Annotated in this window: 33 protein-coding genes and 1 riboswitch (2 of these 34 only partly in view); of the genes, 19 read left to right on the forward strand and 14 right to left on the reverse strand. The window is 67.0% G+C overall.

What is annotated here, in order from left to right; all coding sequences use genetic code 11:
* The 6 genes from AC2T4A_RS18660 to aldA form a co-directional block, all read left to right on the forward strand.
* Positions 1 to 7,835, forward strand: partial view of a non-ribosomal peptide synthase/polyketide synthase gene (locus AC2T4A_RS18660; RefSeq protein ID WP_486741489.1) — the 3' portion only. The gene continues 4,951 nt to the left of window position 1, outside the view; the window shows 7,835 of its 12,786 coding nt (coding positions 4,952–12,786); its start codon lies off the left edge, out of view; its stop codon occupies positions 7,833 to 7,835.
* Between the two features lie 11 nt (positions 7,836 to 7,846).
* Entirely contained in the window at positions 7,847 to 15,715 is a 7,869-nt protein-coding gene (locus tag AC2T4A_RS18665) for an amino acid adenylation domain-containing protein (RefSeq protein WP_486741490.1), read from the forward strand.
* The gene (locus AC2T4A_RS18670; RefSeq protein WP_486741491.1) at positions 15,712 to 16,674 is read left to right on the forward strand and encodes an alpha/beta hydrolase; all 963 of its coding nucleotides are present in this window, start codon (positions 15,712 to 15,714) and stop codon (positions 16,672 to 16,674) included. The genes AC2T4A_RS18665 and AC2T4A_RS18670 overlap by 4 nt, the downstream gene beginning before the upstream one ends.
* A gap of 316 nt (positions 16,675 to 16,990) precedes the next feature.
* Positions 16,991 to 18,511 (forward strand): acetaldehyde dehydrogenase ExaC, encoded by a 1,521-nt coding sequence (gene exaC, locus AC2T4A_RS18675; RefSeq protein ID WP_486741492.1) that lies wholly within the window; start codon positions 16,991 to 16,993, stop codon positions 18,509 to 18,511.
* Between the two features lie 511 nt (positions 18,512 to 19,022).
* A complete protein-coding gene (locus AC2T4A_RS18680) occupies positions 19,023 to 21,206 on the forward strand; it encodes a PQQ-dependent dehydrogenase, methanol/ethanol family (RefSeq protein WP_486741493.1) in 2,184 nt (727 codons plus the stop codon).
* A gap of 22 nt (positions 21,207 to 21,228) precedes the next feature.
* Positions 21,229 to 22,665: an aldehyde dehydrogenase gene (gene aldA / locus AC2T4A_RS18685; RefSeq protein WP_486741494.1), complete on the forward strand. Its 1,437-nt coding sequence runs from the start codon at positions 21,229 to 21,231 to the stop codon at positions 22,663 to 22,665.
* 540 nt (positions 22,666 to 23,205) lie between these two features.
* Here aldA and AC2T4A_RS18690 read toward each other — a convergent pair.
* Positions 23,206 to 25,140, reverse strand: coding sequence for a sigma-54-dependent Fis family transcriptional regulator (locus AC2T4A_RS18690; protein ID WP_486741495.1), 1,935 nt, complete (start codon positions 25,138 to 25,140; stop codon positions 23,206 to 23,208).
* A 386-nt stretch (positions 25,141 to 25,526) separates the two neighbouring features.
* Here AC2T4A_RS18690 and pqqA point away from each other — a divergent pair, with 386 nt between their 5' ends.
* The 8 genes from pqqA (at position 25,527) to AC2T4A_RS18730 (ending at position 33,509) form a co-directional block, all read left to right on the forward strand.
* Positions 25,527 to 25,598: a pyrroloquinoline quinone precursor peptide PqqA gene (gene pqqA, locus AC2T4A_RS18695; protein WP_003106462.1), complete on the forward strand. Its 72-nt coding sequence runs from the start codon at positions 25,527 to 25,529 to the stop codon at positions 25,596 to 25,598.
* 47 nt (positions 25,599 to 25,645) lie between these two features.
* A complete protein-coding gene (gene pqqB, locus AC2T4A_RS18700) occupies positions 25,646 to 26,560 on the forward strand; it encodes a pyrroloquinoline quinone biosynthesis protein PqqB (RefSeq protein WP_416751816.1) in 915 nt (304 codons plus the stop codon).
* 28 nt (positions 26,561 to 26,588) lie between these two features.
* Positions 26,589 to 27,338: a pyrroloquinoline-quinone synthase PqqC gene (gene pqqC, locus AC2T4A_RS18705; RefSeq protein WP_486741496.1), complete on the forward strand. Its 750-nt coding sequence runs from the start codon at positions 26,589 to 26,591 to the stop codon at positions 27,336 to 27,338.
* The gene (gene pqqD, locus AC2T4A_RS18710; RefSeq protein ID WP_416751820.1) at positions 27,338 to 27,616 is read left to right on the forward strand and encodes a pyrroloquinoline quinone biosynthesis peptide chaperone PqqD; all 279 of its coding nucleotides are present in this window, start codon (positions 27,338 to 27,340) and stop codon (positions 27,614 to 27,616) included. The genes pqqC and pqqD overlap by 1 nt, the downstream gene beginning before the upstream one ends.
* Complete coding sequence (pqqE, locus tag AC2T4A_RS18715) at positions 27,588 to 28,736, forward strand: pyrroloquinoline quinone biosynthesis protein PqqE (protein ID WP_486741497.1); 1,149 nt, start codon at positions 27,588 to 27,590, stop codon at positions 28,734 to 28,736. The genes pqqD and pqqE overlap by 29 nt, the downstream gene beginning before the upstream one ends.
* Before the next feature lie 2 nt (positions 28,737 to 28,738).
* Complete coding sequence (locus AC2T4A_RS18720; RefSeq protein WP_486741498.1) at positions 28,739 to 30,532, forward strand: S9 family peptidase; 1,794 nt, start codon at positions 28,739 to 28,741, stop codon at positions 30,530 to 30,532.
* A 120-nt stretch (positions 30,533 to 30,652) separates the two neighbouring features.
* Positions 30,653 to 31,816: an alcohol dehydrogenase-like regulatory protein ErcA gene (ercA, locus tag AC2T4A_RS18725; RefSeq protein WP_416751826.1), complete on the forward strand. Its 1,164-nt coding sequence runs from the start codon at positions 30,653 to 30,655 to the stop codon at positions 31,814 to 31,816.
* A complete protein-coding gene (locus tag AC2T4A_RS18730; RefSeq protein ID WP_486741499.1) occupies positions 31,800 to 33,509 on the forward strand; it encodes a PAS domain-containing hybrid sensor histidine kinase/response regulator in 1,710 nt (569 codons plus the stop codon). The genes ercA and AC2T4A_RS18730 overlap by 17 nt, the downstream gene beginning before the upstream one ends.
* A 9-nt stretch (positions 33,510 to 33,518) precedes the next feature.
* Here AC2T4A_RS18730 and AC2T4A_RS18735 read toward each other — a convergent pair whose 3' ends face one another.
* Positions 33,519 to 36,044, reverse strand: coding sequence for an ATP-binding protein (locus tag AC2T4A_RS18735; RefSeq protein WP_486741500.1), 2,526 nt, complete (start codon positions 36,042 to 36,044; stop codon positions 33,519 to 33,521).
* Positions 36,045 to 36,361: 317 nt separating this feature from the next.
* Between AC2T4A_RS18735 and AC2T4A_RS18740 the strand changes: the two genes are divergently transcribed.
* The 5 genes from AC2T4A_RS18740 (at position 36,362) to putA (ending at position 46,775) form a co-directional block, all read left to right on the forward strand.
* On the forward strand, positions 36,362 to 39,838 hold the full coding sequence (locus AC2T4A_RS18740) for a response regulator (protein ID WP_486741501.1): 3,477 nt from the start codon (positions 36,362 to 36,364) through the stop codon (positions 39,836 to 39,838).
* 1 nt (position 39,839) lies between these two features.
* Positions 39,840 to 40,658 carry a CheR family methyltransferase gene (locus tag AC2T4A_RS18745; protein ID WP_486741502.1) on the forward strand — a complete coding sequence of 273 codons (819 nt, stop codon included), beginning with the start codon at positions 39,840 to 39,842 and terminating at the stop codon, positions 40,656 to 40,658.
* Positions 40,655 to 41,254, forward strand: coding sequence for a chemotaxis protein CheB (locus AC2T4A_RS18750; protein WP_416751836.1), 600 nt, complete (start codon positions 40,655 to 40,657; stop codon positions 41,252 to 41,254). Before AC2T4A_RS18745 ends, AC2T4A_RS18750 begins: the two co-directional genes overlap by 4 nt.
* Positions 41,244 to 42,407 (forward strand): hybrid sensor histidine kinase/response regulator, encoded by a 1,164-nt coding sequence (locus tag AC2T4A_RS18755; RefSeq protein WP_486741503.1) that lies wholly within the window; start codon positions 41,244 to 41,246, stop codon positions 42,405 to 42,407. The genes AC2T4A_RS18750 and AC2T4A_RS18755 overlap by 11 nt, the downstream gene beginning before the upstream one ends.
* Positions 42,408 to 42,836: 429 nt before the next feature.
* Positions 42,837 to 46,775 (forward strand): trifunctional transcriptional regulator/proline dehydrogenase/L-glutamate gamma-semialdehyde dehydrogenase, encoded by a 3,939-nt coding sequence (gene putA / locus AC2T4A_RS18760; RefSeq protein WP_478379158.1) that lies wholly within the window; start codon positions 42,837 to 42,839, stop codon positions 46,773 to 46,775.
* Between the two features lie 200 nt (positions 46,776 to 46,975).
* Here the strand turns inward: putA and AC2T4A_RS18765 are convergent, their stop codons facing one another.
* From AC2T4A_RS18765 to AC2T4A_RS18820, 12 genes are all read right to left on the reverse strand, one after another.
* A complete protein-coding gene (locus AC2T4A_RS18765) occupies positions 46,976 to 47,821 on the reverse strand; it encodes an ABC transporter ATP-binding protein (RefSeq protein WP_416751843.1) in 846 nt (281 codons plus the stop codon).
* Positions 47,822 to 47,826: 5 nt separating this feature from the next.
* Complete coding sequence (locus AC2T4A_RS18770) at positions 47,827 to 48,657, reverse strand: ABC transporter permease (protein WP_486741504.1); 831 nt, start codon at positions 48,655 to 48,657, stop codon at positions 47,827 to 47,829.
* The gene (locus AC2T4A_RS18775) at positions 48,654 to 49,424 is read right to left on the reverse strand and encodes a hypothetical protein (RefSeq protein WP_486741505.1); all 771 of its coding nucleotides are present in this window, start codon (positions 49,422 to 49,424) and stop codon (positions 48,654 to 48,656) included. Before AC2T4A_RS18775 ends, AC2T4A_RS18770 begins: the two co-directional genes overlap by 4 nt.
* A complete protein-coding gene (locus AC2T4A_RS18780) occupies positions 49,412 to 50,023 on the reverse strand; it encodes a cysteine hydrolase family protein (protein ID WP_486743697.1) in 612 nt (203 codons plus the stop codon). The genes AC2T4A_RS18775 and AC2T4A_RS18780 overlap by 13 nt, the downstream gene beginning before the upstream one ends.
* Positions 50,024 to 50,046: 23 nt before the next feature.
* Positions 50,047 to 50,826: a creatininase gene (locus AC2T4A_RS18785; RefSeq protein WP_486741506.1), complete on the reverse strand. Its 780-nt coding sequence runs from the start codon at positions 50,824 to 50,826 to the stop codon at positions 50,047 to 50,049.
* Positions 50,823 to 51,698, reverse strand: coding sequence for a DMT family transporter (locus AC2T4A_RS18790; RefSeq protein WP_486741507.1), 876 nt, complete (start codon positions 51,696 to 51,698; stop codon positions 50,823 to 50,825). The genes AC2T4A_RS18785 and AC2T4A_RS18790 overlap by 4 nt, the downstream gene beginning before the upstream one ends.
* Positions 51,698 to 52,447: an SDR family NAD(P)-dependent oxidoreductase gene (locus tag AC2T4A_RS18795; RefSeq protein WP_416751855.1), complete on the reverse strand. Its 750-nt coding sequence runs from the start codon at positions 52,445 to 52,447 to the stop codon at positions 51,698 to 51,700. The genes AC2T4A_RS18790 and AC2T4A_RS18795 overlap by 1 nt, the downstream gene beginning before the upstream one ends.
* Complete coding sequence (locus AC2T4A_RS18800; RefSeq protein WP_486741508.1) at positions 52,447 to 53,220, reverse strand: SDR family NAD(P)-dependent oxidoreductase; 774 nt, start codon at positions 53,218 to 53,220, stop codon at positions 52,447 to 52,449. The genes AC2T4A_RS18795 and AC2T4A_RS18800 overlap by 1 nt, the downstream gene beginning before the upstream one ends.
* Positions 53,221 to 53,222: 2 nt before the next feature.
* Positions 53,223 to 54,245: a fatty acid desaturase family protein gene (locus tag AC2T4A_RS18805; protein ID WP_416751859.1), complete on the reverse strand. Its 1,023-nt coding sequence runs from the start codon at positions 54,243 to 54,245 to the stop codon at positions 53,223 to 53,225.
* A gap of 53 nt (positions 54,246 to 54,298) precedes the next feature.
* Positions 54,299 to 55,306 (reverse strand): ABC transporter substrate-binding protein, encoded by a 1,008-nt coding sequence (locus AC2T4A_RS18810; protein ID WP_416751861.1) that lies wholly within the window; start codon positions 55,304 to 55,306, stop codon positions 54,299 to 54,301.
* Positions 55,307 to 55,350: 44 nt separating this feature from the next.
* Positions 55,351 to 55,453, reverse strand: a riboswitch (guanidine-I (ykkC/yxkD leader).
* 223 nt (positions 55,454 to 55,676) lie between these two features.
* A complete protein-coding gene (locus AC2T4A_RS18815; protein WP_486741509.1) occupies positions 55,677 to 56,846 on the reverse strand; it encodes an MFS transporter in 1,170 nt (389 codons plus the stop codon).
* Positions 56,847 to 57,336: 490 nt separating this feature from the next.
* Positions 57,337 to 57,671 carry the 3' end of an OprD family porin gene (locus AC2T4A_RS18820; protein WP_486741510.1) on the reverse strand. 916 nt of this gene lie beyond the right edge of the window, so 335 of the gene's 1,251 nt are visible here — the last part of the coding sequence; its start codon lies beyond the right edge, outside the window; the stop codon is at positions 57,337 to 57,339.

Here is a 57,671-nt window from a genome sequence, read left to right on the forward strand (position 1 = left end):
ACGACTTCTTCGAGCTGGGCGGCCATTCGCTGCTGGCCACGCAGGTCATCTCCCGCCTGCGCCGTGACCTGGGCTGCGAAGTCCCGTTGCGCGATCTGTTCGAGGCCAGCCGCCTGGGCGAGTTCGCGGGACGCCTGAAGGTGCTTGCCCCCAGTGCGCGCCCGGTACTGCAAGCCTTGCCGCGCGACGGCGACCTGCCGCTGTCCGCCGCCCAGAGCCGCCTGTGGTTCTTCTGGCAGATGGAGCCGGCCAGCGTCGCCTACAACGTGCCGGGCGCCCTGCGCCTGCGCGGCGAGCTGGATGAGTCCGCGCTGCGCCGTGCCTTCGATGCCCTGGTGGCGCGCCATGAAACCCTGCGCACCACCTTCGATGAAGTGGACGGCCAGGCCTTCCAGCGTATCCAGCCGGCGCAACCCCTGGATCTCGCGAGGGTCGATCTGTCCGCTGAAAAAGACCCCGAAAGCGCCGCCCGCCGTCTGGCGGAGGAAGAAGCACAGCGCCCGTTCGACCTGCGCAACGGCCCGTTGCTGCGCCTGACCCTCATCAGGCTGGCCGATGCCGACCACGTGCTGCTGCTGACGATGCACCACATCGTCTCCGATGGCTGGTCGATCCGCGTGCTGGTGGACGAATTCAGCCGTCTCTACGGCGCCTTCGCCGCTGGCGAGGACCTGCAACTGCCGGTGCTGCCGGTGCAGTACGCCGACTACGCCCAGTGGCAGCGCGAGCTGCTGGCGGGCGAGGAGGGCCAGCGTCAGCTCAACTGGTGGACTGAGCAACTCGGCCAGGACACCCCTGTCCTGGAACTGGCTGCCGACCGGCCGCGCCCGGCCGTGCAGAGCTACCGCGGTGGCAGCCTCGGCTTCAGCCTGGATGCCGGTCTCGGTGCGCGCCTGAAACAACTGGCTCGCGAACAGGACGTCACCCTGTTCATGCTGCTGCTTGGCGCCTACGCGGTGCTGATGCAGCGCTACAGCGGCCAGCGCGACCTGCACATCGCGGTGCCCATCGCCAACCGTCAGCAGCTGGAAACCGAAGGGCTGATCGGTTTCTTCGTCAACACCCAGGTCATGCCGTGCCAGCTTGCCGACGACGAATCCTTCGCCGCGTTGCTGGCCCGCCTCAAGCCTCTGGCGCTGGGCGCGCAAGTGAACCAGGACCTGCCGTTCGAACAGCTGGTGGAAGCGCTGCAACCCGAACGCAGCCTGGCCTACAACCCGCTGGTGCAGGTGAAATTCAACTTCGGCTTCGACGTCAGCCGCCTGCCCGACGCCGGCGCGCTGAAGCTGGAACTGTTCAGCGAGGAACAGTACGGCGCACGCTTCGACCTGGCCCTGGACATGGCCGAGGCGCTGGACGCCAGCGGCCAGCCGGGCGATGAACTGCGCGGCAGCTTCGTCTATGCCCGCGACCTGTTCGACGAGGACAGCGTCGCTGCCATCGCCGGCCAGTTCGAAGCACTGCTGCGCCAGCTGTGCGCCGAGCCGCAGCGTGCGCTGGGCGAGCTGCCGCGCCCGGTGGCCTCGCGTCGCCGTGGCGAAGCCCGGCAGTGGCCGCAGCAGGACGTGCTCGGACTGTTCGCCGCGCAAGTTGCCGCGCAACCGGATGCCATTGCGGTACAGGATGAGGGCGTGCGCTACAGCTATGCCGAGCTGGATGCGCGCAGCAATCGCCTGGCCAACGCGCTGATCGACAGCGGTGTGGAGCCGGTTGAGTGCATCGCCATTTGCCAGCAACGCAGCGCGCAGTGGGTGCTCCTGCTGCTGGGTGTGCTCAAGGCCGGCGCCACTTACGTGCCGCTGGACCCGGCGCAGCCTGCCGAACGCCTGCGTCAGCTGATCCAGGACAACGGTATCGGCCGCGTACTGGTGACCGAACCTGCCCTGCTGGAAACCTTCGGTGAAGCAGCCTCGCTGATACCTGTGGGTGGCCCGGAGCAGGGCAGTGCCGCCGCGCCTGCTCGGAGCATCGATCCGCAGCAGGCCGCCTACGTCATCTTCACCTCCGGCTCCACTGGCCAGCCCAAGGGCGTGCGCGTCAGCCACGCGGCGCTGGCCAACTATGTGCAGGCCGTGCTCGAGCGACTGCAGCTGGACCAGGGCCGCGCCCAGGGCCTGGGCATGGCGATGGTTTCCTCGGTGGCTGCCGACCTCGGCCATACCACGCTGTTCGGCGCGCTGTGCGGCGGGGGGCGTCTGCACCTGGCCGATGCCCAGGCGGTGGCCGACGCCGAGCGCTTCTCGCAGTTCATGCGCGAAGTGGATGTGCTGAAGATCGTCCCCAGCCACCTCGCTGGCCTGCTGGCCGCCGCGCCCAATGCCGCCGCTGTGCTGCCACGCCGCCTGCTGGTGCTGGGCGGTGAAGCCTGTGACCGCGCGCTGCTGCAACCCATCCGCGAACTCGCGCCCAAGCTGCGCATCGTCAACCACTACGGCCCCAGCGAATCCACCGTTGGCGTGCTGACCCACGAATGGTCGCTGGTGGAGGATCTGCCGGCGGCCAGCCTGCCCATCGGTACGCCGTTGGCCAACACCGCCATCCGCGTGCTCGACGAGAAGGGTCGTGACCTGCTGCCGGGCGTAGCGGGCGAGTTGTACATCGGTGGTGCCGGCCTGGCACTGGGCTATCTCGGCCAGCCGGAAATGACGGCGGAGCGCTTCGCAGCTGATCTTGCAGACGGCGAAGGCGAGCGCCTGTACCGCAGTGGCGACCGAGTACGCCTGAACCGTCACGGCGCTGTGGAATTCCTCGGCCGCGTGGATGATCAGGTGAAGATTCGCGGCTATCGCGTCGAGCCGGGCGAACTGGCGCAAGCACTCAAGCGCCTGCCGGGCGTGCGCGATGCCGTGGCCCTGGCCGAGCGTGAGGGCGATGGCCCGATGAAGCTTTTCGCCTGGGCCGTTGCCGAGGGCCAGAGCGTGGAAGCGCTGCGCGAAGCCTTGGCCGGTGAGGTCCCGGAATACCTGCTGCCGGCCCAGCTGATCCTGCTGGAACGCCTGCCGCTGAACGCCAACGGCAAGGTGGACCGCAAGGCCCTGCCGCGTGCCGAGTCGGTCGCCAAGGCAGTGGACAGCGCGCCGCTGAGCGAACTGGAGCAGCGCATCGCCGACATCTGGCAGGCGGTGCTGAAGGTCGAGCGCGTCGGTGCCGAGGACAACTTCTTCGAACTGGGCGGCGACTCCATCCTCAGCCTGCAGATCATCGCGCGTATCCGTAAGCTGGGTTACAAGCTCAGTCCGAAACAGCTGTTCGAGCGCCAGAGCGTCCGCCAGCTCGCGCAGTGGCTGGAAAGTCGCGCGCCGTCTGCCGCTGCTGCTCCGGCGCCGGTTACCGCCATCACTGGCGAAGTCGTCTTGTCGCCGGTGCAGGCGCGCTTCTTCGAGCGTGTACCGAGCGCCCAGCGTCACCACTGGAACCAGGCGCTGCTGTTGCAACCGCGTGAAGCGCTGGATGGCGATGCCCTGGCCCGTGGCCTGCACTGGCTGGTCGGCCAGCACGACGCACTACGACTGCGCTTCGACGGCAGCCGCCAGCGCTACGCGGAACAGGGGCCGCTGGACATGACCCTCCTGTGGCGCCGCCGTGCCGCCGACGCCCGCACCCTGGAACGTCTGTGCGACGATGCCCAGGCCAGCCTGGATATCGCCAACGGCCCGCTGCTGCGCGCCATGCACGTCACGCTGGAAAGCGGCGGCGAACGCCTGCTGCTGGTCATCCACCACCTGGCGGTGGATGGCGTGTCCTGGCGCATCCTGCTGGAGGACCTTCAGTACGCCTACCGCGAACTGCGCGCCGGCCGCACTCCGGCCGCGCTGCCGCGCAGCGACAGCTACCAGGCCTGGAGCGCGCGCCAGCAGGCGGCCGCCAACAGCGCCGAAGTCGCTGCCGAGCTGGCTTACTGGCAAGGCGAACTGCGCGGTGCGCCGTCGCTCAAGCGTGCCCGCACCGATGTTCCGGGCACCTGGAAAGAAGCCGCCAATGCGCGCTTCAGCCTCGACGCTGATACCACCCGCCAACTGCTCGGCCCGGCACTGAAGGCGCAGCGCGTGCAGATCAACGACCTGCTGCTGACCGCGCTGGCCCGCGCCCTGTGTGCCTGGACTGGCGAAACCTCCGCGCTGGTGGAGATGGAAGGTCACGGCCGGGATGCCGTCGATGGCGAAGCGGCGCTGGACCTGAGCCGTTCCGTGGGCTGGTTCACCGCGCTTTACCCTGTCCGCCTGCATGCCGGCGGCGAGCCGGGCGCGGACCTGCGCGCCGCCCGCGAACACCTGCGCAACCTGCCGCGCGCCGGCATGGGTTACGGCCAACTGCGCTATCTCAGCCAGCACGCGGCCAGCCTGCGTGACCTGCCGGCGCCGCAGGTGACCTTCAACTACCTCGGCCAGCTCGACCAGGCGTTTGCCGACGCCGACTTCCTGCCGGCCTTCGAAGGTGTAGGCCGTAGCCAACCGCTGAATGCCGCGCTAGGCAATGCGCTGGTCTACGCCGGCCGTGTGCTCGGCGGTGAGCTGAGCCTGGAAGTCACCTACAGCCGCTTCATGTTCGACGCTGCCGACATCGACGAGCTGCAAGCGCTGCTGCGCGCCGAATTGCAGGCGCTGGTCGCTTATTGCCTGAATACGCCACGCCCGCTGCAAGCCAGCGAACTGCCGCTGCTCGGGCTCGACCAGCAACAGCTCGATGCACTGCCGCTGCCGGCCGGCGTGGACGATCTCTATCCGCTGTCGCCGATGCAGCAGGGCATGCTGTTCCACGCCCTCGACGTGCCGGGTTCCTCGCTCTACGTCAACCAGCTGCGCGTCGATCTCGATGGCCTCGATGAAGCCCGCTTCCTCGACGCCTGGCGCGCGGTCATTGCGCGCCATGCCAACCTGCGCACCGGCTTCCTCGCCAATGCGGATGCGGCGCCGCTGCAGTTCGTCCTGCACGACGTGCAACTGCCGCTACAGTCCTTCGACTGGCGCGATCAGCCGGTCAGCGCGCAGCAGTTGGAAAGCGTCGCTGATGCCCAGCGCAACCTCGCCTTTGACTTGGCCAAGCCACCGCTGCAGCGCCTGGCGCTGGTGAGGCTGGGCGAGCGTCGCTACCACCTGATCTGGACCTGCCACCACCTGCTGCTGGACGGCTGGAGCAGTGCGCGGCTGATCGGCGAAGTGCTCGCTCTCTACCGTGGTGAAACCCTGCCGGTGCCCGCCGCGCAGTACGGCGATTACATCGCCTGGCTGCACGCCCAGGACGGCGCCGCCGGTGAGACCTTCTGGCGCGAACGCCTGAAAGAGTTCGATGAGCCGACCCTGCTGGCCACCGCCTGCAACGCCGGGTTCCGTGACGAGCCGCTGCGCGAACTGCACAGCCGCCTCGACTGCGCGCCGCTGCAACGCTTTGCCCAGGCCCAGCGCATCACCCTCAACACCCTGGTGCAGGGCGCCTGGGCGCTGCTGCTGCAACGTTACTGCGGCCAGCGCAGCGTCACCTTCGGCGCCACCGTGGCCGGGCGACCGGCCACCTTGCCGGGCGCGGAGGAGAGCCTCGGCCTGTTCATCAACACACTGCCGATCCTGCAAAGCCCGGATGACGCCCAGTGCGTCGGCGACTGGCTGCGCCAGCTGCAGGCCTTCAACCTCGACGTGCGCGAGTTCGAGCACACGCCGCTGTACGACATCCAGCGCTGGGCCGGCCGCGGTGGGCAGGCGCTGTTCGACAGTCTCATCGTGTTCGAGAACTTCCCCATGGACGCAGCGCTGGCGTCTTCGGGCAATGATGATCTGCGGATCCTCGGCCATCGCCCGGTGGACGGCACCAACTACGCCCTGGCCCTGGTGGCCAGCGCCGGCGAGCAGCTGGACGTGCGCTACACCTACCGCGCCGACCGCCTGAGCGCGAGCCAGGTCGAGCAACTGCGTGGCCACTTCGAGCACCTGCTGCTGACCCTGGTGGAAGACGCCGAACGCCCGCTGGGCCGGGTCAGCCAACTGGCCGACGCCGAGCGCCACTCGCTGCTGCAACGCTTCAACGACACCGAGGCGAGGTTCCCGGCCGATGTGCAGCTGCAGGAGCTGATCGAGCGCCAGGTTGCCGCGACCCCGGATGCGCTGGCCCTGCAATTCGCTGACCAGCGCCTGAGCTACGCCCAGCTCAACGCCCGCGCCAACCAGCTCGCGCATTGGCTGCGTAGCCAGGGCGTCGGCCCGGATGTACTGGTCGGCGTGGCCGCCGAGCGTTCGCTGGAACTGGTGGTGGCCCTGCTGGGCATCGTCAAGGCCGGCGGCGCCTACGTGCCGATGGACCCGGACTACCCGCAGGACCGCCTGCAACACATGCTCAGCGACAGCGGCGTGGGTCTGCTGCTGACTCAGCAACACCTGCTGGATCGCTTGCCGGCGAGCGAGGCCCGATTGATCTGCCTGGACAGCCAGTGGAGCGAGATCGCCACGGCCTCCGAGCAGAACCCGGCCATCGCCGGCAGCCCGCAGAATCTTGCGTACCTCATCTACACATCCGGCTCTACGGGCAAACCCAAGGGCGCCGGCAACAGCCATCGCGCACTGGTCAACCGCTTGCACTGGATGCAGAAAGCCTACGCGCTGGATGCCTCCGACCGCGTGTTGCAGAAGACCCCGTTCAGCTTCGACGTGTCGGTGTGGGAGTTCTTCTGGCCGCTCATGACCGGTGCGGCGCTGGTGGTGGCTGCGCCCGGCGCGCACCGCGATCCGGCAGCGTTGCGCCAGGTGATCGAGGCGGGGCAGGTCACTACGCTGCACTTCGTACCCTCGATGTTGCAGGCCTTCGTCGCTTCCGGCGAACTGGAGCGCTGCCCGTCGCTGTTGCAGGTGATGTGTTCCGGCGAGGCGCTGCCTTATGAGCTGCAGCAGCAGTTCCGCCAGCGCAGCAGCGCGAAGCTGCACAACCTCTACGGCCCGACGGAGGCGGCGATCGACGTCAGCTTCTGGGCCTGCGACGAGGACAACGCGCGGCACGTCGTGCCCATCGGCCGGCCCATCGACAACCTGCGTCTGGTACTGCTGGACGAGCGCCTGGAGCCGGTGCCGCAGGGTGTGGCCGGTGAGCTGTACATCGGTGGCGCGGGCCTGGCGCGCGGTTACCACGCGCGCCCCGGCCTGACCGCCGAGCGCTTCGTCGCTGATCCCTTTGGGAGCGGCGAACGCCTCTATCGCACCGGCGACCTGGCTCGCCAGCGTGAAGACGGCGCCATCGAATACCTGGGGCGCCTCGACCACCAGGTGAAGATTCGCGGCCTGCGCATCGAGCTGGGCGAGATCGAGGCCCGCCTGCAAGCGCAGCCGGAGGTCAGCGAAGCGGTGGTGGTGGCGAAGGACGGCGTGCTGCTGGCCTACGTTGTCGCCAGCGCCGAGCCCGAAGCCCTGCGCCAGGCGCTGCAAGGCGAGCTGCCGGACTACATGGTGCCGTCGCGGATCATCGCCCTCGACGCCATGCCGCTGTCACCCAACGGCAAGCTGGACCGCAAGGCCCTGCCGGACCCGCAACTGGGCGAGCGCCTGCGCGAATACGTGGCGCCGCGCAGCGACCTGGAAGTCGAGCTGGCCGGTATCTGGCAGCACGTGTTGCAGGTGGATCGTGTCAGCCTGCACGACGACTTCTTCGAACTGGGCGGCCATTCACTGCTGCTCACCCAGGTCGGCCTGACCCTGCGTCAGCGCCTGGGCCTTGAGCTGCCGCTGCATCGCCTGTTCGAGCTGAGCAACATCGAGGCGCTGGCCGCCTGGATCGAAGCCCAGCGGGCAAGCTCCGCCAGCGCGGAAGAGGAACTGGACCTGATGGATGAACTGCTCGGCGAGCTGGAGAATCTCTGATGAGTGGGGGAATGACTCAACCGATGGACGCCCAGCTGAAACAGGTCGCGGAGCGCCTTGGCGCGCTGCCCGAGGACAAGCAGATCGTCTTCCTGCGTCAGCTGCGTGAGAAGGGCGTGAGCCTCTCGCGCCTGCCGATCCTCCGCGAAGGGCGCGAGTACGCGCCGCTCTCGGCGGCCCAGGCGCGCCTGTGGTTCCTCTGGCAGATGGAGCCGCACAGCGCCGCCTACAACATCCCGGCCGCCGTGCGCCTGCGCGGCGCGCTGGACGAAGGCGCGCTGGAGCGCGCCTTCACCGCACTGATCGCGCGCCATGAAAGCCTGCGCACCGTCTTCCGTAGGGCGCATAACGCTGCGCGTTATGCGCCAGAGCCTGGCCACGATGTCTCGGCGTATAACGCTGACGCGTTATACGCCCTACCAGCGCCGGGTGACGAAGTCATGCAGTGCATCCTGCTGCCTGGGCCGGCATACCTGGAGCGGCAGGATTTCCAGCACGAAGCAGAAGCTCGCCAATGGCTGAACCACTGCGCGCAACGTTCCTTCGACCTCGCCGAAGGCCCGCTGCTGCGCCTGCATTTGGCGCGCCTGCCGGGTGAAGCGTTGTTGCTGGTGAACCTGCACCACATCATTGCCGATGGCTGGTCCATCGGTGTGCTGATCGATGAATTCGCGGTGCTGTACAGCGCCGAGGTGCAGGGCTCAAAAGCCGACCTGGCCGAGCTGCCGATCCAGTACAGCGACATGGCCCGCTGGCAGCGCCTGTGGTTGGCGGCCGGAGAGGGCGAGCGGCAGCTTGCCTACTGGAGGGAGCAGCTGGGCGACGAATCCCTGCTGCTGACCCTGCCGGGCGACCGGCCGCGGCCGCTGGTGCAGAGCTACCGCGGCGCCACCTTCGACTTCGAGTTGCCGCGCGAGTTGAGCGACGCGCTGCGCGACCTGGCGCGCGGGCAGGGCGCCACGCTGTTCATGCTGATCCTCGCCGCCTATCAATTGCTGCTGTCGCGCTACAGCGGCCAGCGCGAGCTGCGCGTCGGCGTGCCCATCGCCGGCCGTGGCCGCGCCGAGAGCGAAAGGCTGATCGGCTTCTTCGTCAATACCCAGGTGCTGCACGCGCGCATCGACGGCGACGAATCCTTCAGCGCGTTCCTGGCCCGCACCCGAGAAGCCGTGCTGGGCGCCCAGGCCAACCCGGACCTGCCGTTCGAGCAACTGGTGGATGCGCTGCAACCCGAGCGCAGCCTGAGCTACAACCCGCTGTTCCAGGTAGCCTGCAACCACCAGCCGAGCCGCCGCGATGCCCTGCGCGAGCTGCCTGGCGGCCTGCAGCTGGAAAGCCTGGAGCTGGACAGCGGCATCGCCAAGTTCGACCTGACCCTGAACACCGAGGAGAGCCGCGACGGCCAGGTCCGCGGGCAGTTCATGTACGCCACCGACCAGTTCGACGCGACGACCCTCTCGCGCCTCACCGGGCACTTCCTCAACCTGCTGCGCGGCCTGGTGGCCGACCCGCACTGCCCGGTGGCACGCCTGCCGCTGCTCGATGGCAGCGAGCGTGAGCAGTTGCTCTACGGCTGGAACGACACCGCGATGGACTACCCGCGCGAGGCCTGCCTGCACCAGCTGATCGAACAGCAGGTGCAGCGCTCGCCGGCTGACGTGGCGCTCACCGACGGCCAGCGCAGTTTCACTTACGCGGAGTTGAACGGCCGCGCCAACCGCCTCGCGCGCTGGTTGCGCGAACAGGGCGTCGGCCCGGACAGTCGCGTCGGCGTCGCCCTGGAGCGCTCCGTCGAACTGCCGGTGGCTTTGCTCGCCGTGCTCAAGGCCGGCGGCGCCTACGTGCCGCTGGACCCGGAATTCCCCGCCGAACGCCTGGCGCACATGCTAGAGGACGGCGACGTACGCCTGCTGCTGACCCAGCAGCACCTGCTCGGCGAACTGCCGCAGACAGGCGCCCGAGCGTTCTGCCTGGACCGCGACTGGGCGCAGCTGGATGGCTACGCCGACAGCGACCTGCACAACCTCGCCACGCCGGATGATCTGGCCTACGTCATCTACACCTCCGGCTCCACCGGCAAGCCCAAGGGCGTCGCGGTGCGCCATGGCGGGGTGGTCAACTTCATGCTCAGCATGGCCCGCGAGCCGGGCCTGGAGGCGCGGGACCGCGTCCTCGCGCTGACTTCGCTGTCCTTCGACATCTCCGCGCTGGAGCTGTACCTGCCGCTGCTGGTGGGCGGCCGGGTGGTGCTGGTGGACCGCGACGTCGCTCGCGATCCGTCACGCCTGCTCGGCGTGGCGCTGGAGCAGGGCGTGACGGTGATCCAGGCGACCCCGAGCACCTGGACGCTGCTAAGCGGCCACGAGGACTTCCCGCGCCTGACCGGCTGCCGCTTCTTCTGCGGCGGCGAGGCGCTGTCCGCCGAACTGGCGGACAAGCTGACAGCCCAAACGGATGCACTGTGGAATCTCTACGGCCCCACCGAAACCACCATCTGGTCGGCGGCCTGGAAGATCGACAAGGGCGCCCGCGCGCTGCTCGGCAAGCCCATCGCCAACACCCAGTTGTACATCCTCGATGGCGAGCTGCAACCGGCGCCCATCGGTGTGGCCGGCGAGCTGTACATTGCCGGCGACGGCCTGGCACGCGGCTACCACGGGCGCCCGGAACTGACCAGCGAGCGCTTCGTCGCCGATCCCTACAGCCGGGATGCCAATGCGCGCATGTATCGCACCGGTGATCTGGCGCGCTGGCGTGCCGATGGCGTGCTGGAGTACCTCGGCCGCCTCGACCATCAGGTGAAGATTCGCGGCTTCCGTATCGAGCTGGGCGAGATCGAATCGCGCCTGCTCGGCCAGCCCGGCGTGCGCGAGGCGGTGGTGATCGCCCGCGACGCCGGAGCGGTGAAGCAACTGGTCGGCTATGTGACGGGGCAGATCGATACCGACCTGCGTGCCGCGCTGCTGGAAGAGCTGCCGGACTACATGGTCCCCGCGCAGATCGTCCTGCTCGAGCGCATGCCGCTGACGCCCAACGGCAAGCTCGACCGCAAGGCGCTGCCGGAGCCGGACTTCAGCCTGCTGCAGAAGCGCTATCGCGCGCCGCAAAGCCAGCGCGAACAGACCCTGGCGGCCATCTGGTGCGCCGTGCTGGGCCTGGAACGGGTGGGCCTGGACGATAACTTCTTCGAGCTGGGCGGCGACTCCATCGTCTCCATCCAGGTGGTCAGCCGCGCCCGCGCCGCCGGGTTGCAGCTGAGCCCGAAGGACCTGTTCCAGCACCAGACGCTGCAGGCACTGGCCCGTGTGGCCGGTGACTACATTGCCGTCGAAACCCCGGCAACCCCGGCAACCCCGGCGGCCATCGACGCGCCGGACGCGGTGCAGCTCGCCGCCATTGGCCTGAATCCGGCCGAGATCGAAGACCTCTATCCGCTGTCGCCCATGCAGCAGGGCATGCTGTTCCACGGCGTGGACGGCAGCGAAGGCGGCGTCTACGTCAACCAGCTGCGCGTGGAAGTGCAGGAGCTGGACGTCGAGCGTTTCCGCGCCGCCTGGCAGGCCGCGCTGGATGCCCACGACAACCTGCGGGCCGGCGTGCACTGGCAAGGCCTCGACAAGCCGGTGCAGGCCGTGCACCGGCACGTCGAGCTGCCGCTGGAGGTGCTCGACTGGCGTGGCCGCGAAGACCTGGCCGCCGCGCTGGACGAACTGGCCGCTGCCGAACGCAGCCGCAGCTTCGATCTTGCGCGTCCACCGCTGCTGCGCCTGGTGCTGGTACGCAGTGCCGAGGCAAGCCACCAACTGGTCTACACCCATCACCACATCCTGCTCGACGGCTGGAGCAATGCCCAACTGTTCGCCGAGGCACTGCGTCGCTACAACGGCGAGAGCATCGCCGAGCAGGGCCGCTACCGCGACTACATCCACTGGCTGCAAGCCCAGGACCAGCAGCAGGCGCAGGACTTCTGGAGCGCGCGCCTGCAAGGCTTCGCCCAGCCCACCGTGCTGGCCGACAGCCTGGCGCGCCCGGCCGAGGGCAGCGGTCACGGCCTGGAGTACAGCCGCTACGACGCGGCGGCCACCGAACGCCTGAAAGCCTTCGCCCGCAGCCAGCGGGTGACGCTCAATACCCTGGTGCAGGCGGCGTGGATTCTCCTGCTGCAACGCTACACCGGGCAGCAGCGCGTCGCCTTCGGCGCCACCGTGGCCGGCCGCCCCGCACAACTGGCCGGCGCCGACAGCCTGCTGGGCCTGTTCATCAACACCCTGCCGATCGTCCAGGCGCCGGCCGAGCAGGCCGATCTGGGCGACTGGCTGCGCGAACTGCAGGCCTACAACCTGGACGTGCGCGAGTTCGAGCACACGCCGCTGTACGACATCCAGCGCTGGGCCGGCCAGGCCGGGCAGGCGCTGTTCGACAGCATCATCGTATTCGAGAACTACCCGGTGGACGAGGTGCTGCGCAGCGCCCAGGGCCCGCGCTTCGGCGAGCTGAAGTCGAAGGACGAGACCAGCATCCCCATGGACCTCGCCGTGCGCGTCGGCGACCGTCTGGAGATCGAATACCAGTACCTGCGCGCGCACTTCAGCGCGTCGGCAGTGGCACGGCTGCGCGGCAATATGGAACAGGTGCTGGACAGCCTGCTGCACGGCGCGGGCAAGCGCGTCGGCGAGCTGCAATGCCTGTCGGCCAACGACCGCGCGGCCCTGGCCGCCTGCCGTGGCCCGCACCAGTCGCTGCCGCCCGCCGAGCCGGTACACCTGGCGATTGCGCGTCAGGCGGCTCTGCGTGGCGATGATGTGGCGCTGATCTGTGGCGACGAGGCAATCGACTACGCGGCGCTGGAGCGCGACTCCAACCGCCTGGCCCATCGCCTGATGGCGCTGGGTGTCGGCCCGGAAGTCCGTGTCGGCGTGGCATTGCCGCGCAGCGTGCGCATTCCGTTGGCGCTGCTGGCGGTGCTCAAGGCCGGCGGCGCCTACGTGCCGCTGGACGCCGAGTACCCGCGCGAGCGCCTGGAATTCCAGATGAGTGACGCCGGTATCGCGTTGCTGATCACCGACAGCCGCCTGCGTAAGCGCCTGCCGTTGCCTGAAGGCGTGCAATTGCTGGAGCTGGACGGCCTCGATCTTTCGTCCGAAGACAACGATCTGCCGGTGGTGGCCCTGGAGCCGGAAAACCTCGCCTACCTGATCTACACCTCCGGCTCCACCGGCAAGCCCAAGGGCGTGGCGGTGAGCCACGGCCCGCTGGCCATGCACTGCGCGGCCATCGGCGAGCTGTACCAGATGGATGCAGCGACCCGCGAGCTGCACTTCATGTCCTTCGCCTTCGACGGCGCCCACGAGCGCTGGCTGACCACCCTGGTTCATGGCGGCAGCCTGGTACTGCGCGGCGATGAGCTGTGGACTCCGGAGCAGACCTACCGCGTGCTGCACGACAAGCAGGTCAGCGTGGCGGCCTTCCCGCCGGTCTACCTGCAACAACTGGCCGAGCATGCCCTGCGTGACGGCAACCCGCCGCCGGTGCGCATCTATTGCTTCGGTGGCGACGCGGTGCCCAATGCCAGCTTCGAACTGGCCAAGCGCGCACTGCGCGCGGAGCACCTGATCAATGGCTACGGCCCCACGGAAACCGTGGTCACGCCGCTGCTGTGGAAGGCCGATCGCGCGACGGCCTGCGATGCCGCCTATGCACCCATCGGCAAGGGCGTCGGCGCGCGCAAGCTGTACATCCTCGACGAGCAACTGCGCCAGGTTCCGCTGGGCGTGGCCGGCGAGCTGTACATCGGTGGCGACGGCCTGGCGCGCGGTTACCACGAGCGTGCGGGCCTGACCGCCGAGCGCTTTGTCGCCGATCCGTTCGATGCGAGCGGCGGCCGCCTGTATCGATCCGGCGACCTGGTGCGCGGCCGCGCCGATGGCGTGATCGACTACGTCGGGCGGATCGACCACCAGGTGAAGATTCGCGGCTTCCGCATCGAGCTGGGTGAGATCGAAGCGCGCCTGCAGGATCACCCGCAGGTCAGCGAGGCGCTGGTGGTTGCACGCGACGGCATCAGCGGCAAGCAACTGGTCGGCTACGTGGTGGGTGAAGCGGAAGGCGACGCGCTACGCAGCTTCCTCCGCGAGCAGGTGCCGGACTACATGGTGCCGGCGCAGATTCTCAAGCTTGAGCGCTTCCCGCTGTCGCCCAACGGCAAGATCGACCGCAAGGCGCTGCCCGAGCCGACCTGGCAGGGCGAAGCCTACGAGGCGCCGCGCAACGAGCGCGAGCGTGCCCTGGCCGACATCTGGCAGGACGTGCTGCAAGTGGAGCGCGTCGGTATCCGCGACAACTTCTTCGACCTCGGCGGCGACTCCATCCTCAGCCTGCAGATCGTCTCCCGTGCCCGCCAGGCGCTCGGCGAGGGCGTGGAGATCCGCCTGCGCGACCTGCTGCAGTACCAGACCATCGCCGGGCTGCTGGAGCGCGCCGAGAACGTGGCTGAGTTAGCGCCGACAGCGACCGTGGAGGTCGCTGATGACGGCGAGTCCTTCGGCCTGGTGCCGATCCAGCAATGGATGTTCGAGCAGCAGCTGGAGGAGCCCAACCACTTCAACCAGGCGGTGCTGCTGGAGTGCCGCCAGCGTCTCGACGCTGATGCGCTGGAGGCATCCTTGCAAGGCTTGCTGGCCGAACACGGCAGCCTGCGTCTGTCCTTCGCCCGTGGCGCGGACGGCGTGTGGCGCCAGCGCACTCTTGAGGCCAGCGAGGTTACCGGCACGCTGCTCTGGCAGCGTCAGGCGGCGAACGCCGAGGAAGCGCTGCTGATCGCCAACCAGGCGCAGCGCAGCCTGGAACTGAGCGAAGGCCGGCTGCTGCGCGGCGTGCTCACCGACATGGCTGACGGCACCCAGCGCCTGTTGCTGGTGATTCACCACCTGGGGGTGGACGGCGTGTCCTGGCGCATCCTGCTGGAGGAGCTGCAACAGCGCTACACCGCGCAGGTCACCGGCGAGCCGGAGCCACGCTTGGAACGCACCAGCGCCTACCGGGCCTGGGCCGAAGGGCTGCGCGAGTACGCCGACAGCCAACTGGCGCAAGGCGACCTGCCGTACTGGCTGGAGCAGACCAAGACCGAGGGCCTCGGCGAGCCGCAGCGCGACAACCCACGCGGCGCGGAGCGCATGGCGCACCTGGAGCAACTGTTCCTGCGCCTGGACCGCGAGCAGACCCAGCGCCTGCTGAAGGTAGCTCCGGAGGCTTATCGCACGCAGATCAATGACCTGCTGCTGACCGCCCTGGGCCGCACGCTCTGCCAATGGTGCGACAGCGAGTCGGTGCTGATCGGCCTGGAAGGCCACGGCCGCGAGGACATCCTTGATGCGGTCGATCACAGCCGCACCCTGGGCTGGTTCACCAGCCTGTTCCCGCTGCGCCTGACGCCGGGGCAGGGCGACTACGCCCAGGCCATCCCGGCGATCCGCCAGCAGCTGCGAGCGGTGCCGGACAAGGGTATCGGCTACGGCGCCATGCGCTATCTGGGCGACAGCGCGCTGCGCCGCCAGCTCGCCGCCCGTGCCGAACCACGGGTCACCTTCAACTACCTCGGCCAGTTCGACCAGAGCTTCGATGAACAGGCGCTGTTCGTGCCGCTGCAGGAAAAGCCCGGCGACACCTATGCCGCCAGCACGCCGATGAACAACTGGCTGGAGATCGTCGGCCAGGTCTACGACGGCGAGCTGACCCTGCGCTGCATGTTCAGCCGCCGGGTGTTCCGCCCGTCGCGCATCGAGGCGCTGATGGCGCAGCTGCGCACGGAACTGGAAGGGGTGATCGGCCATTGCTGCGCCCAGGTGGAAAGCGGCGCGCGCAAGGAGCAGGCCACGGTATGAACGCATTGATGAAAGAGGTTGGCATGCTGCACCCGGAGATTTCCGCCTTCCTGGACATGGTCGACGACGGCCGGCGCATGGGCCGCCCGGCGTTGCACGAACTGCCGGTGGAGCAGGCGCGGCAGGACTTCGAGGCGTCCTCGGAATCGCTCAAGGCCGGCGCGCCGTCGATGCCGGTGGAAGAACTGCTGATCCCGGCACGCGAAGGCCGGCAACTACCGGTTCGCCTGTACCGCCCGCTTGAGGCTGGCGACGGGGCGATCCTGTATTTCCACGGTGGCGGCTACACGGTCGGCAGTCTCGATTCCCACGATGGGCTGTGCCGGTTATTGGCCAGGCACTGTGCTTGTGCGGTGATTTCGGTGGGCTACCGGTTGGCACCGGAAGCGTCGTTCCCTGCGGCGACCTTCGATGCTCGCGACGCCTGGAGCTGGCTGCTGGATTCGGCCGCCAGTCTTGGCCTGGATCGGCGCCGCCTTGCCGTTGGCGGTGACAGCGCGGGCGCCACACTGGCGACTGTGCTCTGCGCCGAGCTGGCCGGCGAGGCCGCCGAGCAACCTTGCGCCCAGTTGCTGTTCTATCCGGCGGCGGATGCCAGCGCGCGCAGCGAATCCCAGGAACTGTTCGCCGAAGGCTATCTGCTGGAGACGGCCAGCCTGGACTGGTTCTACCAGCAGTACGTGCCTGAAGTGACGCAGCGTGCTGATTGGCGTTGCTCGCCAGTTCATGCGGGGGGAGCTCTGCAAGGCAGCGCCCCGGCACTGCTGTTCGCGGCGCAGTTCGATCCACTGCTGGACGAGGGCCTGGCCTATGCCCTCGCGCTGGTGGCCCAGGGCGTGGAAGTGGAGGCCGAGCGTTGCTGCGGCATGACCCACGACTTCCTGCGCATGGGCAACCTGGTGCCGGAGGTGGAGGGGTATTACCGGCGCGTGGCGGAGTTTCTCGCGGCGCGCTGGTGACGGGGCTCTGCCTTGACTATCTGGCAGGGCCCAGGCCAATGCCAGATGGAGTCCGTTCCTACGCGAAAGCTGTGCGCTCGCGTCGGCTCTCACCCTAAACCTCTCCCTGAGGGAGAAGGCTGGGGTGAGGGGGGATGCATCGGCATTGACTTCCCGGAAAAAGGTAGACGCTCCTACGAAAAGCCATTCGCGGCATTTACTACCAAATGAGTAACCCTCCGCTCCCATGGGGGCATTCCGGGCCGGGAAGGGCGCTGCCTAAGATCGCTCCATGACCTGGCCGATGGAGGCCGGGAACCGACAGGAGAGCATCCCCATGATCTACGCCGCACCCGGAACCCCAGGCGCCGTCGTCACCCTCAAGCCGCGCTACGGCAACTACATCGGCGGCGAGTTCGTCGCGCCGGTGCTGGGCCAGTACTTCAGCAACACCTCGCCGGTGAATGGCGAAATCATCGCCGAATTCCCGCGCTCCACCGCCGAGGACATCGAACTCGCCCTGGATGCCGCCCATGCCGTCGCCGATAGCTGGGGTCGCACATCGGTGCAGGACCGCGCGCTGATCCTGCTGAAGATCGCCGACCGCATCGAACAGAACCTCGAGCAACTCGCCGTCGCCGAAACCTGGGACAACGGCAAGGCCGTGCGCGAGACCCTGAACGCCGACGTGCCGCTGGCCGCCGACCACTTCCGCTACTACGCCGGCTGCATCCGCGCGCAGGAAGGCGGCGCCGCCGAGATCAACGAGAACACCGTTGCCTACCACATCCACGAGCCGCTGGGCGTGGTCGGGCAGATCATCCCGTGGAACTTCCCGCTGCTGATGGCCGCGTGGAAACTCGCGCCGGCCCTGGCCGCCGGTAACTGTGTGGTGATCAAGCCGGCCGAGCAGACTCCGCTGTCGATCATGCTGCTGGCCGAAATCATCGGCGACCTGCTGCCACCGGGCGTGCTGAACATCGTCCAGGGCTTCGGCAAGGAAGCGGGCCAGGCGCTGGCCACCAGCAAGCGCATCGCCAAGATCGCCTTCACCGGCTCCACCCCGGTCGGCTCGCACATCCTCCACTGCGCGGCGGAGAACATCATCCCGTCCACCGTGGAACTGGGCGGCAAGAGCCCGAACATCTTCTTCGAGGACATCATGCAGGCCGAGCCGGCCTTCATCGAGAAGGCCGCCGAGGGCCTGGTGCTGGCCTTCTTCAACCAGGGCGAAGTGTGCACCTGTCCGTCGCGGGCGCTGGTACAGGAGTCGATCTTCGAGCCGTTCATGGTCGAGGTGATGAAGAAGATCAAGGCGATCAAGCGCGGCAACCCGCTGGATACCGAGACCATGGTCGGCGCCCAGGCTTCGCAGCAGCAGTACGAGAAGATCCTCTCCTACCTCGACATTGCCCAGGGCGAAGGCGCCGAGCTGCTCACCGGCGGCTCCAGCGAGCGCCTGGAAGGCGACCTGGCCAGCGGTTATTACATCCAGCCGACCCTGCTCAAGGGCCACAACGGCATGCGCGTGTTCCAGGAGGAAATCTTCGGGCCGGTGGTGGGCGTCACCACCTTCAAGGACGAAGCCGAAGCCCTGGCGATTGCCAATGACACCGAGTTCGGCCTGGGCGCCGGCGTCTGGACCCGCGACATCAACCGTGCCTGGCGCATGGGCCGGGGCATCCAGTCCGGCCGCGTATGGACCAACTGCTACCACCTGTACCCGGCCCACGCCGCGTTCGGTGGCTACAAGAAGTCCGGCGTCGGCCGCGAGACCCACAAGATGATGCTCGACCACTACCAGCAGACCAAGAACCTGCTGGTGAGCTACGACATCAACCCGCTGGGCTTCTTCTAACCCTCAGCAGCAAACCGGCGAGCCTTCCCCCATCAGGTTCGCCGGTCCTTTCCGGTGTACCCCGCCTGGCACTCCACCAGGCATCCCTTGTGTCGACGCGCCCGGTTCGGGCGGCCGTCCGCTTCCGTACCCATTCCACGGGTGACGGCCTTCGTCGAACGCGGCTCCGGCCGCGTTTTCTTTTTTCCGGGCTGGCTTCGCGGCTCGTTCTCGCGTAGGAGCGGACTCCGTCCGCGATTGGCCCCGCTTCGCGCCGGATACCATCGCGGATGAATCCGCTCCTACGAGAGCAGGTCCTGCGCTCGCAGCGTCCCGCATACGCAACACCTGCCGCCGATGAGCGCAACACCTGTAGCGCCCGCAACACCCGCATCGCATCCGGAAGGAAACGCCAGAAGCCCCGAACGGCGGGCCCTCCAGCCAACTTCGAAAAGCCTGGCACAGCGGTTGCTCTGAGCCTTGCAAGCCGCGGCGAACGATCCGCGGCACCAACAAGAATCGGAGAACCTCCATGAGATCGATTGGCCTGCACGTGCCTTCCGTTCGCCTGCAACCCACCTTGCGCCATTCCCTGCTGACCGCCTCGCTGCTGATGGCCGGTCTGTCCCTGAATCTCCACGCTGCTGAAGTCCCGGCCAACGTCGATGGCCAGCGCATCGCCGCCGCCAACAGCGAGCCGGGCAACTGGATGACCACCGGCCGCACCTACGACGAGCAGCGCTTCAGCCCGCTCAAGCAGATCGACCAGAGCAACGTCGGCAATCTGGGCCTGGCCTGGAGCCACAAGCTGGACATCGACCGTGGCGTAGAAGCCACGCCCATCGTGGTCGATGGCGTGATGTACACCACTGGGCCGTTCTCCATCGTCTACGCACTGGACGCCCGCAGTGGCGAGCTGCTGTGGAAGTACGACCCGCAGTCCGACCGCAGTCGCGCCGGCGAAGCCTGCTGCGACGCGGTGAACCGTGGCGTGGCGGTGTGGAAGGGCAAGGTCTACGTCGGCGTGCTCGACGGCCGTCTGGAGGCCATCGACGCCAAGACCGGCAAGCGCGTGTGGAGCGTCGATACCCGCAGCGACCCGTCGCGCAGCATCACCATCACCGGCGCGCCGCGCATCGTGAAGGGCAAGGTGATCATCGGCAACGGCGGCGCCGAGTTCGGCGTGCGCGGCTACATCACCGCCTACGATGCCGAGACCGGCAAGCAGGATTGGCGCTTCTTTACCGTGCCCGGCGACCCCAAGGAAATGCCTAAGGGCAAGGGCATGGAAATCGCCGCCAAGACCTGGTTCGGCGACAACTACGCCAAGCAGGGCGGTGGCGGCACTGTGTGGGACTCGATGTCCTACGACCCGGAGTTGAACCTGCTGTACATCGGCGTCGGCAACGGCTCCTCGTGGAACCCGCGCATCCGCAGCGAAGGCAAGGGCGATAACCTGTTCCTCTCGTCCATCGTTGCGATCAACCCCGACAACGGCGAGTACGTCTGGCACTACCAGACCACGCCGGGCGACGCCTGGGACTACACCGCCACCCAGCACATCATGCTGGTGGACCTGGAGATCGACGGCAAGCAGCGCAAGGTGTTGATGCAGGCGCCGAAGAACGGCTTCTTCTACGTCATCGACCGCGCCACCGGCGAGCTGCTCTCGGCGAAGAACTTCATCCCGATCAACTGGGCCACCGGCATCGACATGAAGACCGGTCGGCCGATCCGCAACGAGGAGGTCGCCGAATACTGGAAGGACCCACAGAAAAAGGCACGTCTGATCCAGCCGGCCTTCTGGGGTGCCCACGACTGGCAGCCGATGTCGTACAACCCCAACACCGGCCTGGTCTACATCCCGGCGCACATCATGTCGGCGATGTATCAGGACGTCGACGGCGCGCCGCCGCGTTCCAAGTTCAAGAGCATCTACCAGCTCGATGTGAACACCGGGATGATGCCCGAGGACCCGGAGGGCCTGCGCAAGATCGCCGACACCTGGACCGGCAAGCTGATCGCCTGGGACCCGGTGAAGCAGGAAAAACGCTGGGAAGTGCCCTACAGCACCATCTTCAACGGCGGCACCCTGAGTACCGCCGGCAACCTGGTGTTCGAAGGTACCGCCGATGGCCGCGTGGTGGCCTACGCCGCCGAGACCGGCAAGAAGCTCTGGGAGTCCCCGGCCAACACCGGCGTGATGGCCGCGCCCATCACCTATGAGGTGGACGGCGAGCAATACGTGACCTTCATGGCCGGCTGGGGCGGTGCCTTCTCCACCTTCGCCGGCGCCCTGTCGCTGCGCGCCGGGGTGAAGCCCAACGCCCAGGTGCTGACCTACAAGCTCGGCGGCACCGCCAAGCTGCCGGACATCAACTACAAGTGGGCCGACCGCAAGCCCGAGCCGCCGGCACTGACCGGCACCCCCTTGCAGATCGACCAGGGCCGCGAGCTGTTCAACTCCAGTTGCTCGCAGTGCCACGGCATCAACGCCATCAGCGGTGGCGTGGTGCCGGACCTGCGCACCCTCAGCGCGGAAAATCACCAGCGCTTCCTCGGCATCGTCTATGGCGGCCGCATCCCCGACGGCATGCCCTCGTTCCAGGGCCATCTCGACCTGCAACAGGCCGAGGCGGTGCACCAGTACCTGATCAAGCGCGCCTACGACCTCAAGGAACAACTGGCCGGCGCGCAGAAGACCGCCGCCAAGTGACCGCCCACCAGGAGACTGATTCATGACTGACGTAACGACCTACCAGCACTACATCGACAACCGCTTCGTCGCCGGCGAGCCGCTGATCGAGGTGCACAACCCGGCCAATGGTGAGCTGCTGGCACGCATCCCCGAGGCCAGCGCCGCCCAGGTGGACAGCGCCATCGACGCCGCCCGCAGGGCGCAGAAGGGCTGGGCGGCCAAGCCTGCCATCGAGCGTGCCGGCTATCTGCGCCGGATCGCCGAGAAGGTGCGCGCCAACGCGCCGCGCCTGGCGAAGATCATCACCGCCGAGCAGGGCAAGGTGCCGGCACTGGCGGAAGTGGAAGTGAGCTTCACCGCTGACTACCTCGACTACATGGCCGAGTGGGCGCGCCGCCTGGAGGGCGAAGTGCTGACCAGCGACCGCGCTGGCGAGCACATCTTCCTGCTGCGCAAGCCGCTGGGCGTGGTGGCGGGCATCCTGCCGTGGAACTTCCCGTTCTTCCTCATCGCGCGGAAGATGGCGCCGGCTCTGCTGACCGGCAACACCATCGTTATCAAGCCCAGCGAAGAGACCCCGATCAACTGCTTCGAGTTTGCTCGCCTGGTGGCGGAGACCGACCTGCCCACCGGCGTGTTCAACGTCGTCGGCGGCACCGGTGCCAGCGCCGGCAGTGCGCTGACCAGCCACGCAGGCGTCGACCTGATCAGCTTTACCGGCAGCGTCGCCACCGGCTCGCGGATCATGGCCGCGGCCGCGCCGAACATCACCAAGCTGAACCTGGAGCTGGGTGGCAAGGCGCCGGCCATCGTCCTCGCCGACGCCGACCTGGAACTGGCGGTGAACGCCATCAAGGCCTCGCGGGTGATCAACACCGGGCAGGTGTGCAACTGCGCCGAGCGCGTCTATGTGCAGCGCCAGGTAGCCGACCAGTTCATCGAGAAGATTGCCGCCGCCATGGCCGCCACTCGCTTCGGTGACCCGAATGTGCAGGCCGACCTGGACATGGGCCCGCTGGTCAATCGGATCGGACTGGACAAGGTCGCGCAGATGGTCCGCACGGCAACCGGGCAGGGCGCTCAGGTCATTACCGGCGGCGCAGTGGCCGACCTCGGCAAGGGCTTCCACTACCAGCCCACCGTGCTCGCCGGCTGCAAGGGTGACATGGAGATCATGCGCAAGGAAATCTTCGGCCCGGTGCTGCCGATCCAGGTGGTGGACGACCTCGACGAAGCCATCGCCCTGGCCAATGACAGCGACTACGGCCTGACCTCATCGATCTACACCCGCAACCTCAGCGCCGCCCTCAAGGCCAGCCGCGAGCTGGACTTCGGCGAGACCTACATCAACCGCGAGAACTTCGAGGCGATGCAGGGCTTCCATGCCGGCACGCGCAAGTCCGGCATCGGTGGCGCGGACGGCAAGCACGGGTTGTACGAGTACACGCACACGCATGTGGTTTATGCGCAGGAGTGAGCTGCCGGCCAGGCCGTGCATGGGCTTAGACCCTCTCCCTAACCCTCTCCCTGAAGGGAGAGGGGACTGGACCAGTGTGGAGCGCGACCACGGTTTTTCCCGATCCGAACGTGCCAGGAAAGCACGGTTGGGACGCTTCACTCGAATACCCCCTCTCCCTGAAGGGAGAGGGGACTGGACCAGTGTGGGGCGACCACGGTTTTCCTGATCCGAACGTGCCAGGAAAGCACGATTGGGACGCTTCACTCGAATACTCCCTCTCCCTTCAGGGAGAGGGCTGGGGAGAGGGGGCGAAGGTGTGCACGGAGTTTCCAGCGGACGGGAAAACTGTGCCCGTAAACGTTCCATTGTTTGACTGGGTGGGCCGTCCTTGCCAGGTGCGGTCCGCTCCTTTTTCCCTGCGCCTGCAGATGGCCGTTGCGTAGGAGCGGACTCTGTCCGCGATGGCCCCCAACGCGAGGCGGACCTATCGCGGACGGAGTCCGCTCCTGCAACACGGGTTAGCTACCTGATCAGCGGACGCAGGGAAAAGGGAAGGAATCAATACAACGCATTGGGCTGCACGATGCCGTGCTTCTTCATCTTCCGATACAGGGTCGACCGGGCAATGCCGAACTGCTGCGCCACCGCACTGATATTCCACTGCCGCTCGCGTAATACCGCCAGAAGGTGGCGAGCTTCGTCGTCGTCCAGGCGGGCGGCGAGGGCAGTCGCGGTGACTGCCTGCGGCGTTTCGGCAGCGCAGACGGGAGCTGCCTGATGCAACTCCATCGGCAAACAGTCCAGATCGATGCGGCCGTCTTCGGCGAGGGCGGCAGCGTAGCGCAGACAGTTCAGCAACTGGCGGATGTTGCCCGGCCAGGGATGGCCGCGCAGCCGCTCGCGCACCGCGCTGTCGAGGTGCAGGTCGCCGCCCAGGCCCGCCAGCAGGCTGTCGATCAGCGCCTCGCGGTCCGTGCGTTCGCGCAACGCCGGCAGTTGCAGGGTCATGCCGGCGAGGCGGTAGAACAGGTCCTCGCGAAAGCCCTTGGCGCGGATCATCTCGGCCAGGTTCTGGTGGGTGGCCGAGACCACCTGCACGTCCAGCGGCACCGGTGCTTCGGCACCCAGCGGGAGGATTTCGCGCTCGGCCAGCACGCGCAGCAGGCGCGTCTGCAGGTGCGCGGGCATGTCGCCGATCTCGTCGAGGAACAAGGTGCCGCCATTGGCCAGTTCCAGCTTGCCCTTCATGCCTTTCTTGCTGGCGCCGGTGAAGCTGCCGCCGCGATAACCGAAGAGTTCGCTCTCGATCAGGCTCTCCGGGATCGCCGCGCAGTTCAGCGCGACGAAGGGCCCGGCATGGCGCGCGCTGGCCTGGTGGATGGCGCGGGCGAAGGCTTCCTTGCCGGTGCCGGTCTCGCCGGTGACCAGGATGGAGATGCCCTTGTCGAGCACCTTGCGCAGCTTGCGCACACCGTCCTGCAGGCGCGGGTCGGCGCCGGCGAGGCGAGTGAGATCGGGATGCTCCGGGCTGTGCGGCCCGCTGCGCGGCGGAGCCTGGCGGCGCGGCGGGCTGGCCGGCGTACGCAGGCCCACATCCACCAACGCGTGATCGGCCAATGTGCGCAGACGAATACCGCGCGCGCCGCCCTTGCTCAGCTCAAGCAACTGGTCGACGTCCGCCTCCAGCAGCTGCTCGATGCGGCTGCCCAGCAGTTCGCCCCGGCAGGCAGCGAAGGCGGCATGGTTGGCGCCGATCACCCGGCCCTGTTCATCGAGGGCAATGAGCTGTTCGTTGGCCAGGTCCGACACCTCGTCGCGAGCCTTCACGGAGAGGGTCAGGCGGTCTCGGTAGCGTTGGCGGAAGTTGGCGTTCTCGATCAGCCGGGCATACAGGATGACCAGCTGCAAGGTCAGGTACTGCGCGTCCTTGGGCCCGTCGTTGTACAGGCAGGTGGCGTTCAGGCAGCCGCGCAGGCGGTGCTGGGCATCGAAGATCGGCGCCACCGAGCAGCTCAGGCGGAAATTGCTCACCAGGAAGTGCTCCTGGCGGTGAATGGTCAGCGCCTCGCCAGCGGCCAGGGCGGTGCCGATGCCGTTGGTGCCGGCGATGGATTCGTCCCAGCGCGCGCCGACGATCAGCCCGGCCTGGGTGTAGCGGTCGCGCTCGCTGGGCAGGCGCGCATCGAGGGTGATGCCGCGTTCATCGCTGAGCAGCACCGCGAAGCCCGCCGGCAGCACGCGCCGGGCAAGGCCGGTGACGCCCTGGCTGGCAATCGCCAGGTAGTCCTGGTGCAGGCCCTGGTGCTCGCGGATTTCTCCGGCGGTGAGGATGTGTTTTTCCGCCCGCGCCCGCGGGTCGAGACGGTGCTCCATCACGCTGCGGTACCAGGAGCGCGCGATGGCACCCTCGGGCTGGATGTCACGTTCACCGAAGTGATCGGCGATGAAGGCGGCAAGGTCGTTCGGGCAGTTTTCCAGGGATTGCGGGTGCATGGTCACTCCCGGCGGCCGTCAGCTTCGCTGCGGCGCGTTGTTGTTTTTAGAAACCAGTGCGTCGTAGGACCGGTCCTAGGAATGGCTAGTCTAGACCGGTGAGTCACGGGCGACGAGTGCCCGAGCAAGGCCTGTGCCGAAACACGCCGCGCGGGGCGCCAAGCCCCACGCCAGAAGGCCCGCCGCCGGAAGGCGCGGGTGCAACCGGGCAACGACTGTCGCAGCGATGGGACAGTTGTAGCGGTGGGGCGCGACAGCTGTCGCGGGCCCACTACCAAATCAGGGGGGAATCTCCTTCGAAAGTATCATTCGGAGTGCCTGACCCTGGTGTTTAACTCGACCTGCCGGTCCTGCCGGCGCCTTCCAACAAGAATGAGGACAGACCCATGTGGACCAAGCCTAGCTTCACCGACCTGCGCCTTGGCTTCGAAGTGACCCTGTACTTCGCCAACCGCTGATCCACTGCGCCCCGGTCCGCCGGGGCCCTTGCCCACGGGGCACTGTCATGCACATCCGAATTCTCGGGTCGGCCGCCGGTGGCGGCTTTCCCCAGTGGAACTGCAATTGCCGCAACTGCCGTGGTGTACGCGACGGCAGCGTGATCGCGCAGCCACGCACGCAATCCTCCATCGCCCTGTCCGACGACGGCGAAAACTGGATTCTCTGCAACGCCTCACCTGATATCCGTGCCCAGCTGGCGTCCTTTCCGGCGCTGCAGCCGGCGCGGCGCCTGCGTGATTCGGCGATTGCCGCCATCGTCCTGCTGGACAGCCAGATCGATCACACTACCGGCCTGCTCAGCCTGCGCGAGGGTTGCCCGCACGAGGTCTGGTGCACCGAGATGGTCCACCAGGACCTTTCCACCGGCTTTCCGCTGTTCCCCATGCTGTCGCACTGGAACGGTGGGCTGAAGCACAGGCTCATCGAACTGGACGCCGAGCCCTTCATCATCCCGGCCTGCCCGGGTCTTCGGTTCACCGCCATCGCCCTGCGCAGCAGCGCACCGCCGTATTCACCGCACCGCGGCAACCCGCATCCGGGAGACAACATCGGCCTGTTCATCGAGGACCTGGAGAGCGGCGGCAAGCTGTTCTACGCCCCCGGCCTCGGCCAGGTGGATGACGTCTTGCTGGACTGGATGCGCCGCGCCGACTGCCTGCTGGTGGACGGCACGCTCTGGCGTGACGACGAGATGCGCGTCTGCGAGGTGGGCGACAAGCTCGGCAGCGAGATGGGCCACCTGGCCCAGAGTGGCCCCGGCGGCATGATCGAGGTGCTCGACGGCATCGATGGGCCGCGCAAGGTGCTCATCCACATCAACAACACCAATCCCATCCTCGACATCGCCTCGCCCGAACGCGCCGAACTCGACGCGCGCGGCATCGAGGTGGCGTTCGACGGCATGGGCATATTCCTTTAAGAGCTCTCTTTCCAGAAGGAGCCTCGCAATGACCCGCGAAGCCATGAGCCCCGCCGAATTCGAACAGGCACTGCGCGCCAAGGGTGCCTGCTACCACATCTTCCATCCCTATCATGTCGCCATGTACGAAGGCCGCGCGAGCCGCGAGCAGATTCAGGGCTGGGTGGCCAACCGCTTCTACTACCAGCTGAACATTCCGCTGAAAGACGCGGCAATTCTCGCCAACTGCCCGGACCGCGAGGTGCGCCGCGAATGGTTGCAGCGCATCCTCGACCACGATGGAGCTCCGGGCGAGGAGGGCGGCATCGAGGCCTGGCTGCGGTTGGCCGAGTCCGTGGGGCTGGACCGCGAGCAGGTACTGTCCCAGGAGTTGGTCCTGCCCGGCGTGCGGTTCGCCGTGGACGCCTACGTCAACTTTGCCCGCCGCGCCAGCTGGCAGGAAGCGGCCAGCAGTTCGCTGACCGAACTGTTCGCCCCACAGATTCACCAGTCACGCCTGGACAGCTGGCCGCAGCATTACCCATGGATCGACGCCAGCGGCTACGACTATTTCCGCAAGCGCCTGTCCCAGGCGCGCCGCGATGTCGAGCACGGCCTGCGCATCACTCTGGAGCACTACCGCACCCGCGAGGCCCAGGAGCGCATGCTGGAAATCCTGCAATTCAAGCTCGATGTGCTCTGGAGCATGCTTGACGCGATGAGCATGGCCTATGAACTGGAGCGCCCGCCGTACCATACGGTGACGACCGAGCGCGTATGGCACAGGGGGTTGCTGTGATGAGTCTGCCTTCGCTGGACAGCGTGCCGGCATTGCGCCGGGGCTTCCGCCTGCAATTCGAGCCGGCCCAGGGCTGCCACGTGCTGCTCTATCCTGAAGGGATGGTGAAACTCAACGACAGTGCCGGGGCGATCCTCGGCCGCGTCGATGGCCTGCGCGATGTCGCTGGCATCATCGACGGCCTGCGTGCCGATTTCCCCGGTGTGCCGGGCATCGACGAAGACATCCTGGCATTCCTCGAGGTGGCCCATGCTCAATTCTGGATCGAGCTGCGCTGAGGCGCCGGTGGGCCCGCCGCTCTGGTTGCTGGCGGAGCTGACCTACCGTTGTCCGCTGCAGTGCCCGTACTGCTCCAACCCGCTGGATTTCGCCAAGGGCGGCGAGGAGCTTTCCACCTCGCAGTGGATCGAGGTGTTCCGCCAGGCCCGCGAGATGGGCGCGGCGCAACTGGGCTTTTCCGGCGGTGAGCCGCTGGTGCGCCAGGACCTCGCCGAGCTGATCGCCGCCGCGCGGGGGCTGGGCTTCTACACCAACCTGATCACCTCCGGCATCGGCCTCAGCGAGAAGCGCCTGAAGGAGTTTGCCGACGCAGGTCTCGACCACATCCAGATTAGCTTCCAGGCCGCCGACGAGGAGGTGAACAACCTGCTCGCCGGCTCGCGCAAGGCCTTCGCCCAGAAGCTCGCCATGGCCCGCGCGGTGAAGGCCCACGGCTACCCGATGGTGCTGAACTTCGTCACCCACCGGCACAACATCGACAGCATCGATCGCATCATTGAGCTGTGCATCGAGCTGGAGGCGGACTTCGTCGAACTTGCCACCTGCCAGTTCTATGGCTGGGCCGAGCTGAACCGTGCCGGCCTGCTGCCGACCCGCGAGCAGTTGCAGCGCGCCGAACGCATCACCGCCGAGTATCGCGAGCGCCTGGCCGCCGAAGGCAACCCGTGCAAGCTGATCTTCGTCGTGCCCGATTACTACGAGGAACGCCCCAAGGCCTGCATGGGCGGCTGGGGTAGCGTGTTCCTCGACGTCACCCCCGACGGCACCGCACTGCCGTGCCACAGCGCGCGGCAACTGCCGGTGAAGTTCCCCAACGTGCGCGAGCACAGCCTGCAACACATCTGGTACGAGTCCTTCGGCTTCAACCGCTTCCGTGGCGACGCCTGGATGCCCGAGCCGTGCCGCTCGTGCGATGAGAAGGAGCGCGATTTCGGCGGTTGTCGCTGCCAGGCCTTCATGCTCACCGGCGATGCCGAGGCGACCGACCCGGTGTGCGCCAAGTCGGCCCACCACGGGATCATCCTCGACGCCCGCCGCGAAGCGGAAACGGCGGCGGCACCGCTCAGCGCACTGACCCTGCGCAACGAACGGGCCTCGCAACTGATCTGCAAGGCCTGAGCATGCAGTGCAGCGACTGGAGCGCCGAGCGCGCGGTAGCCGCCGCGGGGGATTTTGCCGAGCTGCACGTGGCCCACGGCGGGCTGCTCTGGGCGGCATTCGACCCTGCCAGCGCGCGTTGTCGGTTGTTCCTTCGGCGTGAGGGCCAGAGCGTCGAGCTGACACCGCCCGGCGCGTCGGTACGCAGTCGTGTCTACGAATATGGCGGCGGCTCCTGCTGCGCCACCGCCGATGGCGTGGCCTGGGTGGAAGAGGATGACCAGCAGGTGCACTGGTTGCGCCTGGGTGGCGCGCCCCGACCTATCACCCATCGCGATGACTGCCGCTATGGCGACCTGCACTTCGTCCCCGCGTGGAATGCGCTGCTGGCGGTGGAGGAGGAGAACGGCAGCGGCGCGGTGGTCCACCGTATCGTTCGCCTGGACGCCGATGGGCGGCGCCGGGTGATTGCCTCCGGTGCGGATTTCTATGCCTCGCCGGTGGCCGATGGCAGTGGCGAGCGCATCGTCTGGGTGGAGTGGGATCGCCCACATCAACCGTGGACGCGCACGCGCCTGTGCGAGTCCTTTGCCGGAGAAGAACGTTGCCTGGCCGGCCAGGCTTGCCACGAATCCATCCAGCAGCCGCGGTTTGCCGAGGATGGTCGGCTGCACTGGCTGAGCGACCGTGGTGGCTACTGGCAACCGTGTCGCGAAGGTCATGGCGCTGTGCAGGTAGCAGCGGCGGACCACGCCGGCGCACCCTGGCAGTTGAGTGGGCGGACCTTCCTGCCGTTGCCGGGCGGCAAGCTGCTGGCGACTCGCAATGTCGAGGGCTACGGCCTGCTGGTGGTTTACGACGAGCGTGGCAGGGAGCAGCGCCTCGCACCGGAGTACAGCCGCTTCCGCTCGCTGGCCGCGGATGAACGCCACTTCTATTGCATCGCCGCCGCACCGGACCGGCTGCCAGCGCTGCTGGCGATTCGCCGGGTGGACGGCTCGGTCCAGATACTGGGCGGAGGCGAGCGACCATTGCCCGAGACTGAGTTGTCCCGCGGCGAGGCTTTCCGTTACCCGGTGGGCGCGGACGAGTGCGGGCACGGATTCTTCTATCCGCCCCACGCTACCGACCAGGCTGCGCCTCTGGTGGTATTCCTGCATGGCGGCCCGACGTCGGCCAGCTATCCGGTGTTCGACGGGCGCATCCAGTTCTGGACTCGTCGTGGCTTTGCCGTCGCCGATATCAACTATCGCGGCAGCAGCGGGTACGGCCGCGCTTACCGCGAGCGCCTGCACCTGGGCTGGGGCCAGATCGAAGTAGAGGACATCGGCGCAGCCCTGGACTATCTCGCCAGGGCTGGGCGCATCGATCGCCAGCGGGTGTTCGTGCGTGGCGCCAGTGCTGGCGGCTACAGCGCCCTGATGGCCCTGGCACGGCTGCCTGGCTTGCGCGGCGGCGCCAGCCTCTATGGGGTCAGCGACCCGCAGGCGCTTGCTCGGGTCACCCACAAGTTCGAGGCGGATTACCTGGACTGGCTGATCGGCGACCCGCAACAGGACGCCGAGCGTTACCGGGAACGCACCCCCGTGCTGCTGGCCGAGCACATCCGCGTGCCGATGATCTTCTTCCAGGGCGAGCTGGATGCCGTGGTGGTGCCGGCGCAGACCGACGCCATGGTCGACAGCCTGCGCCAGCGTGGCGTGCCGGTGGAGGTGCACCGATACGCCGGGGAGCGCCATGGGTTTCGACAGGCCGCCAATCTGGCTCATGCGCTGGAAGCCGAATGGCGCTTTTATCAGGCGCTTCTGGCGGGCTGATGTCTGGGTGAGACCTGGCGAAGCCAGCTGTCAGAACCGTCTGCCAAGGTCGCATTGCAATACCTGACGGATACAGTAGGCTGCCGGAAATATCCCATAACAATAACGACAGAGCCCCCGATGTCCCACGAGCTCAGCCAGCTGCGCAAATTCGTCTCGCCAGAGATCATTTTCGGTGCCGGATGCCGGCACAATGTCGCCAATTACGTGAAAACCTTCGGCGCCCGCAAGGTCCTGGTCGTGTCGGACCCCGGTGTAGTCGCTGCCGGCTGGGTTGCCGATATCGAAGCCAGCCTGGCCGCCCAGGACATTCCCTTCTGCCGCTATACCGATGTGTCGCCCAACCCGCGCGTGGAAGAAGTCATGCGCGGCGCCGATGTCTACCGCAGCGAGGGCTGCAATGTGATAGTCGCAGTCGGCGGCGGTAGCCCGATGGATTGCGCCAAGGGCATCGGCATCGTTGCCGCCCATGGCCGCAACATCCTCGAATTCGAAGGCGTGGACACCCTGCGCGTGCCCAGCCCGCCGCTGATCCTGATTCCCACCACCGCCGGTACTTCGGCGGACGTATCGCAGTTCGTGATCATCTCCAACCAGGACGAGCGGATGAAGTTCTCCATCGTCAGCAAGGCAGTGGTGCCCGATGTGTCGCTGATCGACCCGGAAACCACCCTGACCATGGACCCGTTCCTCTCCGCCTGCACCGGCATCGACGCCCTGGTGCATGCCATCGAAGCCTTCGTTTCCACCGGCCACGGCCCGCTTACCGACCCCCACGCGCTGGAAGCCATGCGGCTGATCAACGGCAACCTGGTGCAGATGATCGCCAATCCGGCGGACATCGCCCTGCGCGAGAAGATCATGCTGGGCAGCATGCAGGCGGGGCTGGCGTTCTCCAACGCGATCCTCGGCGCGGTGCACGCCATGTCCCACAGCCTCGGCGGTTACCTCGACCTGCCACACGGACTGTGCAATGCGGTGCTGGTCGAGCACGTAGTGGCCTTCAACTACAGCGCCGCGCCGGAACGCTTCAAGGTGATCGCCGAGACCTTCGGCATCGACTGCCGCGGCATGAGCCATGCGCAGATCCGCCAGCGCCTGGTGGAACACCTGATCGCCCTGAAGAACGCCGTGGGCTTCCATGAAAGCCTAGGCTTGCATGGCGTGGGCAGTTCCGACATTCCCTTCCTGTCGCGCCACGCCATGCAGGACCCATGCATCCTCACCAACCCTCGCGAGTCCAGCCAGCGGGATGTCGAGGTGGTGTATGGCGAGGCCCTCTGACGAGCAGCAACAACAGGCCCTCGCCGGGTTGCTCGGGCTGGGCAGCCACTCCGCGCGCAAGAGCCATTACCCCGAGTTGGTGGCCCGGCTGGACGAGCTGGAAGCCGAGCGCAATCGCTACAAATGGCTGTTCGAACACGCCGTCCACGGCATCTTCCAGGCCAGCCTGAGCCAGGGCCTGCGCGCCGCCAACCCGGCGCTGGCGCGGATGCTCGGCTATGACGACCCGCAGCAGGTGCTGTGGAACCTGCAGGACATGGCCAGCCAGCTGTTCGTCGGCGGCGAGGCCGAGATGCGCCGCATTCGAGGGTTGCTGCAGGAAGGCGGCGGTCTGTTCGGCTACGAGACGCGGCTGCGGCGTCGCGATGGCAGCCACGTCATCGTGCTGATGAACCTGCTGATGAAACCGGGCGAAGATAGCCTGGACAAGGAAGGCCTGGTGGAAGGCTTCGTTGCCGACATCACCGAGCGCGTCCAGGCCCAGCAGCGCCTGCAGAGCCTCAATGAACAACTGGAACAACGCGTCGCCGAGCGCACCCGCGAACTGGAGGGCCTCAACCAGCAGCTACGCGAGGCGCGCGATGCGGCCGAAGCTGCCAATAACAGCAAGGACAAGTACCTCGCGGCCGCCAGCCACGACCTGCTGCAACCGTTGAACGCGGCGCGGCTGTTGGTTTCCACCCTGCGCGAGCGCAAGTTGCCGGGCGCCGAGCAGGTGCTCGTCGAGCGCACACACCAGGCTTTGGAAGGCGCCGAGGACCTGCTCACGGACCTGCTGGAAATTGCCCGCCTGGACCAGAGCGCGATCCGCCCGGACCTGGACGTGCACCCGCTCGACGAACTGCTCGGTCCGCTGGTTTCAGAGTTCGACGAAGTGGCCCGCGCGGCCGGGCTGGGCCTGCGCAAGCGGATTCCCGCGCTGGCCGTGCGGACCGATCACCGCCTGCTGTCGCGAATCCTGCGCAACTTCCTCAGCAACGCCTGCCGCTACACCGAGCGCGGCAGCGTGCTGCTCGCGGCGCGCCGGCGCGGGGAGAGCGTGCGCCTGGAGGTCTGGGACACCGGGCGGGGGATTCCGGCGGACCAGCTGGAAGCCATCTTCCTCGAATTCAACCAGCTGGATGCCGGCCGCGCAGCGGATCGCCGGGGTGTCGGGCTGGGGCTGGCGATCGTTGATCGCATCGCCGGCATTCTCGGTTGCCGGGTACAGGTCCGTTCTGTGCCGGGGCGCGGTTCGGTGTTCGCCATCGAAGTGCCGCTGGTGCGCGAACTGCCGCAACCCGGGTTGGTCGACAGCGGCCCGCGCCCGGTGACCGGCGACCCGCTGCCGGGTCGGCGCCTGCTGGTGATCGACAACGAGGAGGCGATCCTCGCCAGCATGGCGGCGCTACTCGGCCAGTGGGGCTGCGAAGTGCTGGTGGCGACCAGCTATGAGGAAGCGCTGAAGGCGCTGGATGGCAAGGCGCCGGAAGTGATCCTGGCCGACTACCACCTCGACCACGGCCAAACCGGTTGCGAGGCGGTACGGGGGCTGCGGGAGTATTTCCGGCGTGAGTTGCCGGCCGTAATGATCACGGCCGATCGCAGCGACGATTGCCGTCGCGCGCTACAGCGGCTGGGCATGCCGCTGCTGAACAAGCCGGTTAAGCCAGGCAAGTTGCGGGCCGTGTTGAGCCTGCTGCTCAGTCACTGACCCGCCCGATCAGGCGTTCTTGCGGCCGAGCATGCCGTTGACCTTGTCGCGCAAGGCATCAATGGAGAAGGGCTTGGCGATCATCGACATGCGCGTGGCCAGCTCGCTGCCGTCGATCTGGACGATCTCGGCGAAGCCGGTGGCGAACAGGATCGGCAGCTCCGGCCGGGCTTCTCGCGCGGCGGCGGCCAGCTCCTCGCCATTCATGCCCGGCAGGCCGACGTCAGTGAGCAGCAGGTCGATGGCGGTGTCACCCTGCAGGATCGGCAGCGCCTCTTCGGCATCCTCGGCCTGCATCACCTGGTAGCCGATTTCTTCCAGCACTTCCACGGTGAGCATGCGCACCAGGTCGTTGTCTTCGACCACCAGCACGCAGAGCTGCTGGTTGGCGGTTTCGGCAGGCATTGCGGGGATCTCGGGAATATCGACCACTGTGGAGCCTCTCGGGAAATAGAGTGTGACGCAGGTGCCCTGGCCGGGCTCGCTGCGCAGGCGGATGTGCCCGCCGGATTGTTTGATGAAGCCGTAGACCATCGACAGGCCGAGCCCGCTGTTGGCGCCGATGCCCTTGGTGGTGAAGAAGGGATCGAAGACGTGGGACAGCGTCTGCTCGCTCATGCCCACGCCATCATCCTCGACCACCAGGACCAGGTAATCGCCGGCCGGCAGGTCGCTGTCGCCGCCGGCGATTGCCTGCTGGCGCAGGCTGATCCCCAGGTTGCCGCCGCCCAGCATGGCGTCGCGGGCGTTGTCGACCAGGTGGAGCATCGACTTGTGCAGTTGATCGCGATCAGTGACGACGGTTTCGGTGCACTCGGTGGTCAGCGTCAGCCGGACACCACTACCGGCGCGCTGGCTCAGTTCCGCCTGCCAATCCTGCAGTTGCACATCGAGTGCCACTGGATGCAGCGCCAGTGCCTGGCGGCGGGCGAAGGCCAGCAGGTTATGGGTCAGTTCGGCGGCGCGTTCGGTGGCCTGGGTGGCGGCATGCAGGATGTGGTTCAGCTCCGGCTGGGCGTTGGCCGGCGCGCGGCGGGTGATCAGGTCGAGGCTGAAGCGGATGCTCGCCAGCAGGTTGTTGAAGTCGTGGGCGATGCCGCCGGTGAGCTGGCCGACGGCTTCCATGCGCTGGGCATTGGCGAGGGCGGATTGCGCCTGCTCCAGCAGCTCGGCGGCGCGGCGCTGTTCGGTGACATTGCGGCCGCAGCCGTAGATCAGGCCGTTGTCTTCGCTGGCATGCCAGGAAATCCATCGGTAGCTGCCGTCGGCGTGGCGCATGCGGTTCTCGAAGTGCTGCAGGCGCTCGCCGCGGGCAAGGGTGGCGCGGGTGGCGACGCTGGGCGCGAGGTCGTCCGGGTGAACGAGCTCTTCGCTATTGCGGCCTGTGAGCTGGTCCTCGCTCCAGCCCAGGAGGCTGCTCCAGGCGGGGTTCACGCTGCGCAGCTTGCCCTGGTGATCGAGCACGCACAGCAGGTCCTGGCTCATGGCCCAGACGCGGTCGCGTTCCTGGGTGCGCTGGCGCACTTCTTCCTGTACGGCTTCCTTGAGCCGACGTTCCTCGGCGCGGTGGGTGGCGGCGGCCAGTGCATGGCCGAGCAGGGCGGCCAGTTCGTTGAAGAAGGCTGCGTAACTCTCGTCCAGGCGCCGACGGGGGCTGATGCCGAAGACCACGAGGCTGTCGCTGTGTCCATGCAGTGGGGTGGCGTAGGTGCTGTCGAGCACTTCCGGCCAGGGCTCGAAGGCGCGCATGTACTGGCTGCCCAGGGGCGACTGGTGCGCTTGCTGGAGGCCATTGAAGAGGTGCAGAGGGTCGTCGTCCTGGCTCAGTCGTGGCGGAGCGAAGCGGTCGCTGGGGTCGGTGCCGCAGGCGCCGAGCAGGGTGCCGCCCTGGTACAGCAGGCAGAAGGGCACGTCGTGGTTGGCTTCGGCCAGCAGGGCAAGTGCATCGATGCAGATCTGTGCACTGTCATCGGCCTGGCTGAGGCGTTCCGCCAGTCGGGTGAGCAGGCGCTGGCGGCGCTGGCCGATGACGTTGTTGGTGGTTTCCACGGCGGTGTTGAACAGTCCGACGGGTTTGCCGTCCTGGCCGAAGATCGGGCTGACGTTGTAGGTGAAATAGGCTTCCTCGACGTAGCCGTAGCGCACCATGGGCAGCAGGCGGTCTTCCTCGTGGGCGGCCACGCCGGTCTGCAGGATGCCGTTGTACATCGGGTCGAGGATGGACCAGATGTCCGACCAGGCCACGCGCGCCGGTTGGCCCAGGCAGGCGGGATGCTTGTCGCCGGGGATGGCGCTCCAGGCGTCGTTGTACAACAGGACGAATTCGGGCCCCCAGTAGATGCACACGGGCAGGCGCGAGTTGAGGCCGACTTCGAGGATGCCGCGCAGGGTGGCGGGCCACTGCTCCATCGGGCCGAGCGGGGTGGTCGCCCAGTCGTGCTTGCGTATCAGCGGCGCCATGGCGCTACTGCTGTTGAGGAAGTCGCCGGCGAGCGGCGTGGGCGACGTGGGGGTTTCCCCCGGAGAGCTTGGCATCGAGCGGACCCTGCGTCTGATCCTTCGTACAGTGTTGTTCAACAATTCCCTATCAGGCGTTGGAAACGCCCGACGGAGGAAAATTCCACTTTTTTACGCGGTCGGTTGCGAGCTCTGCAGAAAATAGATCGAACGTCCCACAAGAACGCGTGTCAATTCGCCAGTTCATAGATAGCCTACAACGCATCAAGTTATTATTTCTGCTGTTTTAAGAACGTTCTTACAATAACTTCAAATACTTACCTGGCTTCTGCCGCAAGCTTCGCCGAAGCGGCAGGCTCTAGCCAGAAAGCGCCGCCAACAGGGAATTCGTCCGTATGAACCAGAAACCCGTCGCCGACGAAAGTGCCTTCCGCCGCATCCTTGCGCGCAACATGGCGCTGCCGCTGGGCATCTGCCTGCTGGGCGCGGTGCTGTTCATCGGGCTGATCCTGTACATGCTCGACGTGCTGGGCTGGGTCGAGCACACCGACCGGGTGATCTCCAGCGCCAACGAGATGCAGCGCCTGAGCGTCGACCAGGAAAGCGGCTTGCGCGGCTTCCTGATCACCGGCGACCCGCGCTTCCTCGAGCCGCTGGAGCAAGCGCGGCCACGCATCAACGCCGGGCTCAAGGGCCTGACGGAACTGGTCGCCGACAATCCGCCGCAAGTGGAGCGGGTTGCGCGCCTGACCTCGATGCAGGATGAATGGATGACCTTCGCCCAGGAGATGATCCAGCAGCGCCGCCAGGGCCTGGACACCTCCGACGCAATCAAGGCAGGGCGCGGCAAGAGCATGATGGATGCGATTCGTGGCCAATACGGCTCGCTAATCAACACCGAGCAGCAACTGCGCCATGACCGCAACCAATTCGCCTCCAGCCTGTCCACCGGCGTGGTCGTGCTCTACCTGCTGTTCAGCATCGTGGTGGGGACGCTGCTGGCGTATTTCGGTCGCCGGCAACTGCTCAGCCTGTCCGAGTCCTATGCCGAATCCCTGCGCCGCCAGGTGCTGCACAACGAGCAGTTGCAGCGCCAGGCCTGGCTGCGCGATGGCCAGAGCCGGCTGGGCGAACAGTTGATCGGCCAGCAGTCGCTGCCGACCCTGGGGCGGAGCCTGATGGATTTTCTCGGCGAGTTCATCGCCTCGCCGGTGGCCGCACTCTATGTGCGCGACGACCATGGCGGGCTGCGACTGACCGGCACCTTCGGTTTCGCCGCCGACACGCTGGGGGAGAACTACTTCGCCCCGGATGAAAGCCTGATCGCTCAGGCCGCTCGCCAGCGCAAGCTGCGCATGGTCGATGGCCTGCCGCCGGACTATCTGAAGGTCAACTCGGCGCTGGGCAATGGCCTGCCGGTGAGCGTGGCGCTGCTGCCTTTGCTTCACGATGGTGGTGTCGTCGGCGTGCTGGAACTGGGCTTCCTGCGTCAACTGGACGAGCGCGACCAGGCCTTCCTGCAGAACGTCGCCGAGCCCCTCGGCAGCGCCATCGCCTCCGCCCAGCACCGCCAGCGCCTGCGGGACCTACTGGCGGAAACCCAGCAGCTCAACGAGGAACTGCAGGTACAGCAGGAAGAGCTGAAGACCGCCAACGAGGAACTGGAGGAACAGTCGCGGGTTCTCAAGGAATCCCAGGCGCACCTCGAGGCGCAACAGGCGGAACTGGAACAGACCAACGAGCGCCTGGCCGAGCAGACCCAGGAGCTGGCCGCCCAGCGTGACGATCTGGATGCCAAGAACACCGAGCTGAACCAGGCGCGCCTGGACCTGCAGGGCCGCGCCGACGAGCTGCAGCGTGCCAGTCGCTACAAGTCCGAGTTCCTCGCCAACATGTCCCACGAGCTGCGCACGCCACTCAACAGCTCGCTCATCCTCGCGCGCCTGCTGGCCGACAACGAGCAGGGCAATCTCGATGACGAGCAGGTGAAGTTCGCCGAGTCGATCTATGGCGCCGGCAATGACCTGCTCAACCTGATCAACGACATCCTCGATATCTCCAAGGTCGAGGCCGGCAAGCTGGAAGTGCGTCCGGAGAACGCCAGCGTGCGGCGCCTGGTGGAAGCGGTGGAAGGGCTGTTCCGCCCGCAGGCCGATGACAAGGGCCTGCGCTTCGTTGCCGAAGTGGCCGAGGACGCTCCGGCGCTACTGTTCAGCGACCGTCAGCGGGTCGAGCAGATTCTCAAGAACCTGCTCTCCAATGCCTTCAAGTTCACCGACGCCGGTGAAGTGTCCCTGCGCGTCAGCGCTGCACCCGAGGGTTTGCGCTTCGACGTACGCGACAGCGGCATCGGCATTGCCGAAGATCAGTTGCAACGCATCTTCGAGGCCTTCCAGCAGGCCGATGGCGCCACCACCCGCCGCTACGGCGGCACTGGCCTGGGCCTGTCGATCTCCCGCGACCTGGCGCACCTGCTGGGCGGCAGCATCATCGTCAGCAGCGAGCCGGGCAAGGGCAGTGTGTTCAGCCTGCTGTTGCCGCTGAGTTATGAGGCGCCGATCGAGGCTCAAGCGGCCAGTGCGCCCGCGCCGATTGTCGCGCTGGCTCCGGTTCCGGCTGCGCCGCCGGTGGTGCGTGCGCCGGTCGCTGCGGCCTTCGCCGACGATCGCGAGCAGCTCAATGTCGGCCAGCGTTGCGTGCTGGTGGTGGAAGATGAGCCGAAGTTCGCCCGTATCCTCTACGACCTGGCGCGCGAGCTGGGCTACCGCTGCCTGGTCGCCATGGGCGCCGAGGAAGGTCTGCGCCTGGCCGATGAGCATGGCCCCGATGCCATTCTGCTGGACATGCACCTGCCCGATGAGTCCGGCCTGGCCGTGCTGCAACGCCTGAAGGCCAACCCGCGCACCCGCCATGTGCCGGTGCACGTGGTCTCCGTGGAGGACCGCAGCGAAGCGGCCCTGCACCTGGGTGCCATCGGTTATGCCCTGAAGCCCACCACCCGCGAGCAGCTGCGTGAGGTGTTCGGCAAGCTGGAGGCCAAGCTGACCCAGGAGGTCAAGCGCATCCTGCTGGTGGAAGACGACCCTCTGCAGCGCGATAGCGTCTCGCGGCTGATCGGCGACGACGACATCGAAATCACCGCGGTGGAGCAGGGCGAGCAGGCCCTGGAACTGCTGCGCCGGAATATCTACGACTGCATGATCATCGACCTCAAGCTGCCGGACATGCAGGGCAATGAGTTGCTGCGGCGCATGGGCGAGGAAGATATCTGCTCCTTCCCGCCGGTGATCGTCTACACCGGTCGCAACCTGACCCGCGACGAGGAAGCCGAGCTGCTCAAGTACTCGCGCTCGATCATCATCAAGGGCGCGCGCTCGCCTGAGCGACTGCTGGACGAGGTAACGCTGTTCCTGCACAAGGTCGAGTCGCAGCTTTCCAGCGAGCGCCAGCGCATGCTGCGCACCTCGCGCAACCGCGATCGCGCCTTCGAGGAGCGGCGCATCCTGCTGGTGGACGACGACGTGCGCAACATCTTCGCCCTCACCAGCGCCCTGGAGCACAAGGGCGCGCGGGTGGAAGTGGCGCGCAACGGCCGCGAGGCCATCGAGAAGCTTGCCGAGGTCGGCGACATCGACCTGGTGCTGATGGACGTGATGATGCCGGAGATGGACGGCTATGAGGCCACGCGCCTGATCCGCCAGGACGCGCGCTGGAAGAAGCTGCCGATCCTCGCTGTGACCGCCAAGGCAATGAAGGACGACCACGAACTGTGCCTGCGCGCCGGCGCCAACGACTACCTGGCCAAGCCCATTGACCTCGACCGCCTGTTCTCCCTGATCCGTGTATGGCTACCCAAGCTGGAGCGCATCTGACATGCCTGATCGCAGCCAGGATATCGAGCTGCGCCTCCTGATCGAGGCGATCTACCTGAAGTACAGCTACGACTTCCGGGACTATTCCGGCACCTCGCTCAAGCGCCGTGTGCTGCATGCCACCCAACTGTTCGAGTGCCGCAGCATCTCGGCGCTGCAGGAACGCATCCTGCACGATCCGCATGCCTTTCATGAGCTGCTTCAGTACCTCACTATCTCGGTGAGCGAGATGTTCCGCGACCCCAGCTACTTCCTCGCATTGCGCCAGGAGGTGGCGCCGGTGCTGCGCACCTATCCATCCCTGCGCCTGTGGGTGGCTGGCTGCAGTACCGGCGAGGAAGTCCATTCGCTGGCCATCCTGCTGCATGAAGAGGGGCTGCTGGAGCGCACGCTGATCTACGCCACCGACATCAATCCGCGCTCGCTGGAGCAGGCGCGGCGCGGCATCTACGCGGTGGACGACCTGGCCCAGGCCAGCGAGAACTATCGCGCGGCCGGCGGCAAGGGCTCGCTCTCGGACTACTACACCGCCGCCTACGATGGCGCGCTGTTCGACAAGATGCTGCGCGCCAACGTGACCTTCGCCGACCACAGCCTGGCCACCGACAGCGTGTTCTCCGAGACGCACCTGGTCTCCTGCCGCAACGTGCTGATCTATTTCAATCGCCAACTGCAGAATCGCGCCATCGGCCTGTTCCACGAGTCGCTGTGCCACCGCGGCTTCCTGGGTCTGGGCAGCAAGGAAAGCCTGGACTTCACCGATTTTGCCGGGGAATTCGAAGTGGTGAACCGCCGCGAACGGGTGTTCCGCAAGCGATGAGCGCGCAACGCGATGTTCAGCGAGATATCCAGGCCGTGGTCATCGGTGCTTCCGCGGGCGGCGTGGATGCGCTGTTCCAGCTGTTCGACGGGTTGCCGGCGGGCTTCGCACTGCCCATGGTGGCGGTGCTGCACCTGCCGGAGAGTCACGAAAGCCAGTTGGTGGACCTGTTCGCCCGGCGCCTGGCGATTCCCGTGGCGGAAGCCCGTGACAAGGCGCCGGTGGAGGCGGGCACGCTGTACTTCGCCACCGCCGGTTATCACCTGTCGATCGAGCGGGACCGCACCTTTGCCCTGAGCCGCGAGGCGCCACGGAACTTCTCCCGGCCCTCCATCGACATCCTCTTCGACTCGGCGGCGGACGCCTACCGTAGCGAATTGGCCGGCATCCTGCTGACCGGCGCCAACCAGGACGGTGCCGAAGGCCTGGCGCACATTCATCGAGAAGGCGGGCTGAGCCTCGTCCAGGACCCGGCCGAAGCCGCCGTGGCCACCATGCCGGAGGCGGCGATCGCATTGCACGCCCCGGACTACATTCTTCCTTTGCGCGAGATCCACGCGCTCCTGAGCCGAATGGGCACCCAACATGCTGCGTAACCAGGGAAGCAAATTGCTGATCGTCGACGACCTGCCGGAGAACCTGCTGGCGCTGGAGGCGTTGATCAAGAGCGAGGGGCGGGAGGTATTCAAGGCGTCGTCGGCGGACGAGGCGCTATCGCTGCTGCTGGAGCACGAGTTCGCCCTCGCGCTGCTGGACGTGCAGATGCCGGGCATGGACGGTTTTGCCCTGGCCGAGCTGATGCGCGGGACCGAGCGCACCAAGAACATCCCCATCGTCTTCGTCACCGCCGCCGGGCGCGAGCTGAACTATGCCTTCAAGGGCTACGAGAGCGGCGCGGTGGACTTCCTCTACAAGCCGCTGGACAACCACGCGGTGCGCAGCAAGGTGAACGTCTTCGTCGATCTCTTCCGTCAGCGCAAGGTGCTGGAGCAGGCGCGCGCCGAACAGGACGCCCTGCTCGCCGAACTGCGCGAGACCCAGGTGGAGTTGCAGCGCGCGGTGAAGATGCGCGACGACTTCATGTCCATCGTCTCCCACGAGCTGCGCACACCGCTCAACGGCCTGATGCTGGATACCCAGTTGCGCCGGTTGCACCTGGCGAAGGGCAAGCTGGAGCACTTCGCTGCGGACCGCCTGGGCGTGTTGTTCGAGCGCGACGAGCGCCAGATCGCCGGGTTGACCCGGCTGATCGAGGACATGCTCGACGTCTCGCGCATCCGTACCGGCAAGCTGTCGATCCGCCCGGAGCCGGCCAACTTCGCCGACATCGCCCGTCGGGTGCTGGGTAATTTCGCCGTGCAGGCCCAGGCCGCCGGCTGCGAACTGAGCCTGAGTGCGCCGGACGTGGTGGAGGGCGTGTGGGATGCCTACCGCCTGGAACAGGTGATCAGCAACCTGGTCAGCAACGCCCTGCGCTATGGCCCCGGCCAGCCGGTGGACGTGAGCGTCGCGGTGCATGAAGGCCAGGCGCAACTCTGCGTGCGTGACCATGGCGACGGCATCAGTGCCGAGGAGCAGCAGCGCATCTTCCAGCAGTTCGAGCGTGGCGCCGGCGCGGCCCGCGTCGCCGGCCTGGGGTTGGGGTTGTACATCTCCGAGCAGATCGTCCAGGCCCACGGCGGACGCATCGCGGTGCGCAGCGAGCCGGGGCAGGGCGCGGAGTTCTGCGTTTACCTGCCGCTGGATTGAGCCCCGGCTTTTCCGGGGTGGTTGACGCACCACCTACCCACCAGTGCCGAAGCGTCTGCTCTTTGTAGTAACGAGCTTGCTCGCGAACCGGTGAGCCCGCTGTGCGCTGCCGGCGCGTTGGAATGTTCGCGAGCAAGCTCGCTCCTACATGCCTGCCCACGCCTCTGGGGCGGGTTGCACCTTTTCCAGCCCTGGCACGAACACTGCTTTCTTCCTGCCGTCCGGCCGCCCCTTGCGGGTTATAACCGGGCGAGCCTGTCGCCGTGCTCCGTTTGGTAGCGCCGAGTGTGGGAATTGTCACCGGTTGCACCGGATTCGCGCGTACGACCAAAGGCTTGTTTTTATTGGGTTGCACCTGGTTGCACCTTGCGATTCGGCGGTATAACCTTGCGCCGTTTTCAGGCACACCTTCTAACAACAGGAAGCCCCATGGCCACCACCACCCTTGGCGTGAAGCTCGACGACGCCACCCGCGAGCGCCTCAAGCTGGCTGCCCAGCAACTCGACCGTACCCCGCACTGGCTGATCAAGCAGGCCATCTTCTCCTACCTGGAGCAGGTGGAAGGCGGTCTGACCCCGGCCGAGCAATCCGGCCTGGCTGCGGCGGCAGGTGAGGAGTCGCTGGACGCGCTGAACGAACAAGGGTTGCAGGTCTTCCTCGATTTCGCCGAAAGCATCCTGCCGCAGTCCGTGCTGCGTGCGGCCATCACCGCCGCCTACCGCCGCCCGGAAACCGAAGCGCTGCCGATGCTGCTGGACCTGGCCCGCCTGCCGAAAGAGCAGGCCGGCGCCGCCAGCAAGATGGCGCTGGGCATTGCCGAAAAGCTGCGTAACCAGAAGAACGCCGGTGGCCGCCAGGGCCTGGTGCAGGGCCTGCTGCAGGAGTTCTCCCTGTCGTCCCAGGAAGGCGTGGCGCTGATGTGCCTGGCCGAGGCGCTGCTGCGCATCCCCGACAAGGCCACCCGTGACGCGCTGATCCGCGACAAGATCAGCAACGGCAACTGGAGCCAGCACCTGGGCCAGAGCCCGTCGATGTTCGTCAACGCGGCCTCCTGGGGCCTGCTGATCACCGGCAAGCTGGTGGCGACCCATACTGAAGCCGGCATGTCCTCGTCGCTCAACCGCATCATTGGCAAGTCCGGCGAGCCGCTGATCCGCAAGGGCGTGGACATGGCCATGCGCCTGATGGGCGAGCAGTTCGTCACCGGTGAAACCATCGCCGAGGCCCTGGCCAATGCGGCGAACATGGAATCCCGTGGCTTCCGCTACTCCTACGACATGCTCGGTGAAGCCGCGCTGACCGACGAGGACGCCAAGCGCTACCTGGCCTCCTACGAGCAGGCGATCCATGCCATCGGCAAGGCTTCCCACGGGCGTGGCATCTACGAAGGCCCGGGCATCTCCATCAAGCTCTCCGCCCTGCACCCGCGCTACAGCCGTGCGCAGTACGACCGCGTGATGGACGAGCTGTACCCGACCGTGCTCGACCTGGTGAAGATGGCTCGCGACTACGACATCGGCATCAACATCGACGCCGAGGAAGCCGACCGCCTGGAGCTCTCCCTCGACCTGCTCGAGCGCCTGTGCTTCGAACCGAGCCTTGCTGGCTGGAACGGTATCGGCTTCGTTATCCAGGCCTATCAGAAGCGCTGCCCGTACGTGATCGACTACGTGATCGACCTGGCCAAGCGCAGCCGCCACCGCCTGATGATCCGCCTGGTGAAGGGCGCCTACTGGGACAGCGAGATCAAGCTCGCCCAGGTCAACGGCCTGGAAGGCTACCCGGTCTACACCCGCAAGCCGTACACCGACGTGTCCTACCTGGCCTGCGCGCGCAAGCTGCTGGCCGTGCCGGAATCCATCTACCCGCAGTTCGCCACCCACAACGCCCACTCGCTGTCGGCCATCTACCAGCTGGCCGGGCAGAACTACTACCCGGGCCAGTACGAATTCCAGTGCCTGCACGGCATGGGCGAGCCGCTGTACGAGCAGGTGGTGGGCAAGGTCGCCGACGGCAAGTTCAATCGTCCGTGCCGCATCTACGCCCCGGTGGGCAGCCATGAAACCCTGCTGGCGTACCTGGTGCGCCGTCTGCTGGAAAATGGCGCCAACACCTCCTTCGTCAACCGTATCGCCGACCACAGCATCTCCCTCCAGGACCTGGTGCTGGACCCGGTGCTACAGGTCGAGCAGATGGCTGCTCAGGAAGGCACGCTGGGCCTGCCGCACCCGCGCATCCCGCTGCCGCGTGACCTCTATGGCGAATCCCGGCTGAACTCCGCCGGCATCGACCTGGCCAACGAACACCGTCTGGGTTCGCTGTCCTCGGCGCTGCTGTCGAGCACCAACACCGCCTACGTCGCCGAGCCGATGCTGGGCCTGGCCGATGCTGCTCCGGGCGAGCCGCAGCCGGTGCGCAACCCGGCTGACCACCGCGACGTGGTGGGCCATGTGCGCGAGGCCAGCGAAGCCGACGTGAACAACGCCATCCTCGGCGCGCTGTCCAGCGCGCAGATCTGGCAGTCGACCCAGCCGGCCGAGCGCGGCGCCATCCTGCAGCGCGCCGCCGACCTGATGGAAGCCGAAATCCAGTCGCTGATGGGCGTGCTGGTGCGCGAGTCGGGCAAGACCTTTGCCAACGCCATCGCCGAAGTGCGCGAGGCGGTGGACTTCCTGCGCTACTACGGCGCCCAGGCCAGCACCCACTTCGCCAATGACAGCCATCGCCCGCTGGGCCCGGTGGTGTGCATCAGCCCGTGGAACTTCCCGCTGGCGATCTTCAGCGGCCAGGTGGCCGCCGCACTGGCCGCCGGCAATACCGTGCTGGCCAAGCCCGCCGAGCAGACCCCGCTGATCGCCGCGCAAGCCGTGCGCATCCTGCTGGAAGCCGGCGTACCGGCCGGTGCCGTGCAACTGCTGCCGGGCCGTGGTGAAACCGTCGGGGCCCGCCTCGTTGGTGATGAGCGCGTGCGTGGTGTGATGTTCACCGGCTCCACTGAAGTCGCCGGCATCCTCCAGCGCAACATCGCCGGTCGCCTCGACGCCCAGGGTCGCACCATCCCGCTGATCGCCGAAACCGGTGGCCTCAACGCGATGATCGTCGACTCCTCGGCGCTGGCCGAGCAGGTGGTGGTCGACGTGGTCAACTCCGCCTTCGACAGCGCCGGGCAGCGTTGCTCCGCGCTGCGCGTACTGTGCGTGCAGGAAGATGCGGCCGACCGCGTGGTGCAGATGCTCAAGGGCGCCATGGCCGAGTACCGCGTCGGCGCGCCGGAGCGCCTGCATACCGACATCGGTCCGGTGATCGACGAGGAAGCCAAGGGCAACATCGACAAGCACATCCAGGTGATGCGCGACAAAGGCCGCAAGGTGTTCCAGAGCGCCCGCGTGGATGCCGAGGAAATCAAGCGCGGCACCTTCGTCGTGCCGACCCTGATCGAGCTGGACAGCTTCAGCGAACTCAAGCGCGAAATCTTCGGCCCGGTGCTGCACGTGGTGCGCTACCAGCGTGCGGACCTGGACCAGTTGCTCGCGCAGATCAACGAGTCCGGCTATGGCCTGACCCTGGGTGTGCACACTCGCATCGACGAGACCATCGCTCAGGTCGTCGGCACGGCCCATGTCGGGAACCTCTACGTCAACCGCAATGTGGTCGGCGCCGTGGTCGGCGTGCAGCCGTTCGGTGGTGAAGGCCTGTCCGGCACCGGCCCGAAGGCTGGCGGCCCGCTGTACCTGTACCGCCTGCTGTCGACCCGCCCGCAGGATGCCGTGGCCAACCAGCTCAAGGGAGATGGCGCCCAGGCGCTGCCGCGTCCGAAGGATGCCCAGCAGGCCGTCGAGGCCCTGGCCAAATGGGCAGGGCAGAAGGACGCCACCCTGGCGACCCTGCTCAGCGGCTATGGCGAACTGGCGCAGAGCTTCACCCAGCAGGTCCTCACCGGCCCGACCGGCGAGCGCAACACCTACACCCTGCTGCCGCGCGAGCATGTGCTGTGCCTGGCCGAAGACCGCGCCGACCTGCTGGCCCAGCTGGCCGCTGTACTCAGCGTCGGCAGCCGCCCGCTGGTGGCCGAGTCCAACGCCGCCGTGGTCAAGGAACTGCCCAAGGAAGTCGCCCAGCGCATCGAGCTGGTGCCTGACTGGACCGCGACCGACAAGGTGTTCGACGCCATCCTGCACCACGGCGACTCCGACCAGCTGCGTGCGGTCTGTGAGCAGGCCAGCCAGCGCAAGGGCGCCATTGTCGGCGTCACCGGGCTGAACCGCGGGGAAACCGACATCCCGCTGGAACGCCTGCTGATCGAACGTGCCCTGAGCGTCAACACTGCCGCTGCCGGCGGCAACGCCAGCCTGATGACCATCGGTTGACGGCAGTGCCGGCAGCGCCTCACCGGGCGCTGCCGGCCAGTTTTACGGTCGCACTGCGACCACCCGACCTGCCAGCCTTCGGGCGGAGCTACCCGCTCCCGGCGGGCCGTTCCCCTCGCGCTTGCTGCGCAATCCGTTTCGGGCTTCGTGCCCGGCACAACGGCGGAGCTACCCGCTCCGCCGATTTCCTTCCTCTCACCTCACATCGGCGCCGCAGTACGCGTGAGCTGCTCCAGCAGTTCGAGGTCGGTACTCATGCCCGAGGTCTCGCGGATGCGCGCGAGGATTTCCTTCTTCAGGGCGATGAATTCAGGGGCCATCTTCATGTCCTGATTGCGCTCGGCCGGCAGCGGCACGTCATAAACACTGTCGATGCGACCGGGACGGGGCGCCATCAGCACTACGCGGCCGCCCAGGTAGATCGCTTCCTCGACGTCGTGGGTGACGAACAGAATGGTGCTGTTCTCCAGGCGGTGTACATGGCGGATCAGGTCGTGCATCACCTCGCGGGTCTGCGCGTCCAGCGCGCCGAAGGGCTCGTCCATCAGCAGGATCTGCGGCTTGGGCATCAGCGCGCGGGCGATTGCCACGCGCTGCTGCATGCCACCGGAGAGCTGGCTGGGATAGGCCTGGGCGAAGGCCGACAGGCCCATCAGGTTGAGCAGCGCATCGGCGCGGCCGCTGGCGACTTCCACGTCGGCGTCGCCACGCACGGTGTCGGACACCACCTTGAGCCGGCGGCAGAACTTGATGTTGTCCATCACCTTCAGCCAGGGGTAGAGGCTGTAATGCTGGAACACCATGGCGCGGTCGATGCCGGGGCCGTCCACCGCGCGGCCATCGACGAGGATTTCCCCGCTGCTGTGGCGCTCCAGCCCGCCGATGCTGCGCAGCAGGGTGGACTTGCCGCAGCCCGAAGCACCGACGAAGGTGACGAACTCGTTGGCGCGGATATCCAGGTTGACGTCCTGCAGCGCCTGCACCTGACGGCCCTGGCTGCTGAAAACCTTGTCGACGTGGCGAATGGCGATCTTGTTCTGGCTCATCAGGCTTACCTCTTCATCCAGGGGAAGGCCACCCGGCCGAGCCAGCGGAACGCCTGGTCGGTGAGCAGGCCGATGACGCCGATCAGCAGGATGCCGGCGAAGATCTTGTCGGTCTGCATGTAGCGCTGGGCGCGCAGGATGGCGTAGCCCAGGCCGGAGTTGGCGGCCACCAGTTCGGCCACCACCAGGTAGGTCCAGGCCCAGCCGCAGGTGATGCGCAGGGTATCCAGCAGTGCCGGGCGGGCCGAGGGCAACACCACCAGTTTGATGATCTCCGTGCGGTTGGCACCCATGGTCTGCGCTGCCTCGATCTGCGCCATGGGCACGCGGCGCACGTCCTCGGCGACCATCAGCACCATCTGGAAGAAGGTGCCGATGAAGATGATCAGCACCTTGGAGCCTTCGTCGATGCCGACCCAGAGCATCACCAGCGGGATGAACGCCACCGCCGGCATGTAGCGGATGAAGTCGGTGAGGGGTTCGAGGAACGCCTGTACCGGGCGGTAGGTGCCGATGTACAGGCCCAGTGGCAGGGCAATCACCGCCGACGCGAGGAAGCCGGCCATGACCCGGTAGACACTGATGGCGATGTCCCCCAGCAGGCCCTCGTCGCTCCACCAGTGGCCGATGCGCTTGAGCACGGCGTCCGGGCCGGGGAAGAACATCGGGTTGGCCAGCCCGGCGGCGCTGTAGGCCCACCAGAGCAGCAACGGCAGCAGCAGACCGGCGGCAGCCAGGGCCCAGATGGCGCTTCGTGGCAGCTCGCCACGGATCACCCACCAGCGCCGGCGGGCGGGCTGCACGACGGGGTGGGGCAGGGGCTGGTGGGCGGTCATGGCGTCACCTCCTCATCAGGGAACAAGGGCTGCGTGCAGGGTTGCCAGCCACCGGCGGGCGGCGTGGCGCCGAGACTGTTCAGCCAGGTGGCATTGCTCAGCAGTTCGGGGTGGTCCGGATCGGCTGTGGCGGGCAGAAGGTCGGCGCCGATGCGGGCGGGCAGGGTGGACAGCTCGATCTTCCAGGGTGTTTCACCGCCGTGGTGGTGCCCGAACGACAGCTCGAAATCCAGCAACTCCGGGTGGTCGCTCTCCAGTAGAGCGGTCAGCGAGTCGGCCATCGGCAATGCCTGGCGACGCCCGGCGGCGAAGAGGAAACAGTCACCGGCCAGCAGCAGGCAGCCCTGGCGGCAATCGGCGGCGCTCAGCCACATGCCACGATTGCGTCCGATGGATTCCGGCAGGCGCTCCCAGACTTCGTGGTAGCTGCCATCCAGGCCGTCTTCCAGCACCTTCTCGCTGTTCACGAAGTGCATGCGGCCGATGTCCTCGCCGCCATTGGGCGGCTGGAAGTCGATCGCGCGATGCCACTGGCAGGTATCACCGGTGATTTCGGTGATACCGGCGAATCCGGCCTGGGTGGCCAGCTCGGCGGCCGTTTCTGGCGCCGGCATGGGAATGCGCAGATCGGCGAACAGGCGCTCGGTCTGTAGCCAGTAGACACGGGTACGGGTGTCGTGTGTGCCGCCGGTGGTGGTCAGCAGGGTGCGTTGCCAGACGCCAAGGTAAGCAGGCGGCACAGCGGGAATGTTCTTCAGGCGGGACATGCGGATTCCTCCCATTCGGCGAGCACGGCCCCGCTGCCTTGCACACGACCGAACAGGCCGCCTTCCACCTCGACCATCGCCAGGGCAGCGGCGTGCAGTTCGGCGCTGGGCGAGCCGCAGGCATCGCTCACCAGGGTACAGGCATAGCCCAGCTCCACCGCGGCGCGCAGGGTGGAGGAAACGCACACCTCGGTGGTTACCCCGCACAGCACCAGGTGGCCGATGCCGCGGCTGCGCAGCAGGAGGTCCAGGTCGGTATAGGCGAAAGCGCTGTAGCCGGGCTTGTCCACCACCGGTTCGCCGGCCAGGGGCCGCAGTTCATCGATCAGGTCGTGGCCGTACTCGCCGCGTACCAGCAGGCGGCCCAGCGGGCCTTGGTGGCCGATCGGCGCACCGGCGAATTCGGCACGGTGGCGCTTGCTGGCGTGCAGGTCGCTGAGGTCGGCGCGATGGCCTTCGCGGGTATGCACCACCAGCAGGCCCAGGGCGCGGGCGCTGTCCAGCAGCCGGGAAATGGCCGGGATCGGCGCGCGCAGACGGTCGATATCCAGCCCGGCCTGGTCGGCGTAGCCGCCGGGGGCGCAGAAGTCGCGCTGCATGTCGATGACGATCAGGGCGGTACTCACAGACGGAACTCCTTGCGCACGGCCTGGGCGATGCCGCCGACGATGTCGCGGGCCATGCGCAGGCCCTTGTCGGCGCTGGAGCCGCGCGCCGAGGACAGCACGCCCGAGGGCGGCACCCACTCGGTGCGGCTGGGGTACATGTCGTAGGGTGGGAAGTCGGCCGGGCCATCGTCGGGGATCAGGTCCAGGCGCACCAGGTTGGGCAGGTAGTGCAGCATCAGCGAGGTCTCGATCACCGCGGCGTGCTCCAGGGCGAAGCCGGGGAATCCATCGGGGAACACGTCGTTCAGCGTGGTTTCGCTGCAGAAGTCCCAGTGCTCCAGGCGCATCACTTCCAGCGGGCTGGCAGCGCCCCGTTCGTGCAGGGAGAGCTCGCGCAGGGCGAGCTGAATGCCCTCGGTGACGAACCACTGGTTCTCGTAGTGCCCGTCCACCAGCACCAGGCGGGTAACGCCGTGGCGCGCGAACTCGCGCACGGCGTCGCGCACCAGGGCGATCAGGGTCTGTCCGTCGAGGCTGGTGGTGCCGCAGAAATGCTGCCCGCCACCGCACTTGGGCTGCGACTTGTAGCCATAGGACAGGGCGGGCGCGACCAGCCCGTCGATCTGCCGGGCCACGTCTTCGCACAGCGCACTGGCCAGCAGCGCGTCGGTGCCCAGCGGCAGGTGCGGGCCATGCTGCTCGGTGGCGCCGCAGGGCAGGAAGACCACAGGGGATTGCTCGCGCACCCGGCGCGCGTACTCGACCCAGCTGAGCTGGTCCATCCGGACAGTCATGATTCGGCCTCGCAGAGAGTGGGGGAAAGGTCAGGAGAAGGGCGCGCAGCGATCAGTGCCGCCGCCAGTACCAGGGAGCCGCCGAGCCATTCGCGCAGGCCCAGCTCACGGTCGCCGAACCAGGCGGCGGTGAGCACGGCGACCAGCAGTTCGATCACCACCAGCACCGCGGCGCGGCTTGCCTCGACGTGGCTGAAGCCGTATTGCGCGGCGCCCATGGCGGCCAGCCAGAACAGACCGAAGCCCGCCAGCTGCAGCCATTGATGAGTCTCTATGGTGGGCAGCGGCGTGCCTTGCAGCAGGCAGAACAGCCCGCCCAGCGCAGCGCTGCCGATAAAGCCGACCACCGCCTTGCTGGCCAGCGGCACCTGCTCGGCGGCTCGGGTGGCCAGGTTGTTGAGGGCGAAGGCGAAGCCGGCGGAGAGCGCCAGCCAGTCACTGGCGGTCAGCGGGCGGAAGGTCTCCTGGCTGATGCCCAGGGTCAGGGCGATGCCGAGCATGGCCAGCGCCAGGGCGCCGAGCCGTGAAGGTGTCAGGCGCTCGCCAAATAGCAGTCGGCCGCCCAGCAGGCCCCAGACAGGCGCCAGATAGAACAGCAACATGGCGCGCACCACATCACCCTCGGACAACGCCGCCACCAGCCCGGCCGTGGCCCAGCCGCCGAATGCGCAGATGGCGAGCAGGGCACCGCGTTGCCGCCACCACTGCCGGCGCTGGCTCAGCACCAGCGGCACGGCCAGCGCGCAGAGCAGTCCGTAGGTACAGAGCACCAGTGGCATCCCGGCAAGGCCCTGGCCGGCAAAGTGCGCCAAGGGCATCCAGCCCAGGCCCCAGATGGCGGCGCCCAGCAGCAGGACGATCTCCGCGCGCATCAGGCGCCCATCCAGGCGCCGCCATTGGCGCCGAGTATCTGTCCGTGGAAGAAGCTCGCGCCGGGCGAGACGAGGAACAGTACCGCCGCGGCGATCTCCTCGGGTTGACCGAGGCGGCCAGCGGGGATCGCGGTTTCGCGGGCGATCATCGCCTCGCTCATGTGCTCCACCGAAACCATCGGCGTCTCTACCGGGCCCGGCGCCACGCCGTTGATGCGGATGTGCGGGGCGAATTCCCGCGCCAGCGCCTTGGTCAGGCCGATCACCCCGGCCTTGGCGGTGCAGTAGGCGGCGTAACGTTCGCGGCCGAGCTGGCCCAGCTCCGAGGCGATGTTGACGATGCTGCCGCTGCCGCGCGCCTGCATGTGCGTGAGGGCGTGGCGACAGCAGCGGTAGACGGCGTGCAGGTCGACGCCAAGCAGTGTCGCCCAGTCGTCTTCGCTGGTGTCGAGGAAGGGTTTTTCCAGGATGATTCCGGCGTTGTTCACCAAAATGTCCAGCTCACCTTCGGCGAGCACGCGGGTAAACATCTCGGCAACCTGTTCCGGTGCCGCGACGTCGGCCTGCACGGCATAGGCGCGGCCTCCGCTGGAGGCGATACGTGCTACCAGTGCGGTGGCAGCCTCCGCTTGGTCGAGATGGTTGATCCACACCTGCGCTCCGGCTTCCGCCAATGCCAGTGCGATAGCCCGGCCGATGCCCTGGGTGGCGCCGGTGACCAGCGCGGACTGTCCTGCAAGCGGTTTCATCAGTGCATGACCTCGCCGTGGCTGACCGACAGCGCCTGGCCCGTGATGGCTGCGGCCAGCGGGCTGCCGAGAAACAGAAAGGTGCCGGCGAGATCGGCCGGCGTCAGGAGTTCGGGCACTGCCTGGGCAGCAAGAATCTGCGCCAGCTCCTCGGTTTCACTGCGGCCATTGGCGGCGGCCATCACGTGCAGCGAGCGCATCGCCGCGTCGGTGGCGATCCAGCCGGGGCACACGGCGTTGACGCGGATGCGCCTGGGCCCCAGTTCCCAGGCCAGCGAGCGGGTCAGACCGATCACCGCGTGTTTGCTGGCGACGTAGGCGGAGAAGCCCGGCACGCCCTTCAGACCCCAGATAGAGGCCTGGTTGATCACGCTGCTGCCGGCGTGCAGTTGCGGCAACAGGGCGCGGGTGAGGCGCAGCATCGAGGCGACATTATTGTCGAGCAACGCCTGCCAGCGGCTGTCGGTCTCTGCGTTGCCGCCTTCCAGCGGCGTCGCATATTCGACGCCTGCGTTGTTGATCAGCACATCGAGCGCAGCGCCCTGGCGGCTGTCGGCGAAGGCGGCAATGGCGTCACTGTCGCCCAGGTCGAGAGTGGCGCAGCACACGTCGCAGAGAGCCGCCAGTTCGGCCGCCACGCCTTGTAGTGCCTCGGAGTTGCGGTCGAGCAGCTCAAGCGTTGCACCCTGTTCGGCGAATGCCCGCGCCAGGCCCTTGCCGATGCCGCTAGCGGCACCGGTGATGAGGACGCGTTTGCCCCGGTAGTCGATCATGCTCAGACCGCCGTCAGGAAGGAGACGCCGACCGCGCCGTAGAAACCATCGGCTCGGTCTTTTCCGGCAGGCGCGACCTCACCGTAGTGGTCGTCCACCACGCGGCGCAGGCGGTGCCGGTGGAAGCCCTTGAACAGCAGGTGCATCGGCAGCACCTGGGCGTAGCCGTCGCCATACAGCTCGTGGTGCAGCTTGCGCAGGCGATACCAGGGTGCGACGGGCTTCTCGTGGTGGGCGTTGTGGTAGGCAAAGTTGAGCAGCAGCAGGTCGAGCACCGGCCAGCGCACCGAGACCACGTTGCTGTAGGTGTTCATTTGCTCGTAGGTGCGGTCGCGGGCCTTGTCGTCGGGAATCTTGCCGCCGTCCTCCAGCACCGCGAAGGCGTCGTAGGTGTGCTGGTAGGCGTCGGTAAAGCGCAGCACGATGATCATCAGCGTCCAGGCGACGAAGTACAGCAGCAGCGCCTTGAACGACACTGCCGCCACCAGGCCGAACAGCGCGCCGCGCACCAGCAGGGTCAGCGCCACGCGGCGGCGGTTGGCGCGGTGGCGCGGGTTGTCGGTGATGAAGGGCAGGAGGATCACGTAGTAATGCATGATCAGTTCCACCGCCGGCACGTAGGCCCATTCCGCGGCCAGTACCAGGCTGCGCGCCCAGCGCGGGCAGCGGGAGAGGAAAGCCTTGGTGTCGAAGGTGATCACATCGGCGCGGTCGACGTGGTGGCGCATGTGCTTGCGACGCAGGTCCTGGAAGCCGGCGTAGCAGCTGCCGCACAGCCAACTGCAGGCCTCGCCGGCCCAGGTGTTGTGCGCCGGCTTGGCGAAGATGGTGCCGTGGGCGAATTCGTGGATCAGGTAGGCCGCGACGATCATCGCGTGGCCCAGCAGCAGGGTGCCGATGGCGTTGAGCGCCCAGTGATCGGCGAACAGCAGGGCGAAGCCGATGGCATAGCCACCGAAGGCATAGGCCAGTGCCAGGCTGTTGGGCAGCCGGCCATCGGCGTAGCGGTACAGAGACGCGGACATGGATACCTCCGTGAGCGCTCCCGCCGTCCCGGCGAGAGCGTCGGGTGGGTGCCTTACTGGGCGAGGGCCTGGACGAACTGGGCGTCGAAGGTCTGGGCGAAGTCGGGGATTGCCGGAATCTGGCTGTTCTCCTTGAGCAGCTGGGCGATGACCGCGCCGCTGCCGAAGAAGGAGCTGGTGGCGTCGGACTTCTCGAAGTTCCTGCTCATTTCCGCCAGCGGGATGTTGTAGACCCCGGCCATCTGCTCCTTGGCTTCGGCAGCGCTGACGCCCAGCACCTTGCCGATGATGTCGGCGGATTCATCCGGGTGTGCCTTCATGTAGGCCAGACCGTCGGCGTAGCCCTGGATCATCGCGGTGATCGCTTTCTGGCGTTTGCCGATGACCTCCTGGTTGAACACCAGCACATCGGTGATCAGGCCCGGCGCGTCCTTCGACGAATACACCACGTGGAACTTGTCGCCGGGCATGCCGAGAATCTGCGAGACGTTGGGTTCGTAGGTTACGCCCACCGGCAGGCTGCCCGAGGCCATGGCGCCGGGGATGCCTTCGGGTGTCATGTTCACCGGGCTGACGTCCTTGTCGCTCAGGCCATGGCTCTTGAGCGCATAGGCGAGCAGGAAGTCGGACGGCGAGAGCGGATTGAAGCCGATCTTCTTGCCCTTGAAGTCGGCGACCGACTTGATCGACTTGTCGGCGACGATCGCGTCGCCGCCGTTGGAGAAGTCGATAGGCATCACCACGCGGTACGGCTGGCCCTTGGCGACGCCGCCGACCACCTGGTCGTAGGTGAGCATGCCGCCATCCAGTGCACCACCGGTCATGGCAGTGGGGATGAGCGCGGGGTCGTTGAAGAACTGCAGCTCCACCTTCAGCCCGTGGGGCTTGTAGAGGTCGAGCTTGTCGGCGACGTAGAAGGGCGCGTAGCCGGCCCAGACGACGGTGCCGATCTTGAGCTTCTCGGCGGCTTGCAGAGTCAGCGGCACGACCCCGGCGGCAGCAACCAGACAGGCACCGAGCAGGGTCTTGCGCAGGGAACGCAGGGAAAGCGGCATGGTCATGGCATTGCTCCTAACGGTTGGAAATCGGCACGGGATGACATCACGTCTCCCGGGCTTTTCTCCCGCCGTGTAGCCCTGTCCTTAGGGCCGGAAAACTCTCGGACCAGACGTCCTCGTGAAAGGACCGGAACCCTAGTTCGCCTGTGGTGCAACTCCAGTGTGTGCCTTGCTGCGTTCGCCCACCCGGTGGCTACCTTGCCGTGGGTGATGCATCCCGTTGCAGGGAATAGAGCAATTGAAATGCCAGTTTTCCTGAAGCGGAAAAACCACCGGGAATTTCAACCGCTTAGCTGAAATTGCCGGTTCAGAGCGGGTGCCAGTCCTGAGCGCGCTGGCACCAAGTCGATGCGCCTTGCCTTCTATTGAGGCATCAGGCGGTGCGCACGGCGGTGCGGCGCAGCGAGGCGGCAGCGGTGGCCACGAACAGCCCGGCCGCAAGCGCCAGCGCAACCGGCACGCCCTGCGGGCCGAGGTCCATCAGGCTGCCGCTGAGCAGCGGCCCGAGCAGGCTGCCGACACCCCAGAGCATGCCGGCGGCAGCGTTGGCGGTAACCAGGTCGCGGCCGCGGAAGCGCTGACCGATCAGCACCAGCGCCAGGGTATAGACCCCACCGGCCACCGCGCCCAGCAGCATCAGCGCCGGCCACAACAGCGACGGCTGGGAAATCAGCCAGGGCAGGGCTAGGCCGATCAGCATGGCGCCCACGCCACACAGCAGGTGCAGGCTGGAGCGGTCGAGTCGGTCGGAGAGCCAGCCCAGCGGCATCTGGAAAATCATGTCGCCCAGCAGGATCACCGTCGCCATGAACGCGGCAATGCCCACTGCATAGCCATGGCTGGAGGCGTAGACCGGGAAGAGCGAGAGCACCACGCTGTCGAAGAAGGAGAAGAACAGCACGCCCATGCACAGCGCCGGGGCAACCTTCAGGAAGCCGGCCAGGGAGAAGCTGCGCGGCTCCTCGACGTGTTCGTGGATGCCTTCCTCGGGCATCGCCAGGGCCACGGTGGCCAGCGCGATCAGGTGCCCGGCGCTGACCAGCAGCACCACCCACGGCGTCTGCGCGCCGAGCAGCGCCACCAGGGTTGGGCCGAGCAACTGGAAGGCAGTGAAGCTGGTGGCATAGAGGGCAACGATGGTTCCGCGATTCTTCTCGCCGCACAGCTCGTTGACCCAGGCCTCGCCGAGGATGATCGCAATGCCCATGCCGACACCCAGCGCCAGGCGCGCGGCGGCCAGCAGCCAGAGCGAATGGCTGCTGAACTCGATGGCGAGGGTACTGGCGGTACACAGCACGAAGCACAGCAGGTACAGGCGGCGCCGGCTCATCAGCTGGCAGGCGCGATCCACCAGGGTGGCGGCGAGGATCATGCCGGCGGCGGGAACGGCGGAAAGAATGCCGATCTGCAGCGCGCTGGCGCCGTTATCCAGCAGCCGCAGCGCCACCAGCGGCAACGTGGCGCCCAGGCTCAGGCCGACGATGGACACGGCGAACAGCAGCACCGCCAGCAGTGGTTTATTGAGGATGGTCGGGGTATTCATGGAAACCTTCTCTTGCCCCGGCGCTCAAGCGGCAGGGCCTGCAAATGCAAATGAGCCCGCCGGGATTCACCGGTGGGCGGATTCGAAATGCGGAGCGACCGACGCGAAGACGCGCGGCGTCCGGCTCAGCAGCCGGTGGGAGGAGAGAAGGTGAAGGCGAAGAGAACGCTGCGACGAAGGTTCAGCACGGCATCGACCTTACGCACACGCGGAGGCTCTCGCAGCAGGGCGAGGGACGAGTCGGCGAAGCGGCAAAACAGGGTCATGGTGCAGGTGCAGCGTAGGACGTAGGAAAACGCGCACTCTAGAGAGTGCGCGCCAGACCGTCAATCTCGGCCGGTTGAGCGGTAGCGTGCACCGAGCCATTCCTTCGGACGGATTTTCTTTGCGCAGGGGCGGACTCCGCCAACGAACGATTCAACGCCGCTCCGATCAGGCAAGGAGTTGTGCCAGCTCATCGTGGGCGCAGTCTGCTCCTGCGCTCATGCGTCTACAGCAATGACAGCGGGTAGCTGATGATGAGCCGGTTCTCGTCGAAGCTGTTGGTGCTGCCCCAGTCCCGGCGCATGGTGGAGTTGCGCCATTTGATGTTGAGCGTCCTGAAGGCGCCACTCTGTACCGTGTACGCCAGTTCGATTTCGCGCCCCCACTCGCGGCCGTCGTCGGTGCTGGTGTTGTGCACGTTGCGGCCCTGGATGTATCGGTTCATCAGCGTCAGGCCGGGAACGCCGAAGGCGGCGAAGTCGTAGTCATGGCGCAACTGCCAGGAGCGTTCTTTGGCACTTTCGTAGCTGGCGTTGTAGCTGTCGTTGGCCAGGGTGCCGC

This window comes from Pseudomonas sp. PVC-3-1 (assembly GCF_057444315.1).

Bases quoted from the DNA above. Each gene is read 5' to 3' on its own strand.
- AC2T4A_RS18665 (WP_486741490.1), top strand. From the start codon at position 7,847: ATGACTCAACCGATGGACGCCCAGCTGAAACAGGTCGCGGAGCGCCTT.
- AC2T4A_RS18670 (WP_486741491.1), top strand. From the start codon at position 15,712: ATGAACGCATTGATGAAAGAGGTTGGCATGCTGCACCCGGAGATTTCC.
- exaC (WP_486741492.1), top strand. From the start codon at position 16,991: ATGATCTACGCCGCACCCGGAACCCCAGGCGCCGTCGTCACCCTCAAG.
- AC2T4A_RS18680 (WP_486741493.1), top strand. From the start codon at position 19,023: ATGAGATCGATTGGCCTGCACGTGCCTTCCGTTCGCCTGCAACCCACC.
- aldA (WP_486741494.1), top strand. From the start codon at position 21,229: ATGACTGACGTAACGACCTACCAGCACTACATCGACAACCGCTTCGTC.
- AC2T4A_RS18690 (WP_486741495.1), bottom strand. From the start codon at position 25,140: ATGCACCCGCAATCCCTGGAAAACTGCCCGAACGACCTTGCCGCCTTC.
- pqqB (WP_416751816.1), top strand. From the start codon at position 25,646: ATGCACATCCGAATTCTCGGGTCGGCCGCCGGTGGCGGCTTTCCCCAG.
- pqqC (WP_486741496.1), top strand. From the start codon at position 26,589: ATGACCCGCGAAGCCATGAGCCCCGCCGAATTCGAACAGGCACTGCGC.
- pqqD (WP_416751820.1), top strand. From the start codon at position 27,338: ATGAGTCTGCCTTCGCTGGACAGCGTGCCGGCATTGCGCCGGGGCTTC.
- pqqE (WP_486741497.1), top strand. From the start codon at position 27,588: ATGCTCAATTCTGGATCGAGCTGCGCTGAGGCGCCGGTGGGCCCGCCG.
- AC2T4A_RS18720 (WP_486741498.1), top strand. From the start codon at position 28,739: ATGCAGTGCAGCGACTGGAGCGCCGAGCGCGCGGTAGCCGCCGCGGGG.
- ercA (WP_416751826.1), top strand. From the start codon at position 30,653: ATGTCCCACGAGCTCAGCCAGCTGCGCAAATTCGTCTCGCCAGAGATC.
- AC2T4A_RS18730 (WP_486741499.1), top strand. From the start codon at position 31,800: ATGGCGAGGCCCTCTGACGAGCAGCAACAACAGGCCCTCGCCGGGTTG.
- AC2T4A_RS18735 (WP_486741500.1), bottom strand. From the start codon at position 36,044: ATGCCAAGCTCTCCGGGGGAAACCCCCACGTCGCCCACGCCGCTCGCC.
- AC2T4A_RS18740 (WP_486741501.1), top strand. From the start codon at position 36,362: ATGAACCAGAAACCCGTCGCCGACGAAAGTGCCTTCCGCCGCATCCTT.
- AC2T4A_RS18745 (WP_486741502.1), top strand. From the start codon at position 39,840: ATGCCTGATCGCAGCCAGGATATCGAGCTGCGCCTCCTGATCGAGGCG.
- AC2T4A_RS18750 (WP_416751836.1), top strand. From the start codon at position 40,655: ATGAGCGCGCAACGCGATGTTCAGCGAGATATCCAGGCCGTGGTCATC.
- AC2T4A_RS18755 (WP_486741503.1), top strand. From the start codon at position 41,244: ATGCTGCGTAACCAGGGAAGCAAATTGCTGATCGTCGACGACCTGCCG.
- putA (WP_478379158.1), top strand. From the start codon at position 42,837: ATGGCCACCACCACCCTTGGCGTGAAGCTCGACGACGCCACCCGCGAG.
- AC2T4A_RS18765 (WP_416751843.1), bottom strand. From the start codon at position 47,821: ATGAGCCAGAACAAGATCGCCATTCGCCACGTCGACAAGGTTTTCAGC.
- AC2T4A_RS18770 (WP_486741504.1), bottom strand. From the start codon at position 48,657: ATGACCGCCCACCAGCCCCTGCCCCACCCCGTCGTGCAGCCCGCCCGC.
- AC2T4A_RS18775 (WP_486741505.1), bottom strand. From the start codon at position 49,424: ATGTCCCGCCTGAAGAACATTCCCGCTGTGCCGCCTGCTTACCTTGGC.
- AC2T4A_RS18780 (WP_486743697.1), bottom strand. From the start codon at position 50,023: ATGCAGCGCGACTTCTGCGCCCCCGGCGGCTACGCCGACCAGGCCGGG.
- AC2T4A_RS18785 (WP_486741506.1), bottom strand. From the start codon at position 50,826: ATGACTGTCCGGATGGACCAGCTCAGCTGGGTCGAGTACGCGCGCCGG.
- AC2T4A_RS18790 (WP_486741507.1), bottom strand. From the start codon at position 51,698: ATGCGCGCGGAGATCGTCCTGCTGCTGGGCGCCGCCATCTGGGGCCTG.
- AC2T4A_RS18795 (WP_416751855.1), bottom strand. From the start codon at position 52,447: ATGAAACCGCTTGCAGGACAGTCCGCGCTGGTCACCGGCGCCACCCAG.
- AC2T4A_RS18800 (WP_486741508.1), bottom strand. From the start codon at position 53,220: ATGATCGACTACCGGGGCAAACGCGTCCTCATCACCGGTGCCGCTAGC.
- AC2T4A_RS18805 (WP_416751859.1), bottom strand. From the start codon at position 54,245: ATGTCCGCGTCTCTGTACCGCTACGCCGATGGCCGGCTGCCCAACAGC.
- AC2T4A_RS18810 (WP_416751861.1), bottom strand. From the start codon at position 55,306: ATGACCATGCCGCTTTCCCTGCGTTCCCTGCGCAAGACCCTGCTCGGT.
- AC2T4A_RS18815 (WP_486741509.1), bottom strand. From the start codon at position 56,846: ATGAATACCCCGACCATCCTCAATAAACCACTGCTGGCGGTGCTGCTG.